Consider the following 46821-nt stretch of genomic DNA (forward strand, 5'->3'; position numbering starts at 1 on the left):
CCCGGCTCCATCGGGACCGACCGCACCGCCACGCCGTTCTCCATCAGCCACGCCCGCCGCAGCGAAAGGCTCGCACACGCGCCGGTGACCACTGCGCACGACGGGCCCGGCGGAGTGTGCCGCACCGGCGGCGCCGGCAGTTCCGGCGACGGGGCCAGCGGCATCCCGGCCGCCTCGGCCGCCGGTTCCGCCGGCGCTCCGCACCCGGCCGCGACCGACCCGGCCAGCACCATCGCGACGATCTTCCCGCGCATCCGTCCGCTCCCGCCTCTCGCTCCCCCCCTTCCTCTACGGGCGAGCGGGGCGAAAGGTTGCGAGCCCGCGCCGGACGGCACCGGACCGCCTGCCCCGGTCCACGGTGAGCCGCCGGTGCCGGACCCGTAGTATCGACGACATGCCTGACGAAGACCTGAGCGAGCGCGTGGCCCGGCTCGAACGCCAGGTTGCCGACCTCCGTGCACGTTCGGCCGACGCTGGGGCGGCACGCGTCCTCGCCGCCGGAGCCGACCGGGACGTCGCGGAAGTCCGTGCCGAGCTGCGCGCTCACACGGGCACGCTCAACGCGCTCCGCGAAGACCAGGTCGACCTCCGAGAGGAGATGCGAACGGGCTTCGCCTCGGCGAACGCCTCGCTCGGCCGGATCATCGAACTCCTGGACCGCGACAGCCAGTAGCGGCTGACCGGCCCCGACTGTCCGTTCAGGACGCTTTACCTCCGAGAACCTTCTGCAGCGCCGCACCGTCGGGCACTCCGAGCCCGGTGCACGCGTCCCATCCGGCGGCGGCCGAGTACGCGCCGTTGCCGCCCTCGGTGATGTCGCGGAACCCCGGCTGCGCCCTGCCCGCGCCGGCTCCGGCGTACAGCTTGCTGTGCACCAGCCCGAATCCGCGCCCGGCCGACTGCGCCAGCCTGGCCAGCAACGCCGCCCACAGCGGCGAAACCGCGCTCGTGCCGCCGACGACGATCTGCTGTCCGTCGACCAGGACCTGGTACCCCGTCGCCGGATCCGCGTTGCCCGCGACGTCCGGGACGCCGCGACCGGGCTTTCCCTCCCCGGCCCGAGCGGGCACCCCGGCGGACTGCTGGTAGTCCGGCACCGGGAACGCGTCGCTCACCCCGCCGCCGGTCGACCCGCCGCCGGAGGTGTTCCAGACCGTCTCGGAGTTCACTGTCGACGGTGGGGTGCCGTCGAGTGTGGTGCCGCCGCAGGCGAGCGCGTGCGGGCTCGACGCGGGGAAATCGACGTGCTGCGCCCCGTCTTTCTGCCCGTCGGCACTGCCGTTGTCGCCGGACGCGCAGCACACCGTCACGCCGAGCGCCGCGGCGTCGGCGAACGCCTGGTCCATCGCGGTGCGGGCCTGCGGCGTCCACTGGTCCTCGGACTGGCCCCAGCTGATGCTGACCGCGACCGGGGCCGGCGTGGCGTGCACCGCGGTGCTCACCGCGTCCAGGAAGCCCTGGTCGGTGTTCGGCGCGAAGTACACGATCTGCGCGGCTCCCGGCGCCAGCGCGCCGATCACCTCGATGTCGAGCAGCACTTCCCCGTCGGCCGAATTCGGGTCGCCGGTCGGCGCGTTCTTGCCGCCGTCGACCCCGGCCGCGGTCACCTTCGGTTCGGTGATCTTCAAGTCGGCGAAGTACTTCTGGAGATCTTCCGGCTGGTACCCGCCGCCGAGTTCGATCACCGCGACGGTCTGCCCGGCGCCGTCGACGCCGGCCGGGAACCCGTACAGCCGGCCGACTTGATCCGGGGTGTAGCCCTGTCCGGCGGCTTCCTTGTGCAGCCGGAACATCGCCCGCGCCTGCGGCCGTTCGTCGAGACCGAGCACGGCGACCACGACGTCCCCGAGCGAGGCGGGCAGCTCCAGTTCCCCGGTGCGTGCGGCGAATTCGCCGGTTTCTCCGTGGCGGACCCGGTTGAGCTCGGTCTTGAACGCGGCCGTCATCGCCCGCGCCGGGCCACGAACCGAGACGCGGCGCGATCCGGCGTGCGTGCCGGTGACGGTGAGCCCGGCGTCGGTGAGGACAGTGCGCACCAGGTCGAGATCGTCGGCGGTGGCCCCGTAGCGGTCGGCGAATTCCTCCGGGGCGAGCGGCTCGCTCAGCGCGGCCACATCCAGTTCGGCGCGCCGCCGCAGGACGACGGTCGCGGTGACAGTGACGTCCGCGTCGAGCGGGCCGAGCACCTCGGCCTCGGCCAGTGCCGGACGCAGACTTCCGGACAGTGATACCCATTGTGATTCCGTCATCACTCTATGGTGAACCCTGGGCCGCCGGTCCACCACCGTCGTATCCCCCGTCCGGCGGCAAAACCTGTCCGGTTTTCTGTCGGCCCGATGACCGGGACCGCGGATGCCGTGCCGTGCGGGCGCGCGCACAGTGTCTCCATGAAACGGATCCTGACTCTGGGCACGGCCGCCGTGCTCACTCTGGGCGCGGTCACCGCGTCCGGCAGCGCCGAGGGCGACCTGGCCGCGCACGGCTGGGCCGGCACCTGGGCGGCGTCGCCCGCGGCCGCGGTGGCGAACACGCCGCAGGGGTATCCGAACTACTCGATCCGCAATGTAGTGCACACCAGCGCGGGCGGAAATCAGGCCAGGGTAAGGCTTTCCAACACCTTCGGCACCGCACCGCTCACCTTCGGCCACGTGACGCTCGCCGTCGCCGCCGACGGTCCGCGCGCGGCCGGCGGCACGATGCGCACGCTGACGTTCGGCGGACAGTCCACTGTGGTCGTTCCGGCAGGCGGCGAGGTGCTGAGCGACCCGGCTTGGCTGCGCGTTCCGGCCGACGCCGACCTCCTCGTGACCACGTACGTGCCGACGCCGTCCGGCCCGGTCACCTACCATCCGCTCGCCCGGCAGACGTCGTTCTTCACCCGCGCCGGCGATTTCGCGGGCGAGGAGTCCGGCGCGTCGTTCACCGAGCAAACCGCGGTGTGGCACTACCTCAGCGAGGTCGACGTCCGCGGGCCGGCGCGCGGCACCGTCGTGACGCTCGGCGATTCGATCACCGACGGAGCGCACTCCACGCCCGGCGCGAACCGGCGCTGGCCGGACCGGCTGAGCGACCGGCTGCACGGACGGCTCGGCGTGCTCAACGCCGGGATCAGCGGCAACCGGCTGCTCCTCGACGGCGGCGCCTCGGGCCGCAACGCGCTCGCCCGGCTCGCCGACGACGTGCTGACCAGCGGCGACGTCCGCACGCTGATCGTGCTCGAAGGCATCAACGACATCCAGCAGAACCCGCACCAGACCGATCCGGCGATGATCGTCTCCGCGCTGCGGCAGATCGTCGCACAGGCCAAGGCGCAGGGCATCCGGGTCATCGGCGGCACGCTGACGCCGTTCAAGGGCTGGAAGATCTACGACCCGACGCTGGAGAAAACCCGCCAGGCGGTGAACTCCTTCATCCGGACCAGCGGAATCTACGACGGAGTCGTCGACTTCGACGCCGCCGTGCGCGATCCCGCCGATCCGCTCGCGATGCTTCCCGCCTACGACTCGGGCGACCACCTGCACCCGAACGACGCCGGATACCAGCGGATGGCCGACGCGGTGCCGCTCACGCTGCTGTGACCGCCACGAGCGGCTTGCGCGGGAACGCCAGCACGGCAAGGAGACTGAGCACGCCGACGCCCACCATGTAGAGCGACACCGACAACGACGTCCCGGTCGAACTCTGCAGCGCGGCTGCGATCAGCGGGGCGAACCCGCCGCCCAGCACCGCGCCCACGGCGTAGGCGAACGACGATCCGCTGTAGCGGAACCGGGATTCGAACAGCTCCGAGAACAGCGCCGACTGCGGTCCGTACGTCGCGCCGAGGCCGATGTTCAGCACGACCACCGCGACGATCAGCAGCCACGGCTGCGCGGTGTCCACGAGCAGGAAGAACGGGACCGACCACACGACCAGCAGCACGGAACCCGCGAGGTAGACGGGTTTCCGCCCGGCCGAGTCCGACCAGATCGCCGCCGCGACGATGCTCACCAGCCACACGACGCTGCCGACGATCACCACGACCAGCATCGTCGTGCTGGACAGCTTCAGCACCGAAGTGCCGTACGACAGCAGGTAGGCGAAGAAGATGTAGCCCAGCGCGGTGTTCGCGATGAAGCTGACCGCCGCCGCGAGCACCTGCTTCGGCCGCGCGCGCAGCACCTCCACGATCGGCAGCCGGCTGCGCTCGCCGGTGCTGCGCAGTTTCGCGAACACCGGGCTTTCCTCCACGCGCAACCGGATCACCAGCCCGACCGCCACCAGCACGAGGCTGACCAGGAACGGGATCCGCCAGCCCCACGACCGGAAGTCCTCTGGCGACAGCGAGTTGTTCACCGCGAAGAACACCAGCTGCGCCAGGATGAGCCCGGCCGGGACCCCGATCTGCGAGAAGGAGCCGTACCGGCCGCGTTTGCCTTCCGGCGCGTGCTCGACCGCCATCAGCGCCGCGCCGCCCCATTCGCCGCCCGCCGAGATCCCTTGCAGCACCCGGAGAACGACGAGCAGCACCGGCGCGATCACCCCGGCCTGGTGGTAGGTCGGCAACGCGCCGACGCCCGCGGTCGCGAGCCCCATCAGCACCAGCGAGGCGACCAGCATCGCCTTGCGCCCCACGCGATCGCCGAAGTGACCCCAGACGATTCCGCCCAGCGGCCGCGCGACGAACCCGACCCCGAGCGTCGCGAACGCGGCGAGCGTGCCGGACGCCGGGGAAAGCGACGGGAAGAACAGCTTGTTGAAGACCAGGGCGGTCGCCGTGCTGTAGGCGAAGTAGTCGTACCACTCGATGGTCGTCCCGATCGCGCTGGCGAGCGCCACCCGCCGGATCCGCCCCGCCGTGTTCGTTTCCTGCTCAAGCACCACTGCCGAGCCCCCTTCTCGTTCCGGCGCGTCATCTTGGCACGGCGGGTCCCTTCCGGTCGACCACCGGAAGGCGGGCGCTTCAGCCGCCCGGCGGCGGTGAGCACCGGGTGGTGGCCCAGCTTTCCGGCCGCGACCGGGACGAGGGTCAGCAGATCGCCGATCGCCTTCGGTCCGGTTTCGCTCACCGGGCCATTCCCGCGGAAACTCGGTTCCTCCCGTGCCTTCCGGTGCGCGAGGGACGGCCGGGAGCCCGTTCCGGTGTCCACGGCCGCCTGGCCGAACTGGCGAATCGGCGGGTCGCGGGGTGCCGCCAGTGCCCAGATCTGCGGCCGTGAACCGCGGGAACGAAGCCACTTCGCGGCTTCGGCCACAACGAGCCGCACCCGGAGCCGCCTAGCCCGCCTTGGCGATCACCTCGTCCGCGACCCACTGCGCGATCCCGGCCGGGTACGGCGCGGGCAGCCCGAGCACGACGTGGCTGAACCCGGCTTCCAGCGCCTCCCCGATCGCCGCCCGCGTCAGAGCAGGCCGGTCGCAGGACACCGGCAGGTGGATCGAGCGCGTGATCTCCTCCGGGTCGCGGCCGATTTCCGCGCAGTACCCGTCCAGGATCGCGTTGCGTTCGACGGCGTCCGCGATGTCCCCGCCGGGGATGTTCCAGACGTCGGCGTGCTCGGCGACCACCCGCAGCGTCGCGCGGGCCCGGCCGCCGATGACGAACGGCGGATGCGGGCGCTGCACCGGCTTCGGGTTGCCGGACGCGCCGGTCAACTGGACGTGCCTGCCCGCGAAATCGAACGGCTCGTCCTCGGTCCACAACTTCCGGATCACGGTGCACGCTTCGGCGAACCGGCCCACCGCGTCGGCGGTTTCCAGGTACGGCAGGCCGTGCGCCTCGTACTCCCGGCGAGCCAGCGGATGACTCGGCCGGGAGCCGACTCCGATGCCGAAGTCGAGCCGTCCGCCGGACACGACGTCGACGGTCGCGGCGATCTTCGCCAGCATCGCAGGCGGGCGGAACCGGTTGCTGGTCACCAAAAGCCCGAGCCGGAGCCGTTCGGTTCGCGCGGCCAGGGCGGACAGCAGCGTCCAGCCTTCGAAAATCGGGCCGTCCGGTTCTCCGGCGATCGGCAGGAGATGGTCGAACAGCCAGGCGTGCTCGATGGCCGGGATCGCGTCCGCCTCGTGCCAGACCTGCCGCAGCGCGGCGTAGCTGGTCTGCATCGGCGCGGTCATGATGCCGAACCGCGGTTTCGTGGTCATCGCGGGAAGTCCTTTCACTCGTGCGATTCGACGCGGCCGAACGGGCTGTCTTCGATCCCGGCCCAGCTGTCGTCGCCCGGAATGAGCGCACTGCGGAGATAGGCCGTGGACAGCCGCTGTTGCAGCGCGACGCGTCCGGGGCTTTCATCGGTGGTTTCCTTGGCCTCGTATCCCGAGATGCCGCCGAGCGAGTGCTCCGCGCCGAAGAGCGTCAGCAGGCTCTTCTCCCCCGGGCTGAGCCGGTACGCGTCGGTGAACCAGTCCGGGCCGCGCACGGACAGCATCGAGTCGTCCCGGTCCCCCGCGACGATCAGCGCCGGCGTCTTCAGGTCGGCGAAATTCGGGCTCATGAACGGGAAATGCTCGGCAGCGAACGGCGACAGGCCGGCCCCGCCGATGCCGGTGACGGCGAACAGCACCCCGGCGGACACCCGCGAATCGGACAGGTCCTCGCCGACGCTGCCGTCCGCCTCGACGATGCGCGCGCCCAGCAGCATGCTCGCCGACTGCGCGCCCCAGGAGTGCCCGGCGACGGCGATCCGGCCGCGGCCGACTCGCCCGCTCAGCCCGGGCAGAGCCGCCTCAACAGCGTCGAGCTGGTCGACGACGTGCCGCAGATCCTCGACCCGCAACCGCCAGATGTTCGGCGTGCGCGGGTCCTGCTGGGGCAGGGCGCGGGTCCGCGAATCGAGGTGAGTCGGTTGCACGACAACGAATCCGTGCGCGGCCCAGTAGTCGGCGAGCGGGCCGTAACCGTCCAGGGACGAGCCGAACCCGTGCGAGAACACGATCACCGGCAGGTCCTGCCCGGCGGCCGGGGCGGACACGCGCACCGGCAGGTCCTCGCCGCGGCCCGGCGCGTCGAGCCGCACCGGCTTCACCGAGACGACCGGAGCCGCGAGCTGTCCTGCGGACATAGGAGCACCTTCTTTCGCCGTCCGGGCGCGCGAGGGTGTGGTGGCCGGCGGCCCGGTCTGGCATCATAGGCAAACGGAACGTTGCTCCGGTAACTATACGGAACACGGTTCCGCTTGTCTACCGGCGGCACGCGGAGGGAGTGGCACGTGGGTGAGAACGCGGGGGCCCGGACGAAACGAGCGGACGCCCGGCGCAACGAGAAAACCCTGCTCGACGCGGCGGCGGCGGTGTTCGTCGAGTCCGGGGTGGATGCGCCGGTGCGCGACGTCGCGACCAGGGCGGGCGTCGGCGTGGGCACGATCTACCGGCACTTCCCCACCCGCGCGGACCTGATCATCGCGGTGTACCGGCACCAGGTCGAAGCGTGCGCCGACGCGGGCCCGAAGCTGCTGGCGGACAACGAATCCCCGCACGCCGCGCTCGCGCAGTGGATCGACCTGTTCGTCGACTTCCTCGTCACGAAGCACGGGCTGGCGGGGATCATGCAGTCCGACCACAGCGGGTTCGAGGCACTGCACGCGTACTTCCTTGAGCGGCTGGTCCCGGTGTGCACCGACCTGCTCGACGCCGCCGCGAAGGCCGGGGAAATCCGGACTGACCTGGAGGCGGTGCACCTGATGCGCGGCGTCGGGAACCTCTGCATCGGCGCGGAAGCCGACGACAGCTACGACGCGCGCCGGCTGGCCGGGCTGCTGATCACCGGGTTGCGGGAGACTGGCTGAGGACGCCTGGGCGCCGGGATTCCGACCGCGCGTTCCCGGACGGAGCGGCCGCGAGCTGTCCGCGTCGGGCGTTGCCAGGAGAATCCTTCACCGCGCCGGAACAATGACCTCGTCAGGACGCCGTTCCGGCCGCAACCCCCGCCAAGCCGTATGCCGCAGCCGCCCGTCCCCCGGGGTGAGGCGGCGGTACACCACCTCGCCGACCACCTCCGGGTTCAGCCAGTGCGCGCCGCGCGCCCGCTCGCGCGGCACCTGGCCGGCGAACGGGCTTGTCTTGCGCTCCAAGGGAACCAGCTGCGCCTGAAGGTCTTTGAGCATCGCGTCGGTGAAGCCGGTGCCGACGTCGCCCAGGTACCGCAGCTCCCCCGACTCCAGGTCGTGCGCGCCCAGCAGCAGCGCGCCGATCGTGCCCTCGCGCCTGCCCTGGCCCGGGCGCCAGCCGCCCAGGATCACTTCGGTCGTCTGCACCAGCGGGTGTTTGAGCCATTCCGGGCTGCGCCGTCCCGGGTGGTACCGCGACGAGCGGGCCTTCACCATCAAGCCTTCGAGCATCATTTTCCGCGCGACGTCCAGCAGACCGGCCGGGGTCATGCCCTCGTCGGCGAGGTCGCGGTGCCGGTACCAGGGCGTGATCGCGACCAGCTGCCGGTCCGGCGGTTCGATTTCGGCGAGCCGCTCGCGGCGTTCCTCGTACGGCGCGTCGAGCAGGCTTTCGCCGCCCAGGCTCAGGAGGTCGAAGGCGAAGTACGCGACCGCCTGCCAGGTGCGGTTCTGCAGGAGCCCGAAGTCGGGACGGCCGTGCTCGTCGAGCGCGACGATCTCGCCGTCCAGCACCGCAGGCCGTCCTTCGAGCGCGCCGCCGAGCGCGCCGGACAGCTGCGGGAACCTGACGGTGAAGTCGTTGTCGTTGCGGCTGGTCAGCAGGGTGCTCCCGTCCGGTGCGACGCGCATGGTCGCCCGGTAACCGTCCCATTTGAACTCGTACGCGTACGCCGGATCGTCGCGCAGCGCGCCGCCGTCGGGCGAGGCCAGCATCGGCTCGATCGCGGGCGGCATGCCGCCGGCCACTTCGGACATTCGGGCACCTCCGCGCACCACCGTAAGCCGAACCCGCCGGATCCGCCGCCGTAAGATGGCCGGGTCCACGACGAAGGGGCCAGGACCGGTGCCGAGCAAGGATTTCGAACGGATCGTCCGCAAGCTGCGCGAGGTCGAACGCGGCAGCGGCCGCGACTACACGTCGTTCAGCGTGCGCGGGAAACGCTTCGGTTACCACTGGCCGCGCACCGACACGGTCGGGCTCAAGCAGACCATCGCGGAGCAGCAGGCGCTCGTCGCGGAACGGCCGGACGTGTTCGAGGAACAGTTCACCTCCGGCGGGTTCGGCTGGGTGGTGGTGCAGCTGGGCGGCATCGAGGCCGACGAACTGGCCGAGCTGGTGTACGAGGCGTGGCGGCTGTCGGCCCCGGAGGACCTGGCGGCCGAGGTTCCGCTGCCGCAGCTCTGACGATCCGGCACAACCGGTAAGGAGGCGCCGGGTCGCGGCGATCTTCTTCGTGTTCAGGCGGAGGGGGGCCAGCGGCGTTCGGGGTGCTGGCCGTGGGGGTGTCCCTCGGGTGGCAGCCGCTGTTCGCCGCCGGACCCGGTCGCGCGGGCTTCCCGGACCCGCCCCCGTCGTGCGGCCCGGCCTGCGTCAACCCGGCGGAGTGGGGCAGGGTGCTGGTCGGCGGCGCGCTGCTGGCACTGCTGCACCTGCGCTATCTGGCCGACCGCACACAGGTTCGCTGACCCGGCGTCCACATCGAACAGTCCACAAACGACTGCGCCGCGGCCCGGCGCCGTGCGAGCGAGGCAGGCCGGGGCGGGGAGCCACCCCGGACGGGTCTCACCAGGGGTTGTTGTCCTGCTCGTCCGGGTCGATGCCGCCCGGACGGCGGCCCGGCGGCGGCGCAGCGGGCCCGCCCGGTGCGGGCGGCGAAGCGGGCGGACGGGCCGCACCGCCTGCCGGCGGCGGCGGCGTCTTGGCGGGCGGCTCCGGCTCCTCGTCCGGGGCGTCCGGCTGGTCGGCGGGGTCCGGGTCGGGGTCCGGGAAGCGGCTGCGGAGGGAATCGAGCATGACCGCGCGCGTGTCCGGGTCCTCGTCGCCGAGGCTGCGGCCCATGACCTCGGCCACGCGGTCGGTGATGCCCGACTGCGCCTTGCGCATCGTCTCGAGCACCATCCTGGAGAGCTCCTCCGGCGGGATGGTGCGCGTGCGGGAACTGAACACCAGGTCCGACACGACCCCGTCGGCCCCGACGGTGACCTTGACGGTCCCGTCCGGGCTCGTCGCGGTCAGCCGCAGCTGCTCGGTTTCCTGCTGGGCCGCCGCGTAGCGCTCCGCCTTGCGGGCGAACCCGGCCGCCCATTCGTCCATTCGCCGGATTGCGTCGTCGGGGTCCCTGATCAGGTCGCCCAGCCCACCCGCGCTGGTCATGCTTTTCGTTCTCCTCGAATCCCGTCACCCGCGCCGCCTGCGGGCGGGTCTAGTCCTCGCCGCGACGGGCGCCGTCGTCCGTTGACGGTACCCGTCCGCCGCCGCGCCGCGAGGGCGGCGCCGCCTCGCTACGTCTCCTCGGCCCGCTCCGTCGGCCGCAAGGGCTCCACGGGCGTGGCGTCCCGGTTGAACGGCACGTTCTGCCCGGTCGGGGCCTGCACCCCGCCGACCCGGAACCGCTCCTTGAGCTCCCCGCTGTCGGTCTTGCTGAGCATCCCCTCGGTCACCACCTTCTTGAACGGCTCCGACTGTCCCTCGTCGCCCTCCTGGTAGGACTTCGCGGCGGTCCGCACGTTGTCCGCGGTAGCCTGGACGCCCTCGATCGCGCCGCTGATCGCTTCCTTCGCCTTCTCGCCGGTCGGGTTGATGATCGGCGGGAGGAAGGCGCACAGCAGCCCGTACGCGTCGTCGGACATCGCGTAGTTCGCCGCCTGCGCCGCGGTGTTCAGCCGGTCCACCAAGCCGTCCAGGTGGCTCGCGTGCGCCACGAGGTCGTCGGGTTCTACTCGGAACCCCTGTGCGCCTCCGCTCATCGCCGCCTCACTTCCAGTCCTTGTTCTTCCAGTCGCCGATCACCGGCGGGGCGACGACCTCGTCCGGCGCGAAGAACGACGGATCGTCCGACTCGACGAAGCTCGCGATCTTGTGTTCCTTGTCCTCCGGGCCCTTGCCGCCCTTGCCGCCGCCCATGGCTCCCATGCCGGGAGCGCCGGCCGCGCCCTTGCCGCCCGCGCCCGAGCCGGAACCGCCGCGCCCGGCGACGCCCTCCTCGGCCGGGCCGGAACCGCCCGCACCGCTGAACGCGCCCCCGCCGCCGGAGCCAGTGCCGCCCTTGCCGCCGCCGAGGCCGCCCGCGCCGCCGCCGAGCCTGCTGCTGATGCTCTCGCCGTTGACGCCGCCGCCCTTGCCGATGCCGCCGAGCTTCTCCCCGCTCGGCCCGGTGCCGCCGCCCGGGAACAGCGGCTTGCCGTCCGGGCCGATCTTGCCGGGGTTGAACGGCTTCGGCTCGTAGGGCTTGAGCCCGCCGGGACCCTCGGGGATCGAGGGTTTGAACGGTTGCGGCTTGTACGGGTTCGACTTGTACGGGTCGCCGCTCTTGCCGCCGGGGATGGGCGGAATGGACGGCGGGGTGAAGGTCGGACCGCTGCCGCCGGGGTTGCCGCCCGGGACGGGCGGGATGGTCGGCGGCGTGAAGGTCGGACCGCTGCCGGCGGGGTTGCCGCCCGGGATGGGCGGGATGGTCGGCGGGGTGAAGCCTTGCGCCTTCGTCGAACCCGGGTCGCCCGAACCCGGGATGGGCGGGAACGAGCCGCCGGGCCCGCCACCGCCCGGGCTTCCGCCGCCCGGGTTGCCGCCGCCGGGCCCGCCGTCCGGGATCTTCAGCGACGCCGGGTCGAACCTGCGGTCGGGCTGCTGCCCGCCGGGGCCGCCGGTGACGCCGCCCGGGCCGCCGCCGCCGTACGGTTTGCCGTCCGGGCCGATCGGCCTTCCGTCGGGACCCAGCGGCCGTCCGTCCGGACCGATCGGCTGCCCGTTCGGGCCCACGGTGGTCCCCGCCGGGCCGATCGGCTTGCCGTCGGGACCCAGCGGCCGTCCGTCCGGGCCGATGAGCTGGCCGTTCGGCCCGACCGTGGTCCCGGGCGGGCCGATCGGCTTGCCGTCGGGACCGATCGGGCGGCCGTCCGGGCCGACCCGCACCCCGCCCGGCGCGCCCGCGCCGCCGCCCTTGTTCATCGGGGTGCCCTTGAGCGTGGGCTGCAACCGGGCCGTCTCGGTGGGCAGCTTCGGCGGCTCGGCGAACCGCGGCGTCGCCACCGCGCCGCCGATCGTCTGGTCGTACCGCGTCATGATCTGCGCGGCCTGCTCACGGGCGGCCTGCTGGTCGGTGAAGGTCTTCATGGCCGAGGAGTAGGCCACGACGTAGGCGGCCGGATCCTTGATCGTCATCAGGACCTTGTTCGCGTCCTGCGCCGAGAACTGCACCGGCGGGTTGGCGTTCATCGCCTTCTGCGTCTCGTTGAGCGCCTGCGAGTGGACCTCCTGCTGGCGCCCGGTGAGCGACGCGCCCTGCGCGGTGGTGCCGAGCCACTTGCCCACGTTGGCCAGGTGCACGCGCGCCGCGTCGCCCGCGTCGCCCTTCCAGTTCGAGGTGCTCGCGTTGATCGCGTCGCCGAGATTCTTCTGGTGCGTCGCCAGCTCGTTGCCGAGGCTCACCCAGGCCTCCGACGACTCGGCCACCGCGGCCGGGTCCGCGTGCGTGGTGATGGCGTCGACCATCTGCTCGTGCGTCGCGTTCTTCCAGTCGGTGTGCGGGGCGGCGCCGGGATCGCGCATCTCGAGGTCTTTGCCGAGATGCTTCTTCGATTCGTCCAGGTTCCGCTGGTACATCGCCTGGATCAGCTGGTCGCGCGCCTTCCCCTGGACGTTCGGCAGCAGCCAGCCGTTGAAAACGGCGTCGATCTTCGTCGTCGCATCCTCGCGCAACTGGTCGCCCGAGGCCACGTCGTCCGGGCGCACCGGCCCGATGTAGTACTTCGACGAGGGGTCCAGCGTCGGGTTGTACAGCGCGGTGTTGCCCGGGTCGTAATCCGTCGAGGACGGATCGGAGACGGACTCGGCGGTCGGTGCTTTCTTCTCGGCCACTGGTCTCCCCTTCAGCCCTGTTCTTCGGCGGTGCGGTGGATGCGCTCGAAGGCTTCCCGCGAGCTGTGCTCCCGCTCCTTGTAGTTCTTCTTCGCGAGCTTGATCGCCTCGACGTAGGTCGGGAACTCCCGGTTCGCCGCCTGCAGCTGGGTCACCAGGCCCTGCTGGTCGCGCGCGGTCTCGGCCATGTGCTTGCTGACGAACATCCCGGCCGGGCTCTTCGACATCGCCGGCACCCCGGCGATCTTCTCGATCAGCCGCACGTGCGCCTCCAAGGCGTCGAGCACGCCCTGGAGCGCGGCGATCATTTTGTCGCCGGTGCTGTCGTCGACCGCGAACGATCCGCGCTCGGCCAGCGTCTTCAGCTGCTTCGCGGGCAGGAAATCGGTCCGCGCCGCGGTCACGGTCGCCCTCTTGGCGTCCACCGGCGTCATCGGTGCCTCGTCGGTCATCGGGACCTCGTTCTCCTCGTGAACTGTCGCCGCCTGCAGTGCAATGATCAGTAAACCTCGGAAACCGCCTGCTGCACGGCGCGCTTGAGCTCGCGGCGCCCGGCGGGCACGTATTCCGCGGTCAGGTCGCCCGCTTCGCTGACGGTCGAGGTGATCAGGTAGCGGCCGTCGGCGGTGTCGAGCCACCCGATCGGGTTGCCGCCGCGCCGCTCGCCGTGGCGGCCCCAGCCGCTCACCGCGATGTGCCCGCCGCCGAGCCGGGGCTGCGCCAGCACGCGTTCGAGCACCTCGACCCCGCCGGGGGCGGCGCGGGAGACCCGCGGGTCCGGGCGGCGCGGCTGCACGCGCCCGCTGACCTCGATCATCCCGAACGCGTCGGTCTCTTCCTCGTCCTCGGCCGCCTCGGCCCTGCGGCGCGCGGTCATCGCGGACACCTCCGGCGAGGCCGCCTGCCGGATCGTGTGCGCGCCGGTGCTGGCCGGGCGCGCCTGGGGCAGCACGCCGGCTACCACCTCGACGAGATCTTCGTCGTCGAAGAGCGAGAACAGCAGCTTGTCGGTCTTCGGGTCCTGGGTGATCCCGAGCGCCTGCCTGCCGTCGGTGAGCGCGACCACCGCGATGTCCGCGCCGAGCCCGTCGATCCCGCTGACCGCGACCGACACCCGCGGCTTCGCGAGCAGCTCGAAGGCGGTGCGCACGAAGGGGCTCAGCTCGTCGCCGCTGGAGAGCCTGCGCGCCTCGATCGCGTCGTTGACCACCTTCGCGACCTGGACGTACCGGTCCGGTTCCGCGGGCACGGAGCCGATCCGCAGCGGGAACTGGCGGATGTTCCCGCCGGTCGCCTCCCCGATCACCAAAGCTTCGACGACGTCGAGAACGAACTCGAACCTGTCCGCCATCCCGAGGGCATCCTTCCCGCAGCCGGATCGGGCACGGTCGCTCCGACACCCGTGTGAGTGACACCGAATTGCGTTGCCGTGCCAGGGATTCGCAATGGGGAAAGACTATCAGTCCGCCGGCGGCCGGTGATCACCACGGGGACAGCTGCCCCAATGTACCGAGGGCCGTGTCCGAAGAGACACGACCTGCGGTTTCGCCGCGCGTGCCGCTTGACGCGCGGCCCGGAAGCGGCGGAAATTCCTCGGTGCGAGAAAACTGGCACAAGGCCGCCGCGGATCGCGGCGGCCCCTTGCGATGCCCGGTTTTACCGAGTTGTTCCCCTGTCCTTCGCCGTCGTTTCGCCGGTTTGTCGCTCCACAGTGGACAGGGGGTCAGGAGACGCCGCGCGCCCGTTCGATGTCCGGCGAGCGGTACATCCGCTCCGGGATGCGCGCGAGCGTCGATTCGCGCACCTGCGGCCCGAGCCCGTAGAGCTTCTGGAAGCTCATGATCAGCGGCCGCCACGCGTCCGGGTCGACGTGGTCGTCGGCGCCCGGCAGCCGGATGTCGTCGTGCACGAACACCCGCTGCACGCGCACTTCCAGCCCGACGACGCCGCCGCGCTGCGCCTCGTCGTCCTCGGCGAACGGGTGCACGGATTCCAGCACCGCTTCCATCGCGACCGGGCACTCGGCGACCCGGGGCGGCGCGACCGTCTCGGACGGCACCGGCGTGAGCCCCGCACGGGCGAACTTGTCCGCGACGTGGAAGTAGCCGCGCTCTTGCTTGCGCGGCGGCACCGGATCGGATCCGGTGGTCAGCGCCAGCCGGTCCACCGCGGCGGCCAGCGCCGAGGACGGCAGGTTCAGCACGCATTCGCGCGTGCGCAGGAGGTTGAGCACGGTCTTCGAGCGCGCGCCGAGGCCGAGCATCGCGCGCCAGCCGAGCCAGAACGCCGACGACATCGGGGCCAGGTTGGCCGAACCGTCCTCATTGGACGTCGAGAGCAGCACCACCGGGGTGCCGAAGTAGAGAATGCCGGGCTCGATTGCCGNATTGCCGTGTGCGCGGGAAAAGTCGTGTTCACCCCGCCCAGTCTGGCCACCGCCGGCCGCGCCCTGCTGGCGGAAATCAGCCGTCGCTCTCGGCCCCGGAAACGCCGTGAGGGGAACCCTCGGGGAATCAGAGTCAATGAGGGTTCCCCTCACCGACGGTCGGTCAGGCGATGCCGGCGGCGGTGAGGGCGCGGGCGGTGAGAACCCGGGCGAGATGCCGGCGGTACTCGGCTGTGGCGTGCGGTTCCTCCGGCGGCGAAGTGTCCTCCGCGGCCAGTTTCGCCGCCTCCGCCGCAGTCGCCCCGTCGGCCAGCGCGCGTTCGGTGGCCGACGCGCGCAGCGGCGTGCCGCCCATGGTCATCAGGCCGACCGAACGCCCGGTGACCGCGACGCCCACGATCGCCCAGTCGATGGCCCGGCGGGTGAACTTCTCGAACCCCCAGCCCAGCCCGGCCTGGCTCGGCAGCCGGATCTCGGTGAGCAGTTCGTCCGGCTCCAGCGGCGTGGTGAACGGCCCGAGGAAGAACTCCGCGGCCGGAATCCGCCGCTCCCCTCGCGGCCCGCGCGCGACGAGCGTCCCGTCCGCCGCGAGGACCGCCGCGGGCAGGTCGGCCGCCGGGTCCGCGTGCACCAGCGACCCGCCGATGGTCCCGCGATGGCGCACCTGCGGGTCGCCGACCGACCCGGACACGTGCGCGAGCAGCGGCGCGTGCTCGGCGAGCACCGGGTCGTGTTCGAGGTCGTGGTAGCGGGACAACGCCCCGATCACCACCTCGCGGTCCTCGGCCCGGACGAACTTCAGCTCCCGCAGCGGCGCGATGTCCACCACGACCTCCGGCGCGGCGAACCGGAGTTTCATCAGCGGCAGCAGCGAATGCCCGCCCGCGAGCAGCTTCGCGTCTTCGCCGTGCTCGGCGAGCAGCGCGAGCGCCTCGTCCACAGTGGACGCGCGCCGGTAGGCGAACCCGGCCGGGATCACTGCGCCACCTCCTGCCCGGACGCGTCGATCACGGCGCTGACGATGTTGTGGTACCCGGTGCAGCGGCAGAGGTTGCCCTCCAGCGCCGCGCGGACCTCGTCGCGCGTCGGCTTCGGGTTTTCCTTCAGCAGCGACACGGTCGCCATCATCATGCCGGGCGTGCAGAACCCGCACTGCAGGCCGTGCTGCTCGCGGAACGCGCGCTGCACCGGGTGCAGGCCGTCTGTGCCCGATCCGGAGGCCAGACCCTCCACAGTGGTCACTTCGTGCCCGTCCGCCTGCGCGGCCAGCACCGTGCAGGATTTCACCGATTCGCCGTCGAGCAGCACCGTGCACGCCCCGCAGGACGTGGTGTCGCAGCCGATGTTCGTGCCGGTGAGGCCCGCGGTGTCCCGCAGGTAGTGCACGAGCAGGGTGCGGTCGGGCACCTCCCGCGCGATCGTCTTCCCGTTCACCTCGATCGAGACCCGCACGTCAGTTCGCCTTCCTGGCGTCGTTCAGGGCCGTCCACACCCGCAGCGGGGTGGTCGGCATGTCCAGGTGCGTCACGCCGAGGTGGGCGAGCGCGTCCACCACCGCGTTGTGCACCGCGGGCGTCGACCCGATGGTCGCCGCCTCGCCGATCCCCTTGACCCCCAGCAGGTTCCGGGTCGTCGGCGTCTCCATGTCCACCAGTTCGAAATCGGGCAGCTCGGGCGCGGTGACGAACGAGTAGTCGGCCAGCGTCGCCGTGGTCGGGTTGCCGTCCGCGTCGTAGCTCATCACCTCGAGCAGCGCCTGCGCGATGCCCTGGCCGAGCCCGCCGTGCCGCTGGCCGCGGAAGGTCAGCGGGTTCACGATCGGGCCCGCGTCGTCGAGCGCGACCAGCCTGCGGACCTCGACCTTGCCGGTTTCGGTGTCGACCTCGACGACCGCGAGGTGCGCGCCGAACGGGAACGTCGGCGCGCCGTCGCCGAACCAGACGTCCGCGGTGAACCCGTCCGCCTCGGCGGCGACGCGGGCCCAGTCCAGCGTCGCGGCGGACGGCGCGCCGCGGACCTGCCAGACGCCGCGTTGGACGTCCAGCTCCAGGTCGTCCGGCCCGGCTTCGAGCAGTTCCGCCGCGACCCGGCGGGCCTGCGCCACGACCTCCTCGGCCGCCTGCCGGATCGCCGAACCGCCGAGCTGCAGCGACCGCGAACCGAACGTGCCGATCGCGCGCGGGACCTCGTCGGTGTCGCCGTGCCGGACGGTGATCTTGTCCAGCGGCACGCCCAGCTGGTCCGACAGCAGCATCGCCAGCGACGTCCCGAGCCCCTGCCCGTGCGGGGAACTGCCGGTCCACGCGGTGACCGAACCGTCCGGGTGCACGTCGACCCGTCCGCTCTCGCCCGACGCGTCGGCGCCGGTGATCTCCACGTAAGCGGCGATGCCGAGGCCCAGCGCCACCGGATCCCCGGCGTCGCGGCGCTTCCGCTGTTCCTCGCGCAGCTGCGCGTATCCCGCCGCGTCGAGGACCTTGTCGAGCGCCGCGGCGTACTCGCCGGTGTCGTAGGAGCCGCCAGTCGGCGTCCGGTAAGGGAATTCCCCGGGACGGATGAAGTTGACCCGCCGGACGTCGGCCGGATCCATGCCGATTTCCGCGGCGAACAGGTCGATCGCCCGCTCGACCGCGGCGGTCGCCTCGGGACGGCCCGCGCCGCGGTAGGCCGCGATCGGCGTGGTCGTGGTGACCACGCCGCGGCTGCGCGTCTGCACGACCGGGAACCGGTAGACACCCGGGGCCATCATCTCGGTGAGCGTCGGCAGGAACAGCGCCCGCGGGTAGGCACCGGTGTCTTGGAGGACGTCGAGCCGGTAGGCCAGCACCGTTCCGTCGCGCTTGCCGCCGATGGTGACGATGTTGCGCTGCGCGCGGCCGTGCGTCATCGAGGTGAGGTTCTCGCTGCGCGATTCGGCCCACCGCACCGCGCGCCCGGCTTGCTTCGCCGCCCAGGCGAGCAGGATCGCTTCCGGATCCGCGCCGATCTTCGCGCCGAACCCGCCGCCGACGTCCGGCGTGATCACCCGCACCAGGTCCTCGCCGATGCCGAGGCCGCCAGCCACCGTGCGCCGGCCGGTCTGCGCGTTCTGCGTGGAAAGCCACAGCGTGACCCGCCCGTCCTCGCCCCACGCGACGGCCGCCCCGCGCGGCTCGACCGGGGCCGGGGCCACGCGCTGGTTGAGGATCTCCTCGGTGACGACGACTTCGCAGTCCTCGAACACCGAGTCGTCGAACTCCTCCGAGCCGTGCGTGTGGACCACGTTGGTGCCGTGGTCCGGGAACACCAGCGTCTCGTCGGCGAGCGCGGTGTCGAAGTCGGCGACCGCGGCGAGCGGGTCGTAGTCCACGTCGACCAGTTCGGCCGCGTCGGCGAGCTGGTACCGCTCCTCGGCGAGCACCAGCGCGACCGGCTCGCCGACGTACCGCACGACGTCTTCCGCCAGGAACGGCTCGGCGACGGGCCCGGCCTTGCCCGGATCGAGATCGAGATCGGCCGCGGTGTAGACCCCGGCCACGCCCGGTGCCGTGCGGGCTTGCGCCACGTCGATGCCGGCGATCCGCGCGTGCGCGATCGGGCTGCGCACGAAGACCGCGTGCACGGCGCCGTCCAGCGCTTCTTCCTTGAGGTCGTCGACGTATGTTCCGCCAGTGGTGATCAGCTTCTCGTCTTCGACGCGCACCACCCGGGTGCCGACAATGCTCATCTGTCCTCCTGCTCGGGTACCTCGCCGACTATGCCCGCAGGTACCGCCCCGCGTCAGCCCGAACGGTTCTGCCACGCCGGAACCCGGCGCGGGAGAGCCTGCGGCGCCGCGGCCGAAGACAGCGCGCAGGGGGGATCCGGCGAGTTCTCGGCGTCTCCGCCGCTGGGATTCGCTCCTCGAACCATGTCCGGAGCGACTTCAGCATGCCCGCGATGTCCTGACCGGCGAGGTGCGCCAAGGCCTCGTACCCGAACGAGCACCTCGATCGCTCCGCTGTCGAGGAGAAAACCCGCCTCAGCCCGAGTAAGCCTGCCAACCCAGCACCACCGCCAGCGAAAGCCCGCCCAGCCCGATCGCGATCCGCAGCGGGGTCGCGGGCAGGTAGCGCACCAGGACCGAGCCCAGCCAGGAGCCCGCCACCGAGCCGAGGCACACCGCGATCGCCGCGGGCCAGAAGACTTTCCCGGTGAAGGCGAACACCAGCGCGGCGATCAGGTTCGCGGTGCCGGTCGCGATGTTCTTCGCCGCGTTCGTGCGAGCCAGCGACTGGCTCCACACCGTCGTCAGCAGCGCGAGCATCAGCACCCCGGCCGCGGCCCCGAAGTACCCGCCGTACACCCCGGTCAGGAAGGCGGCGATTCCGGTGAGCGGGCCGATTCCGCGGTGTTCACTGTGCTCGGCCATCCTCCGCAGCCTCGGACCGGCCATCAGCACGACCGACGCGCCGCCGATCAGCCACGGCACGACGACGGTGAACGCGTCCGGCGCGCTGACCAGCAGCACGAGCCCGCCGCACGCCCCGCCTGCCGTGGTGATCAGGCACAACGGGAGCAGCCGGCGGCCTTGCCCCTTCAGCTCCGGACGCGCGCCGACCGCGGCGCCGGCGGTCGTGCCCAGCATCGCGACGGTGTTGGTCATGTTGGCGACGACCGGCGGCAGCCCGGCGGCGAGCAGCGCCGGGTACGACACCAGCGACGCGAGGCCCGCGGTCGCGCCGGTCAGCCCGGCCCCGGCCCCGGCCAGCACGAGCAGCAGGAATCCGCCGGGGCCAGTGATCACGTTGTCATCTCAGCACGCCGGTCCCGGCGTTTTCAGGCCGGGCCGAAGCCCGCCGGCGAAACGTATAGGTCGTTATACGACATTGTCCGAAACCGGACGGGATCGGCCGGGAGGGTTGCCCGGCCGCCCGGCCGCCGCAGAGAATCCGCGCTGACAAGGTTGTCAGCACTCGGGAGGACACGGGATGGACGGGTTCACCCGGCGGCAGGCGCTCGGTTTCGCGGGCGCCGGAGCCGTGGTCCTGCTGGCCTCGGGACCAGCGCGAGCGGCGTCCCGGCCCGCTCCGGATCCCGTCGCCGCGACCTATCTGCGGGTCCTGCTCCGGCACACCCGCTGGGCCGAGCAGCAGTTCGACCAGGCTACGGGGATCTACCCGGCCCGCGACTTCACCTTCGCGGTCGTCCTCGGCAACGCGCTGCTGCTGACCCGCGACGGCTACGACGCCGCCGTCGCCGGAACCGACCGCGAAACCCTCCGCGCGCACACCCTCGCCACCATCAAGCACTTCGCTGCCTCGAACCGGCTCACCGGCGGCACCGAGTGGGGCCGAACACTGTTCTTCGACACCACTTTCCAGTCCTACTTCCAGCTCGCCGCGCGTCTCTTGTGGACAGAGCTGGACGCGGCGACGCGCCGCAACGTCGAGCGCATCGCCACCGAACAGGCCGCCTACACGGCCGGCCTCGGCACCGGCAACGATCCCGCTTCCGGCGACTGGACGCCCAACGGCCTGCGCGGCGGCTACGTCGGCGACACGAAGCTGGAAGAGATGGGCGTCTACGCGCAGTCGCTCGCCCCCGCGCTCGCCTGGGCGCCGAACGATCCGCGCGCTCCGGAATGGCGCGCGGCCTTCGGTTCCTGGAGCCGCAACGAAGGCGGCCTGCCCGCGGCGGATCTGGCGAATCCCCGGCTCGTCGACGGAAAGCCGGTCAGCGGCAACACCGCGACCAACCTGTACGACACGTTCCTCGTCGAGAACCACGGTTCGTTCGGCCCGCACTACCAGGAAGAACTCTGGCGCACGTCCGGCCGCAACGCGGCGCACTTCCTCGCCGCCGGCGTCCCGCTGCCCGAGGTCCTCACCGCGCAGCCGAACGGCGAACTGCTGTGGCGCACCATGCTCCTGATGACCAGCGACGCGGGCGAACCGCTGATGCCGATGGTCGCCGACCGCGAACACCTCTACGGCCGGGACGTCATCCCGCTGGCCTTCCGCGCGCAAGTGCTCGGCGACCGCCACGCCGCCTACGCCGAGGCCCAGCTGGCCGCGCGGCTGGAGCCGTACCAGGCCTACCCGCCGGTCGACCGGATCACGAAGTTCTCCGGCGAACCCAAGTACGAGCCGGAAGCCCGCGCCGAACTCGCCATCAGCTACCTGCTGCACGAATGGCGCGCCGGGCACGGCGGCCCGATCCGTGCGGTGCGCAGGGAAGAGTTCGACGCCCGCGCCGCTCGCGCCGCCGACTTCGGCACCGGACCGGGCCTCCTGGCGCAGCGCTCCCCCGCCGCGTGGGCCGCGACCGTCACCAAACCCGGCTTCGTGAAATTCGCCTGGCAGCCCAACCACGACGACTGGCTGTTCGTCCTCGGCGGAGCCAACCCGATGCTGCTGCCCGCCACGAACATCGCCGTGCGCGAACGCCACGCCACGACCTACCGCAAGGTCCGCGACGGATTCGACGGTACCGTCGGCGTCCTGCGGTTCGACGCCGGGTACGCCGCGCTCGCCACGCTCCCCACCGGCACCGCGGTCTACGCCAGCACCGGTGTCGCGTCGGACGAGGGCGTGCTCAACGTCTACAACCTGGCCATGCCAGGCGTTCCCGGCCTCGACGGCAAACGCACCTACACCGCTGCCGAGGGATCGGTGACGCTCCCGGCACAGTCCGGGCCGGTCGGCGCGCGCACCGACGACCTGACCTTCTCCCCGGTGACAGCGCGGCATGTGCGGATGCTCGGCGTCCAGCCGGATCCGCAGTACGGCTACTCGCTCTGGTCCTTCGAAGTCCACGACGGCGAAGGTCCCGATCTCGCCCCGGCCGGAACTGCGTCCGCGTCGTCGGCCGCGCCGGGCAAGGAGGCCAAGTACGCCACCGACGGCGATTCCGCCACCCGCTGGGCAGTGTCCACATCGGACCGTCCGCGCGCGGACAGCTGGCTCGCCGTCGATCTCGGCGCACCGCAACGGGTTGATCGGGTCCGTCTGAGCTGGGAGGCCGGCGCCGGACGGAAGTACCGGATCGAAACGTCGCCCGACGGCGTCGCCTGGACGTCCGTCGCGACCTATCCGGTGCCCGCGCTGCACAGCACCGGCGGCTGGCTCGACATCGACGGCCGGGCCGGAATCGTCGTCACCAGCCCCCGTCCGCTCACCGTCACCAACGACCACGTCACGCTCTCCGCCGGTCCGCCCGCGCCGCTGCTGGCCGAGCTGTACGCCGGCCGCCCGGACCTGCCGAAGCTCGCCCGGCGCGCTCGCGCCACCGCCACCGCCACCGGAGTCCACGCGAGCGTCACCGACGATTTCCTGGTGCTGGCCAATCTTTCCGGCCGCACCGCGACCGGAACCGCTTCCCTGCCCCAGGATCGCACCGCGCTGCTCCTGTACCGAGGCACGCAGAAAGCCACCCCGTCCGGCAGCTCGTTCGGCTGCGAACTGGCCCCCGGCGAAGGCCGGATCGAACCGCCCCGATTCACCGTGCGCGGCCTGTTCGGCAGCGCCGTCCCGCCCGGCCTGACCGCGGTAGTGCACGACGCCAGCCGAGTCGACCTGACCGCCCCGTCTGGACTGCTCCCGGCGGTGGTGACCGTGACCCCGGCCGGCGGCCGCCCGCGCACCGTCGCGCTGCCGCCACGCCGCACCGTGCCGGTCGTCTTCGCCGACGCCCGGCCGTACCCGCTGAACGACCGCGCGCTCGGGGCCGTGACCTTCCCGGCCGAACCGCTGCCACCCGGGATGACCAGCCCGGACGCCGCCGTCGACGACAACCCGGCGACAGCGTGGCAACCCGGTCCCGGCGGCCGGTTGGTGGCGGACCTCGGCGCACCGCTGCAGATCGCGACCGTCGAGCTCGCCTGGACCACCGGACGAGTACCCGCCACCGCCGTCGAGACCAGCACCGACGGCGTCACCTACGCCGAAGCTGCCCGCCCCGGCCGAAAACGCGCCGCCTCCGTCGCGCTCGCCCGGCCAGTCCGCTACCTCGCCCTCCGCACCCTGGACTGGCGACGAGGCGACGCCAGCCTCGCCCGGATCTCCGCCCTCACACCGCCGAACTAGCCGGCCGCTCCTCGAACGGCAACGCGAGCGTGTGCCCGGTCTGCTCGGCTTTCGCGCGCAGGTACCGCACGTTGTCCTCGTTCGCGAAAACCCCGGTACGGACGCGTTCGCGCACGTCGATGCCGTGCCGCGCCAGCTGCGCCGCCTTGTCCGGGTTGTTCGACAGCAGATCCAGCTGCTGAACGCCGAACAGGGTGAGCATTTGCGCGGCCGCGGTGTAGTCGCGCGCGTCCTCGGGCAGGCCGAGCGCGGAATTCGCCGCGTAGGTGTCCAACCCGGAATCCTGCAGCGCGTACGCGTCGAGCTTGTTGTACAGCCCGATTCCGCGGCCCTCCTGGCGCAAGTAGAGCAGGTACCCGCCCGCCTCGGAAATCCGCGCGACCGACTCCGCCAGCTGCGGGCCGCAATCGCAGCGAGCGGATCCGAAGACGTCGCCGGTGAGGCATTCCGAATGCAGCCGCACCAACGGCACCGGACCGGGTTTTCCCAGCACGAAGGCAAGATGCTCGAGCCCGTCGGACAGCCCGGCGAACGTGACCGCCTCGGACTCGGCCGCGGGCCCGTCGCCGAACCGCAACGGGATCCGTACTCGCGTGCGCACCTGTGGAACTGTCGTCATCGGGCAACTCCTCTCCCCCTCGGTGATTCCGACCCTACCCAGAACCACCGGCACGACCGCGGTCCCGGAGTGCGGCCAAGCTCACGCAGGCTCGCGGGCATGCCCTGCCGTCCGGAATTGTTCGCCGCCGAACCGATCCCGCCCGCACCACGGCCGGACTGTCCGCGCCACCGAGCCGGAGGGCGGCGGGCACTTCGCGCCGTTCGAGGAGCCTGAGCGGTACGCCCGGGAACTCCGCGACTTCTTCCGCCCGCTCCGGGAGGGACAACGCCTGGTACGGGCGCGGGCGACGGGAACTCCCGGTGCCCGGCACCCGATCGCCCGTCTTGGCCGCACCGGGATCGCGGCCGCGGCAAGCATACGGCGACCGCCTAGCTCCCCCACGTGGACGGCATCCGCCCGGTCTCGCCCGCCGGCGGCAGCTCCGGCGACAGCAACGCCAGATCCGGCGGCACCAGCACCGCCGCCGAAACCAGCGCCGCCACCAGATCCTCGTCCGGCGACCCCGGCCGGAACCGGAACCGCACCGAATCCAGCACCCCCGCCACCGCTTCCGCGGTCCACCCGCCGTCCGGATCGAGCACGGACAACCGGCGCGCGGCCAGCGGAACCGGCACCGGGCGCGGCCGCTCCTCCCGCCGCAGGAACCCCCGCGCCACCATCGCGAGCACGAGCCGTTCGTCCGGCCGCAGCCGCCCGGCCGGGACCGGCGACGGCGTCCCGTCGGCGATCCGGATCTCCAGCACGTGCTCGCGGTCCCCCGAACCGCGCGCGTACACCGGGAGATAGCCGGGCGGCAGCGGAACCGGCGCGGCCCCGGCGAACACCAGCCGCGACCGCGGCAGCCGCAGCGGCACCTTGCCGGTCGCCCGCACCCACCACCGGCCCGCGTGCCGCTCCAGCACGCCGTGGCGGCGGCTGACCTGGCGGTCGTCCTCGCCGAGCGGCACCGTCACCTCGGCGGTGTTCCGCCCGAACGTGACCGGCTCCCGCGCCGCCGGCGGCACCAGGACGCCCCCCGCGCGTCCCAGCACCGCCAGCGTGCCCGGCGGCGACGCGAACCCGAGCGCGAGGCTCGGGTGTCCCGCGGGCAGCGTCCGCATCGCCTCCCCTGCCACGGACACCCCCCGCGAAGCCGCTGCCGGACCCCGGCCGGGCGGCCGCGACGGCCCGCCGGGGGCGCGGGGGCGCATCCGCCGCGCACCGCGAGTCAAGCAGGAGGAGCCGGGACCCCTCCCGGATCGTCCCCGGGTTCGAGCAGCGCCAGGTCCGGCGGGATCAGCGTCGTCGACAGCAGGAGTTCCTTGATCAGGTTGTCGTTGAGCGCGTTCCCGACCGGTTCGCCGACCTCTTCCCTGGTCAGCCCGGCCACCCCGGCGCGCGCCAGCCGGGCGCGCACCGCGCCGACGAGGTGCTCGACGCGCTTGCCGCTCCAGCGCGCCTCCGGTTTCAGCTCGGACAACTGCTCCGCCACCTGCCGCCACGCGAGCGGCTGCGGATACTGGTCCTGCAGCAGATACCGCTGCGCGAGCGAGACGAGGACGAGCCGTTCGTCCGGCGTCAGCCGCCACATCCGCGGCGGTTCGGTGACGTCCTGCGGCCGCGAATCCGGGCGGCGGCCGTCCGCGCCCGCGACGTACACCTCCAGCAGATGCTCGCGCCCGGCCGAACCGCGCACGAACGCCGCGGTGTAGCCCTCGGCCAGCGGCACCGGCTCCTCTTCGGGGAACAGCAGCCGCGAGCCGGGCAGCCGGATCGGCAGCTTCCCGGTGTTGTGGATCCACCAGGAACCCCGGCGGCGCACCAGGAATCCCTGTTTCCGGCTGACCTTCCGGTCGTCCTCGCCGACGCACACGTGCACGTCGTCGCGGTTGCGCCCGAACAACACCTGCCTGCCTTCGCGCGGCGGCATCCGCACGCCGCCGGTCACCGCGAGGGCGAAGATCGTGCCCGGCGGGGAGGGCGGGACGCCGTGCGCGAGGCTGCCGTGGTCCGGGCCCAGCTCTTCCGGCGGGCCGCCGGGAAACGCGGTCATGTCTTCGGCAGCTTTCCGGCCAGCGAACCGGCCAAAGTGGACACTGGCGCGCACAGCCGGTCCGAGGGCGGCTTTCCCCGCACCACGACCCGCAGCTGTTCCACTCTCGGGTCCCCGTGCGCGTCGGTGTAGGAACGGTAGACGAGGACCGCCTGGCAGGTGTTCTCGGCGAAATCGTCGGTCATGACATAGGCGTCGTGCCCGCCGATCTGCACGAGCTGGCCGGTCTCGCTGCCCGGCGGCTGGTCCCGGTCGAACATGACGGTGACCGAACGGTCGCTCGCCGGGCTCGTCCAGTCGCACCACCAGCCGCCGAAGCCGCGCTCGATCCGGACCGGCGCGGCGACCCCGGCCGTCGCGGAGACCCCGATCGAGTCCAGCAGCGAGCACGCGTCCACATCCGCGAGCGAACCCGCCGGGAACGCCCGCGCGCGCGGGGGAACCCCGGCCGCTGTCATCGCTTTCGCCGCCGAAGCGACCGCCGTGTCGGCGGCCCGGCACAGGTCGAGCTGGTAGCCGTCGTCCTGCCTGGCCGTCACCTTCACCGCGAACCGGTCCTGCAGCTGGATCGTCCGCTCGCACTGATCCGGCGACGAAGCGGCGAAAACCGGGAACGGCCCGGATTTCGACTGCGTGCCTTCCAGCGCGGAACCGGGCGGATCGTTCAGCTCCACCAGGACGTCCGCTTGGCGGTCGCCGCGATGCAGGAGCACGTCGCAGCGGTTGAAGTTCCCGTAGTCCGAAACCACTTCCGGGTCGCCGAACGGCTTCAGCGGCGCGGGGTCGACCAGCCGGCACGGGTCGGCGGCCCGCGGGTCGGGACCGATTCCGAGCTTCGCCTGTTCCACCGGCGGAGTCGCGTCCGTCCTGGCCGGACGCGTCACGAAATACGCGGCGACCACGACCGCGACCGCCGCGGCCGCCACCCCGGCGATCAGCAGCCCGCGCCGGTTGCGCCGCCGCGACGGCACGTCGACCGGCAGCGCGTCGATCCCCTCGGCCAGCAGTTCCCCCGCCGACACCGCGGTCGGGCGTTCGGCGGGTTCGCGCCGCATCAGCAGTTCCAGCGTCGGCGCGAGACCGTCCGCGTGCCGTGCACGCGGTACCGCGCCCTCGGCGACCCGGCGGATGGTGGCGTACTCGTTGCCGCCGGAGAACGGCGGCGTGCCCTCGACGGCGGCGAAAAGCGTTGCCCCCAAGGCGAACACATCCGACGCCGCGGTGGGCGGATGCCCTTGCGCGACCTCCGGGGCGAGGTAGTCCGGCGTGCCGCCGATGAGCGGCGAATCGGTGACCGTCTCGTCCGTGCGGACTGAACGGGAGATGCCGAAATCGGTGAGCTTCGCGCGGCCGTCCGAGGCGATCAGGACGTTGCCCGGCTTGACGTCGCGGTGCACGATGCCGTGCCCGTGCACCGCGCCGAGCGCCGCCGCGATCTGCACGCCGATCTCGGCGACCGTGCGCGCGGGCAGCCTTCCTTCCGCCGCGAGGATTTCGGCGAGGCTGCGCGACGGGACGTACTCCATCACCAGCCACAGCTCGTCCCCGTCGGCGGCGACGTCGAAGAAGGTGACCACGTTGGGGTGCAGCACGCCTGCCGCCAGCCGGGCCTCGCGGCGCAGCGTCCGCCCGCTCACCACGTCGGACAGGCGGGCCTGCTTGAGCGCCACCTCCCGGTCGAGCCGGTCGTCGTGCGCCCGCCAGACGACGCCCATGCCGCCGCTGCCGACGCGCTCCAGCAGCCGGTACCGATCCGCGATGAGCTGGTCCGCGTGCACCGACGCTCCCCTCGGCGTGGTCCGACCCCTGTGAGGTAACTCGCAGTAACGGTACTGCATCACGCGCGTCCGCAGAAAGCGGCCCGGGGACCCCTCCCGCCGTCCGGCCCTATCTTCGCCGCGTACCCCCGTCCGAGCGAAAAAGAGGAGACCCTTGCGCACCCTCGTCCTGGCCGGCGCCGCGGTACTGGCCGTTGCCTTCGCCCCGCCCGCGCACGCCGGTTCCCGGCTGCACATCACCGCCGGCGGCACCCCGGGCCACCCGCGCGTGTATTCCGGCGGCGGGAGGTCCGTCCCCGGCATCGACGTCGACGCCAACTGGGTCGTCGTCGACGGATTCACTCTCGACAGACCGCCGGCGCCCGGCGTGGAAATCCGCGGCGATCACGTGACCTTGAAGAACACCAGGATCACCGCCCCGCAAGGCGGCGACGGCGACGGCATCCGGTTCTTCGGCGACTACCTCGCCATCGAGCACAACACGATCAGCCGGACCTCGAACCGCGACGGCGCGCACGCCGACTGCATGCAGACCTTCTCCAGCGACAGCCCGCCGAGCAACCACGTCCGGATCGAAGGAAACCGCTGCGAGAAAATCGCCAACATGTGCCTGATGGCCGAAGGCCCGAACGACGGCGAGGGCGACGGAAAGGGCCACACCACGGATTTCCTGATCAAGGACAACTTCTGCGAAACTCTCGCGGCCTCGCAGACGCTGATGTTCGAGGACGTCCAGCAGGCCGTCGTCACCGGCAATACCTTCGCGGCGGGCCCGGACCACGCGATCGGCCTGGCGATCCACTCCACCGGCGCCCAGGTCGAAGGCAACCGCGTGGACCCGTCGATCCCGTGCGAGGTCGGCATCGACGATTCGTCACGGAAGGGCTACACCGGACCGGAACCCGCTTGCGCTCCGTGACCTTTGTGGACGGTCCGGCCGACCGCGCACGGTGACCGGAACCGCCGGATTTCGCGCGGGGTTCGGGCAGCCGGGTGAATCGAGGGTGACGCGGTTCACCAGCGGACGGGACGGGTACTTCCTCCGGGACGGCACGCGGGCCGCCGAAGGAGACCTCCATGCTCAGTCACCACGAACGCGTCGAGCTGGACAAGATCGAGCGCTGGTTCGAAACCAGCGACCCGGAACTGGCCGCCGCCCTGCGCCGCGGCAAACCGGCCCGTTCCGCCGCGCTGCTGACCGCGTTCGCGATCCTGCTGGACGTCGCCGCGTGCGGCCTTCTGGTCGCCGGGATCGCCGCTTCGAGCCCCGCGCTGACGGTCTGCGCCCTCTTCGCCGCGGCGGGCGGGGTCGCGGCGCACGTCGCCCGCCGCCGCGGGTGAGCGCACAGACCTCGCCCATCGCACCTGCACGCGACGCCACAGGTCCGTGAGGGCCGCCCTCCGGGAATCTGATTCCGTCAGGGTTCTCCGCACGCACTCTCCACAGGATGCGCCGCCCGCCCCGCGCACCGCACACTGGTCCGGTGTCCGATTGGGTGCTGCACGTCGACCTCGACCAGTTCATCGCCGCCGTCGAGGTCGCGCGGCGGCCGGAGTTGCGGGGGCGGCCGGTGATCGTCGGCGGGAACGGCGATCCGGCCGAGCGCGCCGTCGTGGCGACCGCGTCCTACGAGGCGCGCGAGTTCGGCGTCGATTCCGGCCTGCCGCTGCGGCTGGCCGTCAAGCGGTGTCCGGACGCGGTCCTCCTCCCCGTCGACGCCCCGGCGTATCAGGAGGTCTCCGACCGGGTCATGGCCCGGCTGCGGGAATTCCCGGTGGTCGTCGAGGTGCTCGGCTGGGACGAGGCTTTCCTCGGCGCGACCGCCGACGATCCCGAGGCGCTCGCCGCGGAAATCCGGCGCGGCGTCGAGGAAGAAACCGGGCTCTCGTCCTCGGTCGGAATCGGCGACAACAAGCTGCGCGCCAAACTCGCCACCGGGTTCGCGAAACCGGCCGGAATCTACCGGCTCACCCAGGAAAACTGGTGGGAGGTCATGGCGGAACGGCGCACCGACGCGTTATGGGGAATCGGCCGGAAAACCGCGAAGAAACTCGCCGAAGCCGGGTACACCACCATTCTCGGCCTCGCCGCCGCCGACCCGGACGCGCTCGCCGCGCGGTTCGGGCCGAAGCTGGGTCCGTGGTATCGCCTGCTGGCAGGCGGCATCGGCGACGCCGAGGTGAGCGCGACCCCGTACGTCGCGCGTTCCCGAAGCAGGGAAACGACATTCCAGCAAGACCTCACCGACCCCGACGCCATCGCCAGGGAGACCGCGACCCTGGCCGGACGCGTCGCGCGGGACGTCGCCGACGAGGGCCGTCCCGCGGCGCGCGTCGCGGTCAAAGTGCGGTTCGCGCCGTTCCACACCCACACCCACAGCGTGACGCTGCCCGCACCGTCCTCGGATCCGGCCGTGCTCGCCGCGGCGGCGCAAGACCTGCTGGGCCGCTTCGCCTTCGGCAAACCGGTGCGGCTGCTCGGCGTCCGCGCCGAATTCCCGCGCGCTTGACAGGCCCCGGCCGGGCTTGCCAAGGTGGAACGGACGCGCCCGCTGGGGCGCGGCTCCGGGCCGAGAGGCGCTGCGACGGGGTTTCCCCGCCACGCTCGGCCCGCGGGACTTCGAGCGAAGGGCGCCTCCTGGTTCAGGAGGTGCCGCGTGCCACTGGCGATTTCGGCCGTCTCAGCGCCGTCGCGCGAGGTGGGCCGTGTGGTCGGCGACCAGTTCGACCGTCTCCGGAAGCACCTGCCGGATCCGCCGGAAAACCCGCTCCCGCACCGAAACCGGCAGAATCAGGTACGCCGAGACCGTGGCCAGCAGCCCGATCAGCTCGTCCGCGCTCAGCCTCGTCCGCTGCCGGACGACGACCTGCCGGACGTCGGCGAACAACTCGGACTGCTCAAGTTCCGTGCCGGGCCACTGCAGTGCGTTCCCCGGCGGCGTGCCGTCCGGCGACGGGAACTCCGCGCTCTCCAGAAACGGCGCTTGAGCCTCGTCGATCGCTTTCTGCACAACGGGATCCGCGAGGTCGACCGGTCCGCCGAACGACGCGAACACCCCGCCCGGCGCGAGCAGGGCGGCGATCCGCGGCCACCGCCCGGCCGGGTCCGTCCAGTGCAGCGCCGCGGCCGAGTACACCAGCCCGTACCGCCGGTCCGGCCGCAGGTCTTCCAGCGCGCCGCGGCGGGTCTCGACGCCGGCGGGCAGGTGCTTGCGCAGTTCGGCGAGCATCGCCGGATCCGGATCGGTCGCGGTGACCGCGATCCCCCGTCCCGCGAAGAGCCGGGTCGCTTTCCCCGTCCCAGCCCCGATTTCGAGGGCTTCGGCCACCGGCGCACCCGCGTAGTCCAGCACCTTTTCCGCTAGCTCGGCGGGATATCCCGGACGGTACCGCTCGTACGCCTCCGCCACCGCCCCGAAACTCAACGCGCGTTCTGCCATGCCCGCCATTCTGGCCTGATCCGCACCGCGCGCGCCTCCCTTTTCCGGCACCGGCCAGGCGCCGGTGCTCCGTTATGCCCGAAAACCCCGAAAGGAACGGAAAAAATGTCGCCCACCCTGCGCACCGCCGGCGCCGTGCAGTTCGCGGTCGCCGACCTGTCGCTCGCCGCGGCCGGACGCATCCAGCTCGACCTCGCCGAGCACGAAATGCCCGGCCTGATGGCGCTGCGCCGCGAGTTCGCGGACTCCCAGCCGCTCAAGGGCGCGCGCATCGCGGGCTCGCTGCACATGACCGTGCAGACCGCGGTGCTGATCGAAACGCTCGTCGCGCTCGGCGCCGAGGTGCGCTGGGTGTCCTGCAACATCTTCTCCACCCAGGACGAGGCGGCCGCGGCGGTCGTGGTCGGCCCGGACGGAACGCCGGAGCGGCCCGAGGGCACCGCGGTATTCGCGTGGAAGGGCGAAACCCTCGACGAATACTGGTGGTGCACCGACCAGCTGTTCCGTTTTCCCGGCGGCGCGCTGCCGAACATGATCCTGGACGACGGCGGCGACGCGACCCTGCTCGTCCACAAGGGAGCCGAGTTCGAGAAGGCGGGCGCGGTGCCCGCCGCGCACGAGGACGACCCGGAGGACTACCGGATCCTGCTGCGCACCCTCGCGGCCAGCCTCGCGCAGGACCCGCGGCGGTTCACCCGGATCGCCGGCGCGATGCGCGGGGTCACCGAGGAGACCACGGCGGGCGTGAACCGGCTGTACCAGCTCGCGGCCAACGGCGAGCTGCTGTTCCCGGCGATGAACGTCAACGACTCGGTCACGAAGTCGAAGTTCGACAACAGGTACGGAATCCGCCATTCGCTCCCGGACGGCCTCAACCGCGGCACCGACGTGATGATCGGCGGAAAGTACGCCGTCGTGTGCGGGTACGGCGACGTCGGCAAGGGTGCGGTCGAGGCGCTGCGCGGGCAGGGCGCGCGCGTCGTGGTGACCGAGGTCGACCCGATCTGCGCGCTGCAGGCCGCGATGGACGGGCTCGACGTGGTCGAACTCGACGACGTCGTGGAGCGCGCCGACATTTTCCTCACCACCACCGGCAACTTCGGCATCGTTTCCGCGGCGCAGATGGCGCGGATGAAGCACCAGGCGATCGTCGCGAACGTCGGCCACTTCGACAACGAGATCGACATGGCCGGGCTGGCGAAGATCCCGGGCATCGTCAAGACCGAGGTCAAACCGCAGGTGCACACGTGGCGCTTCCCGGACGGGCACGCGATCATCGTGCTGTCGGAGGGCAGGCTGATGAACCTCGGCAACGCGACCGGGCATCCCTCGTTCGTGATGTCCGCGTCGTTCGCGAACCAGGTGCTCGCGCAGATCGAGCTGTTCGGCAAGCCGGGCGACTACGCGAACGACGTGTACCGGCTGCCGAAGCACCTGGACGAGAAGGTCGCGCGGCTGCACCTGGACGCGCTCGGCGTCCGGCTGACCAAGCTGAGCAAGGAACAGGCGGAGTACATCGGCGTCGACGTGGACGGGCCGTACAAACTGGACCACTACCGCTACTGACCGCGCCGCCGGGCACGGCCGCGGGAGAAGGGGTCCTCCGGCTCCGAGGGGGAGGGAGAGCCGAAGGACCCCCGGTAGTGTTAGCACATCGCCAAGCAGCTTGTACACGGCAAGCTACCCGATCGGGTAAAGCCGCCCCGGCCACGCGGGGTGCCGGCCGGGGCGCCGCCGGAGGTCAGGAAGCCTGCCGCAGCAGGGGTTTCTCGGCTCCGGTGCAGGCGCACCCGGCGTCGAGGGTGTGACAGTCGATGATCAGGCCGTGCCGGACCCGGTCCAGGTCGAGGCAGGACGGATCGGTGCACTCGGCGAACCCGCGGTCCGGGTGGACCACCAGGGTGCCGTGACAGTGGTCGATGCCGCTCGTGCAGAACGCGCACTCCATGCTCAGCCGCCTTCCGCTCAGGTATTCGAGTCCCCGGCGCCGGTTGCTCCGGGCCGGACTCCTCTTTGGTACCACTGGAAATCTCGCCGTCGCAGGATACCCGGCGGCGTGTCGGCGCCCCGGTCCGGTGAAGTCCGCCGCACTCGCTCACCCGGCGTGACGACCGGCGTTTTCCGGACGGCAGCAGTGAAATTTCCCTGTTCCGCGGCGCGGAACATCCGCCGCGCCAGCCGCGTACCGGCGAAATCCCCGATCAGGCGCTCTTCGGCCGCCGAGCCCGCGACGCCGGTTTCTTCGCCGCCGCTTTGCCGTCGCCGGCGGCTTTTTTCGTCTCCTTGGCGGGCCCGCGGGTCTTCTTCGCCGCCGACACGCTCGCCTCCAGCGCCGCCATCAGGTCGACGACCTCGGCCTTCTCCCCCTGTTTCGGCGCGCCGGCCGTCCGGCCGCCGCCCGCCTTCGCCTCGATCATCGCCTCAAGCGCCTCCCGGTAGGAGTCCGAGTATTTCTCCGGTTCGAACACCGGCTCCGACAGCGAGTCGATCAGCGACCCCGCCATGGTCACCTCCTGCGCGCGGACCTGCGGCGGATCCTCGTGCAGGAACGGGAAATCCGGGACCCGGACCTCGTCGGCCCACAGCATCGTGGTCATCACGAGCACGTCGTCCACGACGCGCAGCAGCGCCAGGCTCTCCCGCTGGCGCACCGCGACCTTCGCGATCGCCACGTGGCTCGCCTTCTGCAGCGCGTCGCGCAGCACCACGTACGGCTTCACCGCGTTCTTCTGCGGCTCCAGGTAGTAGGTGCGGTCGAACCGGATCGGGTCGATCGACTCCAGCGGCACGAATTCGAGCACGTCGATCGAATGCTGGGTGGGCAGCGGCAGCTCGGCGAGGTCGGCGTCGGTGATCACCACCATCTCGCCGTCGGGCAGCTCGTAGCCCTTGGCGATGTCGGAGTAGGGCACCTCCTCGCCGTCGACCGAGCAGAACCGCTTGTACTGGATCCGCCCGCCGTCGGCGACGTGCACCTGGCGCAGCGACACGTTCTTGTTCTCGGTCGCCGCGTACAGCTGGATCGGGATGCTGACCAGCCCGAACGACACCGAGCCCTTCCACATCGACCGCATGCCGCGCACCTCCGCCGAGTTCCCCGGTACGTATTCACGCTCGGTGACCACCGTAGCCGCGATCGTCCGATTCCGACAGTCCGCGCAGGTCCGGGGGCTACGCGCGGGCGCCGCGCGTGCGCAGCCGCTCACCGGCGGCGGCCTCCGGGTCCGGTGCCGGGCGCGGTCGGCCGGACCGGATCGGCCTCGTCCGTGCCCGGGCTCTCGCCCGGCGGACGGACCAGAACTCCGGAACCAGCCCCAGCCCGGCGAACGAACCCGCGACGCCGTTTCCCGGCAACGAGGCCAGCACGGTCAGCATCGGCCGCGTGTCGGCGCGGAGATCGACGATCCATCCGCACGAGGCCCGTGCTTCGACCGTCCGCAGTGCCGCTGCCCCGGTCTCGATGCGCCGACGCTCGCCCTCTTGGCGACCGTCGTCGCGGGCGGCGCCTTGGCTCGCCCGGGACTGAGCAGTTCGGTGTGCTGACTGCCCAGTTCGGAGATCACCGCCTGGATCGCCGGACAGGGTGGACCGCGACCAGTCCGGTGCCGAGCAGAACCAGAACGACGACCGCGGCCAGCGCTCTTCTCAAGCCGGAGCGCCCGGGAAATGCGGGTTCTCGATCACCCCGACCAGGTTCCCGTCCGGCGCGCGCACCAGCGCGGCGCGGATCCCGCCGCCGAAATCGGTCACCGCCGAGTGTTCGGCCGCGCCCTCCCCGACCAGCTTCGCCACCGCGGCTTCCGCGTCGGGCACTCCCCAGTAGGTCACCGGCCCGTCGCCGTTCTCCGCGCGGCCGTTCGGATCGAGCGCCAGTTCGTAGCCGTGCACGCGGTACCCGACATAGAACGGCTCGTCGAAGTACGGCGGCACCCCGAGCACCCGGGTCCACCAACCCTTGGCCGCGGCCAGATCGGCGGCCGGATACACGATCGTGCGCAATCCATCGAACATGTGTTCATCCTGGCACAGCTGCCCGGGAACGCGTCCCTACAAGTCGGCCGGCTGCCTGCGCAGCGTGACCTCGCGCCCGGAAGCGGTGCGCACCGTGACCGCACGCACGCCCGGCTGTCCGGACACGACCGTCAGCGGCAAGCGGTCGAAAGTCTCGGCGCCGATGTGCTCCCGCAGCTCCCCAGCGTCCGCGCCGATCTCCAGTCCGGTCACCGCCACCCCGCGCTCACCGTCCCCCGCCGCACCGCGATCCGGATTGGTGGCCGGGTCCTCGCGGTAGAACCAGTTCGGCAGCCCCCGCCGCCAGCACGTGTCGAGCGCGCGGCCGGGGCCGGGCGCGGTGGTGATGACGCGCTGGGTGCCGTCGGGCTGAACGCGCCCCGGAAGCCGGGCCACCTCGCCGCCGAGCCGGTGCGCGACCTCGGCCAGCTCACCGAGGGTGTCGGCGCGCAGGCTCCAGAACATCCACCGGTCGCCGTCCGAGACGACGCGGTCGAACCACGCGACTCCCTCGTCCCGCTCGGCCGCCGGGGCGGTCACCGCCTCGACTTCCAGGTACACGTCCCCGCCGAGCGGGAAGATCGTGTTCGCGATGCCCGCCGCGAAGGCGCCCCCGTCGTAGCAGGCGAGCCCGGTCTCCTCCCGCACTCCGCGGACGCCCTCGCCCAGATCGCGGACGCCGAGGCAGAAATGGTCAAGGTGGAACATGCCGATCCTTTCCGGATGCGTCACGGGGCGGCGAGTTCGTGCGCCCTCAGTGCGGAAAGTTGCCGACCGAATGGTCAGATACGTGCCGAACACACATTAGGGAGCCCCGGAAGCGCCTGTCCACCCTCTTGATCAAGATCGCGACGAGGAGGACGAACCGGAGAAGCCGTCGCGTTTCCGGCGAAAACGAGCGAACCGAACTCGTCGGCGAACGCCGCCACGGCGTCCGCGTCGGGGTGCGCGAAAGCTCGCCCTCCCCACCGGTCGCGCATGCGCGGACGTGGGGCTCTTCCGGCATGCGCCCGGGGCGGAGAGCCGGTCGACGCGCCAGTGCGTTCGCTCGCCTGGACAGGGGGTCGTGGGTGTTGATCCCGGTTCTAACCGGGACCCCCCCTGCGAGAACGCAACTTTTCGCGGTCCGCATAATTTTTCGCGCCACGCAACTTTCGCTGCTACTCTCGTCCCGGTGACCTCCACCGCACCCCTGGGCCTGCGCGAGCGCAAGAAACGAGCCGCGCGAAGGGCGCTCGCCGAAGCCGCGCTCCGGCTCGCGGTCGAGCGGGGTGTCGACCAGTTGCGGGTGGAGGACATCGCCAACGAGGTGGGCGTGTCCCCGCGCACCTTCAACAACTATTTTTCCAGCAAGGAGGAAGCTGTCTGCGCGTTCATCGTCGAACGGCAGGAGCGCGTGCGCGAAGCACTCCTGGCGAGGCCCGCCGACGAGCCGCTGTGGGACGCGGTCGTCAACGCCTCGATCACCCGGTTCGCCGAGGACGACCGTCCGGATCGCGAAAATGTGCGGCGGGTGCGCGCGTTGCTGGAGAACGGCGCCCTGTTCGCCGAAATGCTGCGCGCGTTCGCCACCGTCGAGCGCGTGCTGGCCGACGCCATCGCCGAACGAGCGGGCGAGCACGCAAATCCGTTGCACGCCCGGCTGATGGCGAGCATTGTGCAGAACGCTTCGCGCATCGCCTTCGAAACCTGGCTCAATTCGGACTCCGACGACGAAGAGTTCGTATCGGCCTTCACCGGCCTCCTGCGGGAGGCAGCCGCCGGGATGCCGGCCCTGGCCGCGTCCGGCGCGGCACGCTAGACCCGAACCGACGCCATTCACTTTTTTTGGGGGAGTACCCGACCGTGCTGGTCAAACTGTTGCGCAGTTACCTGCGCCCGTACCGGGCCGTGCTGTGGCTCGTCGTCGCGCTGCAACTGGTGCAGACGATCGCCGCGCTGTACCTGCCCACGCTCAACGCCGACATCATCGACGGCGGCCTGGTCAAAGGCGACACCGGCTACATCGTGAAGATCGGCGGCGTGATGCTGCTGATCACGCTGGTGCAGATCGCCGGGTCGATCGGGGCCGTCTACTACGGTTCCCGCACCGCCGCCGCCGTCGGCCGTGACATCCGCGCCGGAGTCTTCCACCGGGTGCAGGATTTCTCCGCCCGCGAGATCGGCACCTTCGGCACGCCGTCGCTGATCACCCGCACCACCAACGACGTCCAGCAGATCCAGCTGCTCGCCGGGCTCACCTTCACGCTGATGGTGTCCGCGCCGATCATGTGCGTCGGCGGCATCCTGCTCGCGCTGCAGCAGGACGTCCCGCTGTCGTCGCTGCTCGTCGTCATCGTGCCGGTGCTGGGCGTCGCGATCGGGCTCATCGTCATGCGGATGCGCTCGGCCTTCCGGCTCATGCAGGTGCGCCTCGACCGGATCAACCAGGTCATGCGCGAGCAGATCATGGGCATCCGGGTGATCCGCGCGTTCGTGCGGGACAAGCACGAGCGCGAGCGTTTCGGCCGCGCCAACGACGAGCTGTTCACCGTGTCGCTGCGGGTCGGCAGGCTGATCGCGCTGATGTTCCCCACCGTGATGCTGGTGGTGAACGTGTCGAGCGTCGCCGTGCTGTGGTTCGGCGGGCAGCGGGTCGACAGCGGGGCCATGCAGATCGGCGCGCTCACCGCGTTCCTGGCCTATCTGCTGCAGATCCTGATGGCGGTCATGATGGCCACCTTCATGTTCATGATGGTGCCGCGCGCGGAGGTCAGCGCCGAGCGGATCACCGAGGTGCTGGACACCGAGTCGAGCGTGCGCCCGCCGGACGAGCCGGTCGCGGCCGGAGCCGAGCACGGGCACCTCGACCTGACCGGCGTCGAATTCCGCTACCCCGGCGCGGAAAAACCGGTGCTGCAGGACGTTTCGCTGTTCGCCCGGCCCGGGGAGACCACCGCGATCATCGGCAGCACGGGCAGCGGGAAGACGACGCTGCTCAACCTGATCCCGCGGCTGATGGACGCCACCGAGGGCTCGGTCCGGGTGGACGGCGTGGACGTGCGCAGGCTCGACCCGGCGGTGCTCTCGTCGGTGGTCAGCATGGTGCCGCAGAAGCCGTACCTGTTCGCCGGAACGGTCGCCAGCAACCTCCGCTACGGCAATCCGGACGCGACGGACGAACAGCTCTGGCACGCGCTGGAAGTAGCGCAGGGCAAGGACTTCGTGGAACGGATGGAGCAGGGCCTCGACTCCCCCATCGCCCAGGGCGGCACGAACGTCTCGGGCGGGCAGCGGCAGCGGCTCGCGATCGCGCGGATGCTGGTGCACCGGCCGGAGATCTACCTGTTCGACGACTCGTTCAGCGCGCTCGACTACGCCACCGACGCCGCGCTGCGCCGCGCGCTCGCCGGCGAAACCCGCGACGCGACCGTCGTCATCGTCGCGCAGCGGGTCAGCACGATCCGCGGCGCGAACCGGATCATCGTGCTCGACGACGGCCGCGTCGTCGGCACCGGAACCCACCACGAGCTGATGGACACCAACGCAACCTACCGGGAAATCGTGCTTTCGCAGCTGACCGAGCAGGAGGCGGCGTGAGCGAGGAAACGAAACCCGCCGCCGCGCACGACGACGAACCCGCCGCCGCCGCGCGCGACAAGACCCGGCCGCAACCGGCGGCGGGACCCGGCCGGATGATGTCCGCGGGCATGCCCGCCGAGAAGGCGCTCGACTTCACAGGCTCGCTCGCCCGGTTGCTCCGGCTGCTGCGCCCGCAACGAGCGGCGCTGACCGGAGTCCTGGTGCTCGGCGCGGTCGGCGTCGCGCTGACCGTGATCGGGCCGAAGGTGCTGGCCCGCGCGACGGACCTGATCTTCGCCGGCGTGAACAGCAGGAGTCTGCCCGCGGGCGCGACCAAGGAGCAGGTGATCGAGGGCCTGCGGGCGCGGGGGCAGAACACCCTGGCCGACATGTTCACCAGCGTCGACCTGACGCCCGGCCACGGCGTCGACTTCACCGCGGTCGGCCAGGTGCTGATGATCGTGCTGGCGCTGTACGTCTTCGCGTCGTTCCTGGGCGTCATCCAGGCGCGGCTCACGACGAACCTCGTGCAGGGCGCGGTGTTCCGGCTGCGCCAGGACATCGAGGAGAAGTTCGCGCGGCTGCCGCTGCGCTACTTCGACCGCCAGCCGCGCGGCGAGGTGCTGAGCCGGGTCACCAACGACATCGACAACCTGGCGCAGTCGCTGCAGCAGACGCTGTCGCAGATCGTCACGTCGCTGTTCACCGTGCTGGGCGTGCTGGTGATGATGTTCGTCATCTCGCCGCTGCTGGGCGCGATCGTGCTGCTGACGGTGCCGGTGTCGGTGTTCGTCGCGGCCAAGATCGGCAAACGCGCGCAGCCGCAGTTCATCCGGCAGTGGTCGACGACCGGGAAGCTCAACGCGCACATCGAGGAGATGTACTCGGGCCACTCGCTGGTGCGCGTCTTCGGCCGCGGCAAGGAGGCCGAGGAGGTCTTCCGGCAGCAGAACGAGGCACTGTACGAGGCGAGCTTCAAGGCGTCGTTCATCTCCGGCACGATCCAGCCGGGCATGATGTTCATCGGCAACCTGAGCTACGTGCTGGTCGCCGTCGTCGGCGCCCTGCGGGTCGCCTCGGGCACCCTGACCCTGGGCGACGTGCAGGCGTTCATCCAGTACTCGCGCCAGTTCAGCCAGCCGGTCACCCAGATCGCGAGCATGGCGAACCTGCTGCAGTCCGGCGTCGCCTCGGCCGAGCGGGTGTTCGCGCTGCTGGACGCCAAGGAACAGGAACCGGAGCCGGAGCACCCGCAGCGCCCCGAGGTCGTGCGCGGGCAGGTCGAGTTCGAGCACGTGTCGTTCCGCTACCTGAAGGACACGCCCCTCATCGAAGACCTGTCGCTGTCGGTCGACCCCGGCCACACCGTCGCGATCGTCGGCCCGACCGGCGCGGGCAAAACCACGCTGGTCAACCTCCTGATGCGGTTCTACGAAATCGACGGCGGCCGGATCACCCTGGACGGCGTCGACATCAAGGCGATGGACCGCGAGGAACTGCGCTCGAAGACCGGCATGGTCCTGCAAGACGCCTGGCTGTTCGGCGGCACGATCGCGGAGAACATCGCGTACGGCGCGGACGACGTGACCCGCGAACAGGTCATCGAAGCCGCGAAGGCAACCTATGTGGACCGCTTCGTCCGCACGCTGCCCGACGGCTACGACACAGTCCTGGACGACGAGGGCGGCACCGTCAGCGCAGGCGAGAAGCAGCTGATCACCGTCGCCCGCGCCTTCCTGGCGAGGCCGGCGATCCTGATCCTGGACGAGGCCACCAGCTCGGTGGACACCCGCACCGAGGTCCTGATCCAGCACGCCATGAACTCCCTGCGCACCGGCCGCACGAGCTTCGTGATCGCCCACCGCCTGTCCACGATCAGGGACGCGGACGTGATCCTGGTGATGGAAAACGGCAACATCGTAGAACAAGGCAACCACGAAACGCTCATCAACGCGGGCGGCGCCTACTCCCGCCTGTACGCGGCCCAATTCGCGGAAGCCATGGCGGAAACCGAATAACCGCAACCAAACGTACGCGAGGGGAACCCTGGGGAATCAGATTCCCTCAGGGTTCCCCTCACGACCAACGCCCGCCGCCGCACCGCCACCCGCGAACCCCACCGCGACCAACCGCCCAAGCCGCGCAGCCACCGCAGCCACCGCACCCAACCGCCCAGGCAGCCACACTCCCCCCCGCCCCCGATACAAAGCCAAAAACACGGCGCGGGGGAGCTTGTCAAGGCATCTTTCCCGCCTTGACAAGCACCCCCGCGCCGTCGTCACACTCACCCTTCGGGGCGCCCCACGCACCCACCGGGCGCAATGTCGCCCCCAGGCGACGAGCCGCCCCCGAAGATCACAGCCGAGGAATATTCCGCAAATTGGACTTGGCCAACTCCAGCATCTTCCCCACTCCCCCGCTCAGCACAGTCTTGCTGGCCGCCAACGCAAACCCCTTGACCTGTGCCGCAGTGATACTAGGCGGAATAGACAACGCATTGGGATCCGTGACCACATCCAGCACCGCGGGCCCGTCGTGCCCCAGGATGTCCCGAATCCCGTCCCGGACCTCCCCGGGTTTCTCCACCCGCCGCGCATACAGCCCGGCCGCCCGGGCGATCCCGGCGAAATCCACCTGATCGTGGTCGGTACCGAACTCCGGCAGCCCGTCCACGAGCATCTCCAGCTTCACCATCCCCAGCGACGAGTTGTTGAACACCACGGCCTTGACCGGCAAGGCATGCGTCTTGAGCGTCAGCAACTCCCCCATCAACATGGCCAGCCCGCCGTCCCCGCACATGGCGACCACCTGCCGCCCGGGCTCCGCGGCCTGCGCCCCGATCGCATGCGGCAACGCGTTAGCCATGCTCCCGTGCACGAACGAACCGAGAATCCGCCGTCGCCCGTTGGGCGTGATGTACCGCGCCGCCCAGACATTGCACATCCCGGTGTCCACAGTGAACACCGCGTCCTCAGCGGCTTCCTCGTCGAGCACGTCGGCGACATACTCCGGATGCAACGGAATGTGCTTCGACACCTCGTTGGTATAGGCGTCCACCACCCGCTGCAGCCCCCGCTCGTGCTTGCGCAGCATGGCATGCAGGAACGACCGGTCAGCACGCTCGCGCAACCGGGGCACCACGGCCCGGATCGTCGCCCCGACGTCCCCCTGCACCCCGAACTCCAGCACCGACCGGCGCCCCATCCGCGACGGATCGATGTCGACCTGCACGGTGTTCCGCTGCGGCAGGAAGTTGTCGTACGGGAAGTCCGTGCCCAGCAGCAACACGAGATCGGCCTCGTGCATCGCCTCGTAGCAGGCCCCGTACCCGAGCAACCCGCTCATCCCCACATCGAAGGGATTCGAGTACTGCACGAACTCCTTGCCCCGCAACGAATGCCCCACCGGCGCTCCGACCGCTTCGGCAAGCGCGAGCACGTCATCGTGCGCGTCCCGGCACCCCGCACCGGCCATGATCATCACTTTCTCCGCCCGATCGATCCGGTCGGCGAGACGAGCGATGTCGGCTTCGGCAGGCACCACGGCAGGCGGGCTCCCCAGCGACGCCGACTCCCCGGTGGCGTGCGCGGCAGGCTCCTGCGACACATCACCAGGAAGCACCAGCACCGCGGCCCCGCGCCGCCCGACCGCGTTCTGCACCGCGATCCGCCCGAGTCGCGGCATCTGCTCCGGCGAACTCACCATCTCGCAGTAGTGCGAGCACTCGGCGAACAGCTGCTGCGGATGCGTCTCCTGGAAGAACCCGGTCCCGATCTGCGCGGACGGAATGTGCGACGCGATCGCGAGCACCGGCGCCCCCGACCGGTGCGCGTCGTAGACCCCTTGCAGCAGATGCAGGTTGCCCGGCCCGCAGCTGCCCGCGCACACCGCGAGCCGTCCGGTGAGCTGTGCCTCGGCCGCGGCGGCGAACGCGCCGGCCTCCTCGTTGCGCACGTGCACCCAGTCGATCCCGCCACGTTCCGAGCCCCCGGTGCGGCGCACCGCGTCCACCACGGGGTTGAGGCTGTCGCCCACCACCCCGTAGATCCGGCGCACCCCGGATTGCACCAGAACGTCGATCAACTGGTCGGCCACCGTCGCCATGCTCTTGCGTCCCTTCGTGAGAGTCCCTTCCAAGTCTGGCGCCGATCGGGCGAACCGCCACCGCATTGACAGGTATTGTTGTCAATGGCACGGTGATCGGGACCGAGGAGGGAAGCCGCAGATGCCACCCGAGTTCGAGGTGCGCAAAGAGGTTCAGCTGCCCGCGGAACCCGACGCCGTGTGGGAGGCCGTCGCGACCGGGCCGGGCATCGACTCGTGGTTCATGGGCCGCCACGAGGTCGACGCCGCGGCGAAACGGATCCGGTTCAGTCTCGGCGGAATCCGCACCGAGGCGGAAATCACCGCGTGGGATCCCCCGCGCAGGTTCGCCTACCGGGGCGAAGCGGCCGAGGACGGCACGTTCGACGCGATGGAGTTCCTCGTGGAAGCGGCCGAAGGCGGCACTTCTGTACTGCGGTTCGTCCACCGCGGGTTCTCCCAGGACGGCTGGGACGACGAATACCACGAGTCCTTCGCCGTCGGCTGGGAGATGTACCTGCACACGCTCGCCCAGCTGCTGGCCCACTTCCCCGGCCGGTTCGCGACCTACGTGACCGCGGACGGCCCGGCCTCCTCGGCGAGCCGGGACGCCTGGCCGAAGCTGCTCGCGGCGCTCGGCCTGCCCGCCGAACCCTCAGCGGGGCAAGAAGTCCAGTTCACCGTGGGCGACGAAGTGGTAGAGGGCATCTTCGACTACTCGACCCCGAACTACGCCGGAGTCCGCACCGAGGACGCCCTCTACCGGTTCCACGAACGGTCGCTGCTCGGCATGCCGGTCGCGGCCGGACATCACCTGTTCCGGCCGGACGTCGACGAGACCGCCGAAAGCGCGGCCTGGAGCCGCTGGCTCGCCCACGCGCTCAGCTGAGGTCAGCGGCGGCGCAGCAGCAACGCCGCGCCGCCGGCCGCCACGACGACCCCGGCGATCACGTTGCCGGTCACCGCACCGGCCGACGGCACTGTCTCGTCGCCGTACCGCAACAGGAACGGCGACACCGCGGCCCACGCCCCGAGCACCGGCAGCACCCAGGTCAACGCCTGCGCGCCGGAATCCCGCGCCCGCATGGCAGCGAAAACGACGATCGCCAGCCCGGCGACCGTGTTGCTCACCGCGAGTTCGGCGGCCCCGCCGAAGCGCAGCAGCCAGGGCGCGGCGATCAGGTACAGCCCGGCCAGGACAGCGAGGCCCGCCGCACCCCCGGAGACCGCGGTCCTGCCGGACATCGTGCTGGTGGACATCTGGGATCACCTCAGCAGATCTCGGTTCCACCCCACGGGTACCCAGATTCCGGCCGGAGATCACGCGCCCGCGGCGGCGCACGCCTCGCGCAGGCCGCTGCGCACCGGAGCCTCGATCCCGGACACCGCGAAAGCGCGCAGCACGAGCGGCCCGGTCGCCACGATCGAAAGCGCGGGCCGGGCGCGGCTCGTCTCTTCGAGCGCGCGGAGCCCGGCGCAGCTGAGATAGCCGACCCGCGACAGGTCGACCACCAGTTTGCCGCCGGCTCCGGAGGCGGCCGTCAGCGCGGAGCGGAACTGCCCCACCGACGCGATGTCGATCTCCCCCGCGGCCGTGACCAGCACCGTGTCCCCGTCCCTCCGGCTGGTGAAGACGGTGAGACCGGCCGCCCCGCGAGAACCCATTGGCGGAACGGTACGCGCCCGCGCGGCCCTGGCAAACCGTCCCGCCTCAGCCGGGTGGGGGAATTCACCGGAACGTCACCGCTGGGCGAGGAGCTTGTCCCGCAGCTCCGGCCGGCCGGCGAGACCTTCCCGGACTGTGTGGTCGACGAACGGCCGCATCCGCTCGCGAGGAGCGAGCGACCAGTCGAGCGGGCCGAGCGGCGGCCGCGGGTCGTATTCGATGCCGAACTGGACGAGCCGCGCGGCGTCCTCCCCGCGCATCCGCTCCACCAGGTGCAACGCGAGGTCGATGCCCGCCGAGACCCCGGCGGCGGTGATCACCGAACCGGTGTCCGCCCAGCGCTGCCGGACCGGCGTGGCCCCGAACGCGCGCAACGTCTCCAGGAACGTCCAGTGCGTCGTCGCCTCGCGGCCTTCGAGCAGCCCAGCTTGGCCCAGCAGCAGCGAACCGGTGCACACAGAGGTCATCAGCTCGGCGGTGGTCGCGGCGCGGCGGAGATAGCCGATGAGCTTCTCGTCGCCGAGCGCGCGCAGCGTCGGCGCGCCGCCGCCGGGGACCAGCACCCAGGACGGGTCCGGAACCTGGTCGAAGGTGTGGCTCGGCGCGATCCGCAACGGCGTGTCGGTTTCGGTGGTTTCCAGGGTTTCGCCCACGACCGCCACGCGGACCGAGGGGTCGGCCGCCGCGTGACCGGTGATCACCTGCAGCGGTCCCGCCAGGTCGAGCAGCGTCAGGCCGGGGTAGACGACGAACGCGAAGGTTTTCTGGGTCATGCCGCCACCCTCCCGGGCGCGCGGGCAGGACGGGACACGCGTGTCCGGAATCCTGCGAACCCGGTTGATCCGGCCGGGCGAGCTGCTACGGTGCGGCCATGCCGAGTACCGCCCGGCAGGTCGTGATCCTCGGGTACCCCGACGCCGAACTGCTCGACATCGCCTGCGTGTCCGACGTTTTCGACGCCGCCACCCGGCTCGGCGCGGCCCGGCCGTACGAGGTCCGGCTCGCCAGCGTCGACGGGCTCCCCTTCGCCTGCCAGTCCGGGCTCACGCTCGTCCCGCACGTCCGGATCGACCAGATCCGCGGGCCGCTCGACACGTTCGTCGTCGCGGGCGGGCTGGGCCACCTCGCCGCCGCCAAGGACGAGCGGCTGCTCGCTCACGTGCGGCGGCTTTCGCCGCGGAGCAGACGCACCGCGTCGGTCTGCACCGGGGCGACCGTGCTCGCCGCCGCCGGGCTGCTGAGCGGCCGCCGCGCCACCACGCACTGGTCGCACGCGTCGCGGCTCGCCGAGCAATACCCGTCGGTGACCGTGGACCCGGTGCCGCTTTTCGTGCGGCACGGCGACGTCTACACCTCCGCGGGCGTCACCAGCGGGCTCGACCTCACCCTCGCCTTCGTCGAAGAGGACCACGGCCCGACGCTCGCCCGCGAGGCCGCCCGGTCGCTGGTCACCTACCTGCAGCGGCCCGGAAACCAGGCGCAGGTCAGCATGTTCCTCGCCGGTCCGCCGCCGGAGCACCGGCAGGTCCGCGACCTCACCGCATACGTCGCCGAACATCTCGCCGACGACCTCGGCACCCACGCGCTCGCGAACCAGGCCGGCATCAGCACCCGCCAGCTGACCCGGCTGTTCGACGCCCATCTCGGCACCACCCCGGGGAAATACGTGCGAACCGTGCGCGCGGAACACGCCGCCCGGCTGCTGTCCGGCACCGACCTCCCGCTCGCCGCGATCGCGCGACGCTGCGGATTCGGTTCCACGGAGACGCTCCGGCAAGCGTTTCTGGACCATTTCGACACCCCGCCTTCGGCGTATCGGCGGGTCCACCTGCGTTCTGCGCACGCCTGAACGAAACGCCCGCTTCCTCCCCCCACCCGGTACGCGCGAACCGCGGGCCGGGAGGGCAGGATGTCCGCCGTGGCACCGCACGACTACCCCGATCAGGACCCCGACGACACCGGCCCGCTGCCGCGAGTGCCGGGCGAATCCGCGTCCCCGTCCTCCGCCGTGCCACCCCCTGCCGCTCCGCCGCGCGCCCGGCCGGACGGGCCGCGCCGGGCGCGCCGTGCCGGACCCGGGCGACCGGCCGAGCGCACCGGCCGATCGGCCGAGCCCGCACGACCCGTCGAGCGGTCCGGCAACCCCGAGCGCTCCGGCGAGCCCGGATGGCCGGTGGAGCGCTCCGGCAACCCCGAGCGACCAGTGGAGCGCTCCGGCAACCCCGAGCGACCAGTGGAGCGCTCCGGCAACC

42 protein-coding genes, 3 pseudogenes and 1 riboswitch are annotated in these 46821 nt (G+C 71.5%); of the genes and pseudogenes, 16 read left to right on the forward strand and 29 right to left on the reverse strand.

All coding sequences use genetic code 11. The features are described from left to right. Positions 1-254: pseudogene (locus A4R44_RS48965) on the reverse strand (murein L,D-transpeptidase); the annotation flags it as partial. A gap of 140 nt (positions 255-394) precedes the next feature. On the opposite strand from A4R44_RS48965, the gene A4R44_RS13850 reads away from it, so the two are divergent. Then, complete coding sequence (locus tag A4R44_RS13850) at positions 395-673, forward strand: hypothetical protein (protein ID WP_067579859.1); 279 nt, start codon at positions 395-397, stop codon at positions 671-673. A 25-nt stretch (positions 674-698) separates the two neighbouring features. On the opposite strand, the gene A4R44_RS13855 is transcribed toward A4R44_RS13850, so the two are convergent. Next, positions 699-2249: a protease pro-enzyme activation domain-containing protein gene (locus A4R44_RS13855; RefSeq protein ID WP_067579861.1), complete on the reverse strand. Its 1551-nt coding sequence runs from the start codon at positions 2247-2249 to the stop codon at positions 699-701. Between the two features lie 138 nt (positions 2250-2387). On the opposite strand from A4R44_RS13855, the gene A4R44_RS13860 reads away from it, so the two are divergent. Beyond that, on the forward strand, positions 2388-3578 hold the full coding sequence (locus tag A4R44_RS13860; protein WP_067579863.1) for an SGNH/GDSL hydrolase family protein: 1191 nt from the start codon (positions 2388-2390) through the stop codon (positions 3576-3578). On the opposite strand, the gene A4R44_RS13865 is transcribed toward A4R44_RS13860, so the two are convergent. From A4R44_RS13865 to A4R44_RS13875, 3 genes are all read right to left on the reverse strand, one after another. Next, a complete protein-coding gene (locus A4R44_RS13865) occupies positions 3565-4863 on the reverse strand; it encodes an MFS transporter (protein ID WP_067579865.1) in 1299 nt (432 codons plus the stop codon). The two genes, A4R44_RS13860 and A4R44_RS13865, sit on opposite strands and share 14 nt — an antisense overlap. Before the next feature lie 393 nt (positions 4864-5256). Further along, complete coding sequence (locus tag A4R44_RS13870) at positions 5257-6126, reverse strand: LLM class flavin-dependent oxidoreductase (RefSeq protein WP_067579867.1); 870 nt, start codon at positions 6124-6126, stop codon at positions 5257-5259. A 14-nt stretch (positions 6127-6140) separates the two neighbouring features. Next, entirely contained in the window at positions 6141-7043 is a 903-nt protein-coding gene (locus A4R44_RS13875) for an alpha/beta fold hydrolase (RefSeq protein ID WP_067579869.1), read from the reverse strand. 147 nt (positions 7044-7190) lie between these two features. Between A4R44_RS13875 and A4R44_RS13880 the strand changes: the two genes are divergently transcribed. Beyond that, positions 7191-7766, forward strand: coding sequence for a TetR/AcrR family transcriptional regulator (locus tag A4R44_RS13880; protein WP_093575179.1), 576 nt, complete (start codon positions 7191-7193; stop codon positions 7764-7766). 87 nt (positions 7767-7853) lie between these two features. Here A4R44_RS13880 and ligD read toward each other — a convergent pair whose 3' ends face one another. Then, entirely contained in the window at positions 7854-8843 is a 990-nt protein-coding gene (ligD, locus tag A4R44_RS13885) for a non-homologous end-joining DNA ligase (RefSeq protein WP_067579874.1), read from the reverse strand. Between the two features lie 88 nt (positions 8844-8931). Here ligD and A4R44_RS13890 point away from each other — a divergent pair, with 88 nt between their 5' ends. Then, on the forward strand, positions 8932-9273 hold the full coding sequence (locus A4R44_RS13890) for an MmcQ/YjbR family DNA-binding protein (protein WP_093575177.1): 342 nt from the start codon (positions 8932-8934) through the stop codon (positions 9271-9273). Between the two features lie 92 nt (positions 9274-9365). Further along, positions 9366-9554, forward strand: a complete 189-nt coding sequence (locus tag A4R44_RS13895; RefSeq protein WP_157904861.1) for a hypothetical protein — start codon at positions 9366-9368, stop codon at positions 9552-9554. A 97-nt stretch (positions 9555-9651) separates the two neighbouring features. Here the strand turns inward: A4R44_RS13895 and A4R44_RS13900 are convergent, their stop codons facing one another. The 10 genes and pseudogenes from A4R44_RS13900 to A4R44_RS13945 form a co-directional block, all read right to left on the reverse strand. Beyond that, positions 9652-10242 carry a YbaB/EbfC family nucleoid-associated protein gene (locus A4R44_RS13900; RefSeq protein ID WP_067579881.1) on the reverse strand — a complete coding sequence of 197 codons (591 nt, stop codon included), beginning with the start codon at positions 10240-10242 and terminating at the stop codon, positions 9652-9654. Positions 10243-10535: 293 nt separating this feature from the next. Further along, positions 10536-10835: pseudogene (locus A4R44_RS50260) on the reverse strand (type VII secretion target); the annotation flags it as partial. A 7-nt stretch (positions 10836-10842) separates the two neighbouring features. Then, positions 10843-12945: a WXG100 family type VII secretion target gene (locus tag A4R44_RS13910; RefSeq protein ID WP_067579885.1), complete on the reverse strand. Its 2103-nt coding sequence runs from the start codon at positions 12943-12945 to the stop codon at positions 10843-10845. An 11-nt stretch (positions 12946-12956) separates the two neighbouring features. Next, positions 12957-13397: a hypothetical protein gene (locus tag A4R44_RS13915; RefSeq protein WP_067579888.1), complete on the reverse strand. Its 441-nt coding sequence runs from the start codon at positions 13395-13397 to the stop codon at positions 12957-12959. A 47-nt stretch (positions 13398-13444) separates the two neighbouring features. Then, positions 13445-14296, reverse strand: a complete 852-nt coding sequence (locus A4R44_RS13920; RefSeq protein ID WP_067579891.1) for an ESX secretion-associated protein EspG — start codon at positions 14294-14296, stop codon at positions 13445-13447. 372 nt (positions 14297-14668) lie between these two features. Then, positions 14669-15292 (reverse strand): flavin reductase family protein, encoded by a 624-nt coding sequence (locus A4R44_RS13925; RefSeq protein ID WP_198545271.1) that lies wholly within the window; start codon positions 15290-15292, stop codon positions 14669-14671. Between the two features lie 202 nt (positions 15293-15494). Continuing rightward, positions 15495-16310, reverse strand: a complete 816-nt coding sequence (locus A4R44_RS13930) for a xanthine dehydrogenase family protein subunit M (RefSeq protein WP_067579893.1) — start codon at positions 16308-16310, stop codon at positions 15495-15497. Then, the gene (locus A4R44_RS13935) at positions 16307-16783 is read right to left on the reverse strand and encodes a (2Fe-2S)-binding protein (protein ID WP_067579895.1); all 477 of its coding nucleotides are present in this window, start codon (positions 16781-16783) and stop codon (positions 16307-16309) included. The genes A4R44_RS13930 and A4R44_RS13935 overlap by 4 nt, the downstream gene beginning before the upstream one ends. A gap of 1 nt (position 16784) precedes the next feature. Beyond that, the gene (locus tag A4R44_RS13940) at positions 16785-19037 is read right to left on the reverse strand and encodes a xanthine dehydrogenase family protein molybdopterin-binding subunit (RefSeq protein ID WP_067579897.1); all 2253 of its coding nucleotides are present in this window, start codon (positions 19035-19037) and stop codon (positions 16785-16787) included. A 294-nt stretch (positions 19038-19331) separates the two neighbouring features. After that, entirely contained in the window at positions 19332-20096 is a 765-nt protein-coding gene (locus A4R44_RS13945) for a sulfite exporter TauE/SafE family protein (protein WP_067579899.1), read from the reverse strand. Positions 20097-20280: 184 nt separating this feature from the next. On the opposite strand from A4R44_RS13945, the gene A4R44_RS13950 reads away from it, so the two are divergent. Beyond that, positions 20281-23376, forward strand: coding sequence for a discoidin domain-containing protein (locus tag A4R44_RS13950; RefSeq protein ID WP_067579901.1), 3096 nt, complete (start codon positions 20281-20283; stop codon positions 23374-23376). Here the strand turns inward: A4R44_RS13950 and ribA are convergent. From ribA to A4R44_RS13970, 4 genes are all read right to left on the reverse strand, one after another. Next, positions 23360-23995, reverse strand: coding sequence for a GTP cyclohydrolase II (ribA, locus tag A4R44_RS13955; protein ID WP_067579903.1), 636 nt, complete (start codon positions 23993-23995; stop codon positions 23360-23362). The genes A4R44_RS13950 and ribA overlap by 17 nt on opposite strands. Before the next feature lie 371 nt (positions 23996-24366). Then, positions 24367-25098, reverse strand: coding sequence for an FHA domain-containing protein (locus A4R44_RS13960; protein WP_067579905.1), 732 nt, complete (start codon positions 25096-25098; stop codon positions 24367-24369). A 107-nt stretch (positions 25099-25205) separates the two neighbouring features. After that, positions 25206-26030, reverse strand: coding sequence for a hypothetical protein (locus A4R44_RS13965; protein WP_067579907.1), 825 nt, complete (start codon positions 26028-26030; stop codon positions 25206-25208). Continuing rightward, positions 26027-27808: a serine/threonine-protein kinase gene (locus tag A4R44_RS13970; protein ID WP_157904862.1), complete on the reverse strand. Its 1782-nt coding sequence runs from the start codon at positions 27806-27808 to the stop codon at positions 26027-26029. The genes A4R44_RS13965 and A4R44_RS13970 overlap by 4 nt, the downstream gene beginning before the upstream one ends. A 154-nt stretch (positions 27809-27962) precedes the next feature. Here A4R44_RS13970 and A4R44_RS13975 point away from each other — a divergent pair, with 154 nt between their 5' ends. The 3 genes from A4R44_RS13975 to A4R44_RS13985 all read left to right on the forward strand — a co-directional run bounded on the left by A4R44_RS13975 (position 27963) and on the right by A4R44_RS13985 (position 30318). After that, positions 27963-28727, forward strand: a complete 765-nt coding sequence (locus A4R44_RS13975; RefSeq protein WP_067579909.1) for a right-handed parallel beta-helix repeat-containing protein — start codon at positions 27963-27965, stop codon at positions 28725-28727. A 158-nt stretch (positions 28728-28885) separates the two neighbouring features. Continuing rightward, entirely contained in the window at positions 28886-29149 is a 264-nt protein-coding gene (locus A4R44_RS13980) for a DUF3040 domain-containing protein (protein WP_067579911.1), read from the forward strand. Positions 29150-29256: 107 nt separating this feature from the next. After that, on the forward strand, positions 29257-30318 hold the full coding sequence (locus A4R44_RS13985; protein WP_067579913.1) for a DNA polymerase IV: 1062 nt from the start codon (positions 29257-29259) through the stop codon (positions 30316-30318). 56 nt (positions 30319-30374) lie between these two features. After that, positions 30375-30452: riboswitch (S-adenosyl-L-homocysteine riboswitch) on the forward strand. A 37-nt stretch (positions 30453-30489) separates the two neighbouring features. Here A4R44_RS13985 and A4R44_RS13990 read toward each other — a convergent pair. Next, positions 30490-31248 (reverse strand): trans-aconitate 2-methyltransferase, encoded by a 759-nt coding sequence (locus tag A4R44_RS13990; protein ID WP_067580219.1) that lies wholly within the window; start codon positions 31246-31248, stop codon positions 30490-30492. A 105-nt stretch (positions 31249-31353) separates the two neighbouring features. Between A4R44_RS13990 and ahcY the strand changes: the two genes are divergently transcribed. Continuing rightward, a complete protein-coding gene (gene ahcY, locus A4R44_RS13995) occupies positions 31354-32814 on the forward strand; it encodes an adenosylhomocysteinase (RefSeq protein WP_067579915.1) in 1461 nt (486 codons plus the stop codon). A gap of 175 nt (positions 32815-32989) precedes the next feature. Here the strand turns inward: ahcY and A4R44_RS14000 are convergent, their stop codons facing one another. The 4 genes from A4R44_RS14000 to A4R44_RS14020 all read right to left on the reverse strand — a co-directional run bounded on the left by A4R44_RS14000 (position 32990) and on the right by A4R44_RS14020 (position 35967). Then, positions 32990-33196: a hypothetical protein gene (locus A4R44_RS14000; protein ID WP_067579917.1), complete on the reverse strand. Its 207-nt coding sequence runs from the start codon at positions 33194-33196 to the stop codon at positions 32990-32992. A gap of 253 nt (positions 33197-33449) precedes the next feature. Then, positions 33450-34322, reverse strand: a complete 873-nt coding sequence (locus A4R44_RS14005; RefSeq protein ID WP_067580221.1) for a Ku protein — start codon at positions 34320-34322, stop codon at positions 33450-33452. A 571-nt stretch (positions 34323-34893) separates the two neighbouring features. Then, on the reverse strand, positions 34894-35259 hold the full coding sequence (locus A4R44_RS14015) for a VOC family protein (protein WP_067579921.1): 366 nt from the start codon (positions 35257-35259) through the stop codon (positions 34894-34896). A 36-nt stretch (positions 35260-35295) separates the two neighbouring features. Further along, the gene (locus tag A4R44_RS14020) at positions 35296-35967 is read right to left on the reverse strand and encodes a VOC family protein (protein ID WP_067580224.1); all 672 of its coding nucleotides are present in this window, start codon (positions 35965-35967) and stop codon (positions 35296-35298) included. A 466-nt stretch (positions 35968-36433) separates the two neighbouring features. Here A4R44_RS14020 and A4R44_RS14025 point away from each other — a divergent pair, with 466 nt between their 5' ends. The 3 genes from A4R44_RS14025 (at position 36434) to A4R44_RS14035 (ending at position 40838) form a co-directional block, all read left to right on the forward strand. Beyond that, positions 36434-37060 (forward strand): TetR/AcrR family transcriptional regulator, encoded by a 627-nt coding sequence (locus A4R44_RS14025; protein WP_067579923.1) that lies wholly within the window; start codon positions 36434-36436, stop codon positions 37058-37060. Positions 37061-37104: 44 nt separating this feature from the next. Continuing rightward, positions 37105-38838, forward strand: a complete 1734-nt coding sequence (locus tag A4R44_RS14030) for an ABC transporter ATP-binding protein (RefSeq protein WP_067579925.1) — start codon at positions 37105-37107, stop codon at positions 38836-38838. 95 nt (positions 38839-38933) lie between these two features. Then, positions 38934-40838 carry an ABC transporter ATP-binding protein gene (locus A4R44_RS14035; protein ID WP_198545288.1) on the forward strand — a complete coding sequence of 635 codons (1905 nt, stop codon included), beginning with the start codon at positions 38934-38936 and terminating at the stop codon, positions 40836-40838. A 337-nt stretch (positions 40839-41175) separates the two neighbouring features. Here A4R44_RS14035 and A4R44_RS14040 read toward each other — a convergent pair whose 3' ends face one another. Next, positions 41176-42924: a pyruvate dehydrogenase gene (locus A4R44_RS14040; protein WP_067579929.1), complete on the reverse strand. Its 1749-nt coding sequence runs from the start codon at positions 42922-42924 to the stop codon at positions 41176-41178. A 121-nt stretch (positions 42925-43045) separates the two neighbouring features. On the opposite strand from A4R44_RS14040, the gene A4R44_RS14045 reads away from it, so the two are divergent. Further along, positions 43046-43792, forward strand: a complete 747-nt coding sequence (locus tag A4R44_RS14045; protein WP_067579931.1) for an SRPBCC domain-containing protein — start codon at positions 43046-43048, stop codon at positions 43790-43792. Between the two features lie 2 nt (positions 43793-43794). Here the strand turns inward: A4R44_RS14045 and A4R44_RS14050 are convergent, their stop codons facing one another. From A4R44_RS14050 to A4R44_RS14060, 3 genes are all read right to left on the reverse strand, one after another. After that, positions 43795-44163: an SPW repeat protein gene (locus tag A4R44_RS14050; RefSeq protein WP_067579933.1), complete on the reverse strand. Its 369-nt coding sequence runs from the start codon at positions 44161-44163 to the stop codon at positions 43795-43797. A 60-nt stretch (positions 44164-44223) separates the two neighbouring features. Further along, positions 44224-44568 (reverse strand): STAS domain-containing protein, encoded by a 345-nt coding sequence (locus tag A4R44_RS14055; protein ID WP_067579936.1) that lies wholly within the window; start codon positions 44566-44568, stop codon positions 44224-44226. 75 nt (positions 44569-44643) lie between these two features. Then, on the reverse strand, positions 44644-45342 hold the full coding sequence (locus A4R44_RS14060; protein WP_067579938.1) for a DJ-1/PfpI family protein: 699 nt from the start codon (positions 45340-45342) through the stop codon (positions 44644-44646). A 98-nt stretch (positions 45343-45440) separates the two neighbouring features. Between A4R44_RS14060 and A4R44_RS14065 the strand changes: the two genes are divergently transcribed. Next, on the forward strand, positions 45441-46418 hold the full coding sequence (locus A4R44_RS14065; protein ID WP_067579940.1) for a GlxA family transcriptional regulator: 978 nt from the start codon (positions 45441-45443) through the stop codon (positions 46416-46418). Positions 46419-46478: 60 nt separating this feature from the next. Further along, positions 46479-46821: pseudogene (locus A4R44_RS50265) on the forward strand (hypothetical protein); the annotation flags it as partial.

It is taken from the genome of Amycolatopsis sp. M39 (assembly GCF_001651785.1).
Lineage (GTDB): Bacteria > Actinomycetota > Actinomycetes > Mycobacteriales > Pseudonocardiaceae > Amycolatopsis > Amycolatopsis rubida.

Excerpts from the sequence above, each read along its gene's own strand:
- A4R44_RS13980 (WP_067579911.1), top strand. The coding sequence starts at position 28,886 with ATGCTCAGTCACCACGAACGCGTCGAGCTGGACAAGATCGAGCGCTGG.
- A4R44_RS14000 (WP_067579917.1), bottom strand. The coding sequence starts at position 33,196 with ATGGAGTGCGCGTTCTGCACGAGCGGCATCGACCACTGTCACGGCACC.
- A4R44_RS13870 (WP_067579867.1), bottom strand. The coding sequence starts at position 6,126 with ATGACCACGAAACCGCGGTTCGGCATCATGACCGCGCCGATGCAGACC.
- A4R44_RS14060 (WP_067579938.1), bottom strand. The coding sequence starts at position 45,342 with ATGACCCAGAAAACCTTCGCGTTCGTCGTCTACCCCGGCCTGACGCTG.
- A4R44_RS13920 (WP_067579891.1), bottom strand. The coding sequence starts at position 14,296 with ATGGCGGACAGGTTCGAGTTCGTTCTCGACGTCGTCGAAGCTTTGGTG.
- A4R44_RS13915 (WP_067579888.1), bottom strand. The coding sequence starts at position 13,397 with ATGACCGACGAGGCACCGATGACGCCGGTGGACGCCAAGAGGGCGACC.
- A4R44_RS14005 (WP_067580221.1), bottom strand. The coding sequence starts at position 34,322 with ATGCGGTCGATGTGGAAGGGCTCGGTGTCGTTCGGGCTGGTCAGCATC.
- A4R44_RS13875 (WP_067579869.1), bottom strand. The coding sequence starts at position 7,043 with ATGTCCGCAGGACAGCTCGCGGCTCCGGTCGTCTCGGTGAAGCCGGTG.
- A4R44_RS13850 (WP_067579859.1), top strand. The coding sequence starts at position 395 with ATGCCTGACGAAGACCTGAGCGAGCGCGTGGCCCGGCTCGAACGCCAG.
- A4R44_RS13940 (WP_067579897.1), bottom strand. The coding sequence starts at position 19,037 with ATGAGCATTGTCGGCACCCGGGTGGTGCGCGTCGAAGACGAGAAGCTG.
- A4R44_RS13950 (WP_067579901.1), top strand. The coding sequence starts at position 20,281 with ATGGACGGGTTCACCCGGCGGCAGGCGCTCGGTTTCGCGGGCGCCGGA.
- A4R44_RS14035 (WP_198545288.1), top strand. The coding sequence starts at position 38,934 with ATGATGTCCGCGGGCATGCCCGCCGAGAAGGCGCTCGACTTCACAGGC.
- A4R44_RS13900 (WP_067579881.1), bottom strand. The coding sequence starts at position 10,242 with ATGACCAGCGCGGGTGGGCTGGGCGACCTGATCAGGGACCCCGACGAC.
- A4R44_RS13990 (WP_067580219.1), bottom strand. The coding sequence starts at position 31,248 with ATGGCAGAACGCGCGTTGAGTTTCGGGGCGGTGGCGGAGGCGTACGAG.
- A4R44_RS14015 (WP_067579921.1), bottom strand. The coding sequence starts at position 35,259 with ATGTTCGATGGATTGCGCACGATCGTGTATCCGGCCGCCGATCTGGCC.
- A4R44_RS14045 (WP_067579931.1), top strand. The coding sequence starts at position 43,046 with ATGCCACCCGAGTTCGAGGTGCGCAAAGAGGTTCAGCTGCCCGCGGAA.
- A4R44_RS13860 (WP_067579863.1), top strand. The coding sequence starts at position 2,388 with ATGAAACGGATCCTGACTCTGGGCACGGCCGCCGTGCTCACTCTGGGC.
- A4R44_RS14055 (WP_067579936.1), bottom strand. The coding sequence starts at position 44,568 with ATGGGTTCTCGCGGGGCGGCCGGTCTCACCGTCTTCACCAGCCGGAGG.
- ahcY (WP_067579915.1), top strand. The coding sequence starts at position 31,354 with ATGTCGCCCACCCTGCGCACCGCCGGCGCCGTGCAGTTCGCGGTCGCC.
- A4R44_RS14050 (WP_067579933.1), bottom strand. The coding sequence starts at position 44,163 with ATGTCCACCAGCACGATGTCCGGCAGGACCGCGGTCTCCGGGGGTGCG.
- A4R44_RS13965 (WP_067579907.1), bottom strand. The coding sequence starts at position 26,030 with ATGACCGCGTTTCCCGGCGGCCCGCCGGAAGAGCTGGGCCCGGACCAC.
- A4R44_RS14065 (WP_067579940.1), top strand. The coding sequence starts at position 45,441 with ATGCCGAGTACCGCCCGGCAGGTCGTGATCCTCGGGTACCCCGACGCC.
- A4R44_RS13985 (WP_067579913.1), top strand. The coding sequence starts at position 29,257 with ATGCGCCGCCCGCCCCGCGCACCGCACACTGGTCCGGTGTCCGATTGG.
- ligD (WP_067579874.1), bottom strand. The coding sequence starts at position 8,843 with ATGTCCGAAGTGGCCGGCGGCATGCCGCCCGCGATCGAGCCGATGCTG.
- A4R44_RS13960 (WP_067579905.1), bottom strand. The coding sequence starts at position 25,098 with ATGCGGACGCTGCCCGCGGGACACCCGAGCCTCGCGCTCGGGTTCGCG.
- A4R44_RS13855 (WP_067579861.1), bottom strand. The coding sequence starts at position 2,249 with ATGACGGAATCACAATGGGTATCACTGTCCGGAAGTCTGCGTCCGGCA.
- A4R44_RS14020 (WP_067580224.1), bottom strand. The coding sequence starts at position 35,967 with ATGTTCCACCTTGACCATTTCTGCCTCGGCGTCCGCGATCTGGGCGAG.
- A4R44_RS14040 (WP_067579929.1), bottom strand. The coding sequence starts at position 42,924 with ATGGCGACGGTGGCCGACCAGTTGATCGACGTTCTGGTGCAATCCGGG.
- ribA (WP_067579903.1), bottom strand. The coding sequence starts at position 23,995 with ATGACGACAGTTCCACAGGTGCGCACGCGAGTACGGATCCCGTTGCGG.